35 protein-coding genes (1 of these 35 only partly in view) are annotated in these 57,671 nt (G+C 54.8%); 17 read left to right on the top strand and 18 right to left on the bottom strand.

Features of this window, described 5'->3' with window-relative positions; translation table 11 throughout:
• From glxR to allA, 5 genes are all read right to left on the bottom strand, one after another.
• Positions 1-804: the 5' portion of a 2-hydroxy-3-oxopropionate reductase gene (glxR, locus tag BEB54_RS09450; RefSeq protein WP_000765839.1), read on the bottom strand. The gene continues 75 nt to the left of window position 1, outside the view; the window shows 804 of its 879 coding nt (coding positions 1-804); it begins with the start codon at positions 802-804; its stop codon lies off the left edge, out of view.
• 99 nt (positions 805-903) lie between these two features.
• On the bottom strand, positions 904-1,680 hold the full coding sequence (gene hyi / locus BEB54_RS09445) for a hydroxypyruvate isomerase (protein ID WP_032183514.1): 777 nt from the start codon (positions 1,678-1,680) through the stop codon (positions 904-906).
• A gap of 12 nt (positions 1,681-1,692) precedes the next feature.
• Complete coding sequence (gene gcl, locus BEB54_RS09440) at positions 1,693-3,474, bottom strand: glyoxylate carboligase (RefSeq protein WP_105277223.1); 1,782 nt, start codon at positions 3,472-3,474, stop codon at positions 1,693-1,695.
• A gap of 89 nt (positions 3,475-3,563) precedes the next feature.
• Positions 3,564-4,379 (bottom strand): HTH-type transcriptional repressor AllR, encoded by an 816-nt coding sequence (gene allR, locus BEB54_RS09435; protein WP_000141275.1) that lies wholly within the window; start codon positions 4,377-4,379, stop codon positions 3,564-3,566.
• A gap of 77 nt (positions 4,380-4,456) precedes the next feature.
• Positions 4,457-4,939 carry an ureidoglycolate lyase gene (gene allA / locus BEB54_RS09430; RefSeq protein WP_000776388.1) on the bottom strand — a complete coding sequence of 161 codons (483 nt, stop codon included), beginning with the start codon at positions 4,937-4,939 and terminating at the stop codon, positions 4,457-4,459.
• A 229-nt stretch (positions 4,940-5,168) separates the two neighbouring features.
• On the opposite strand from allA, the gene allS reads away from it, so the two are divergent.
• The 3 genes from allS (at position 5,169) to dinQ (ending at position 7,753) form a co-directional block, all read left to right on the top strand.
• Positions 5,169-6,095 carry an HTH-type transcriptional activator AllS gene (gene allS, locus BEB54_RS09425; protein ID WP_000460135.1) on the top strand — a complete coding sequence of 309 codons (927 nt, stop codon included), beginning with the start codon at positions 5,169-5,171 and terminating at the stop codon, positions 6,093-6,095.
• A 68-nt stretch (positions 6,096-6,163) separates the two neighbouring features.
• Positions 6,164-7,258: a tRNA 2-selenouridine(34) synthase MnmH gene (gene mnmH / locus BEB54_RS09420; protein ID WP_105277222.1), complete on the top strand. Its 1,095-nt coding sequence runs from the start codon at positions 6,164-6,166 to the stop codon at positions 7,256-7,258.
• A gap of 339 nt (positions 7,259-7,597) precedes the next feature.
• The gene (gene dinQ, locus BEB54_RS29915; RefSeq protein ID WP_001308457.1) at positions 7,598-7,753 is read left to right on the top strand and encodes a damage-inducible type I toxin DinQ; all 156 of its coding nucleotides are present in this window, start codon (positions 7,598-7,600) and stop codon (positions 7,751-7,753) included.
• A 217-nt stretch (positions 7,754-7,970) separates the two neighbouring features.
• On the opposite strand, the gene ybbP is transcribed toward dinQ, so the two are convergent.
• Together ybbP and ybbA are read right to left on the bottom strand one after the other, a co-directional pair.
• Complete coding sequence (gene ybbP / locus BEB54_RS09415; protein ID WP_105277221.1) at positions 7,971-10,385, bottom strand: putative ABC transporter permease subunit YbbP; 2,415 nt, start codon at positions 10,383-10,385, stop codon at positions 7,971-7,973.
• Entirely contained in the window at positions 10,382-11,068 is a 687-nt protein-coding gene (ybbA, locus tag BEB54_RS09410) for a putative ABC transporter ATP-binding protein YbbA (protein ID WP_001110573.1), read from the bottom strand. Before ybbA ends, ybbP begins: the two co-directional genes overlap by 4 nt.
• Here ybbA and tesA point away from each other — a divergent pair.
• Genes tesA through cnoX form a run of 3 tightly spaced genes read left to right on the top strand, consistent with a single transcriptional unit; the run spans position 11,039 to position 13,376 of the window.
• Positions 11,039-11,662, top strand: coding sequence for a multifunctional acyl-CoA thioesterase I/protease I/lysophospholipase L1 (gene tesA / locus BEB54_RS09405; protein WP_001295836.1), 624 nt, complete (start codon positions 11,039-11,041; stop codon positions 11,660-11,662). The two genes, ybbA and tesA, sit on opposite strands and share 30 nt — an antisense overlap.
• A complete protein-coding gene (gene ybbO / locus BEB54_RS09400; RefSeq protein ID WP_105277220.1) occupies positions 11,652-12,461 on the top strand; it encodes an NADP(+)-dependent aldehyde reductase in 810 nt (269 codons plus the stop codon). Before tesA ends, ybbO begins: the two co-directional genes overlap by 11 nt.
• A gap of 60 nt (positions 12,462-12,521) precedes the next feature.
• Positions 12,522-13,376, top strand: coding sequence for a chaperedoxin (gene cnoX / locus BEB54_RS09395; protein WP_024211993.1), 855 nt, complete (start codon positions 12,522-12,524; stop codon positions 13,374-13,376).
• 134 nt (positions 13,377-13,510) lie between these two features.
• Here the strand turns inward: cnoX and fetB are convergent, their stop codons facing one another.
• Together fetB and fetA are read right to left on the bottom strand one after the other, a co-directional pair.
• The gene (fetB, locus tag BEB54_RS09390) at positions 13,511-14,290 is read right to left on the bottom strand and encodes an iron efflux ABC transporter permease subunit FetB (protein ID WP_001353389.1); all 780 of its coding nucleotides are present in this window, start codon (positions 14,288-14,290) and stop codon (positions 13,511-13,513) included.
• Entirely contained in the window at positions 14,277-14,954 is a 678-nt protein-coding gene (fetA, locus tag BEB54_RS09385) for an iron efflux ABC transporter ATP-binding subunit FetA (RefSeq protein WP_001157551.1), read from the bottom strand. The genes fetB and fetA overlap by 14 nt, the downstream gene beginning before the upstream one ends.
• 145 nt (positions 14,955-15,099) lie before the next feature.
• Between fetA and BEB54_RS09380 the strand changes: the two genes are divergently transcribed.
• Together BEB54_RS09380 and BEB54_RS09375 are read left to right on the top strand one after the other, a co-directional pair.
• Positions 15,100-16,017 (top strand): SPFH domain-containing protein, encoded by a 918-nt coding sequence (locus BEB54_RS09380; RefSeq protein WP_105277219.1) that lies wholly within the window; start codon positions 15,100-15,102, stop codon positions 16,015-16,017.
• Positions 16,014-16,472, top strand: coding sequence for an NfeD family protein (locus BEB54_RS09375; RefSeq protein ID WP_000970329.1), 459 nt, complete (start codon positions 16,014-16,016; stop codon positions 16,470-16,472). The genes BEB54_RS09380 and BEB54_RS09375 overlap by 4 nt, the downstream gene beginning before the upstream one ends.
• A gap of 102 nt (positions 16,473-16,574) precedes the next feature.
• Here the strand turns inward: BEB54_RS09375 and BEB54_RS09370 are convergent, their stop codons facing one another.
• Entirely contained in the window at positions 16,575-16,937 is a 363-nt protein-coding gene (locus BEB54_RS09370) for a hypothetical protein (RefSeq protein WP_105282177.1), read from the bottom strand.
• Between the two features lie 367 nt (positions 16,938-17,304).
• Here BEB54_RS09370 and BEB54_RS09365 point away from each other — a divergent pair, with 367 nt between their 5' ends.
• The 3 genes from BEB54_RS09365 to BEB54_RS29260 are packed head-to-tail and all read left to right on the top strand — an operon-like array spanning position 17,305 to position 18,997.
• Positions 17,305-18,321, top strand: coding sequence for a YadA family autotransporter adhesin (locus BEB54_RS09365; RefSeq protein ID WP_105277218.1), 1,017 nt, complete (start codon positions 17,305-17,307; stop codon positions 18,319-18,321).
• Positions 18,322-18,374: 53 nt separating this feature from the next.
• Positions 18,375-18,797: a hypothetical protein gene (locus BEB54_RS09360; RefSeq protein ID WP_105277217.1), complete on the top strand. Its 423-nt coding sequence runs from the start codon at positions 18,375-18,377 to the stop codon at positions 18,795-18,797.
• A complete protein-coding gene (locus BEB54_RS29260) occupies positions 18,794-18,997 on the top strand; it encodes a hypothetical protein (RefSeq protein WP_000664216.1) in 204 nt (67 codons plus the stop codon). Before BEB54_RS09360 ends, BEB54_RS29260 begins: the two co-directional genes overlap by 4 nt.
• A 3-nt stretch (positions 18,998-19,000) precedes the next feature.
• Here BEB54_RS29260 and cueR read toward each other — a convergent pair whose 3' ends face one another.
• The 7 genes from cueR to glsA all read right to left on the bottom strand — a co-directional run bounded on the left by cueR (position 19,001) and on the right by glsA (position 48,443).
• Entirely contained in the window at positions 19,001-19,408 is a 408-nt protein-coding gene (cueR, locus tag BEB54_RS09350; RefSeq protein ID WP_001026747.1) for a Cu(I)-responsive transcriptional regulator, read from the bottom strand.
• Positions 19,405-20,580 carry an HlyD family type I secretion periplasmic adaptor subunit gene (locus BEB54_RS09345; protein WP_001014327.1) on the bottom strand — a complete coding sequence of 392 codons (1,176 nt, stop codon included), beginning with the start codon at positions 20,578-20,580 and terminating at the stop codon, positions 19,405-19,407. Before BEB54_RS09345 ends, cueR begins: the two co-directional genes overlap by 4 nt.
• On the bottom strand, positions 20,577-22,739 hold the full coding sequence (locus BEB54_RS09340; RefSeq protein ID WP_105282176.1) for a type I secretion system permease/ATPase: 2,163 nt from the start codon (positions 22,737-22,739) through the stop codon (positions 20,577-20,579). Before BEB54_RS09340 ends, BEB54_RS09345 begins: the two co-directional genes overlap by 4 nt.
• Positions 22,740-22,742: 3 nt before the next feature.
• Entirely contained in the window at positions 22,743-44,414 is a 21,672-nt protein-coding gene (locus BEB54_RS09335) for an Ig-like domain-containing protein (protein ID WP_105277214.1), read from the bottom strand.
• Positions 44,415-44,522: 108 nt separating this feature from the next.
• The gene (locus tag BEB54_RS09330) at positions 44,523-45,878 is read right to left on the bottom strand and encodes a TolC family outer membrane protein (protein ID WP_105277213.1); all 1,356 of its coding nucleotides are present in this window, start codon (positions 45,876-45,878) and stop codon (positions 44,523-44,525) included.
• Positions 45,879-46,215: 337 nt separating this feature from the next.
• On the bottom strand, positions 46,216-47,508 hold the full coding sequence (locus tag BEB54_RS09325; protein ID WP_105277212.1) for an APC family permease: 1,293 nt from the start codon (positions 47,506-47,508) through the stop codon (positions 46,216-46,218).
• 2 nt (positions 47,509-47,510) lie between these two features.
• Positions 47,511-48,443, bottom strand: a complete 933-nt coding sequence (glsA, locus tag BEB54_RS09320; protein WP_001591634.1) for a glutaminase A — start codon at positions 48,441-48,443, stop codon at positions 47,511-47,513.
• A gap of 261 nt (positions 48,444-48,704) precedes the next feature.
• Here glsA and copA point away from each other — a divergent pair, with 261 nt between their 5' ends.
• The 5 genes from copA (at position 48,705) to BEB54_RS09285 (ending at position 54,439) form a co-directional block, all read left to right on the top strand.
• Positions 48,705-51,209: a copper-exporting P-type ATPase CopA gene (gene copA / locus BEB54_RS09315; RefSeq protein WP_105271974.1), complete on the top strand. Its 2,505-nt coding sequence runs from the start codon at positions 48,705-48,707 to the stop codon at positions 51,207-51,209.
• A 428-nt stretch (positions 51,210-51,637) separates the two neighbouring features.
• Positions 51,638-52,432: a TraB/GumN family protein gene (locus BEB54_RS09305; protein ID WP_096880457.1), complete on the top strand. Its 795-nt coding sequence runs from the start codon at positions 51,638-51,640 to the stop codon at positions 52,430-52,432.
• 203 nt (positions 52,433-52,635) lie between these two features.
• The gene (gene ybaK, locus BEB54_RS09295; protein WP_000186628.1) at positions 52,636-53,115 is read left to right on the top strand and encodes a Cys-tRNA(Pro)/Cys-tRNA(Cys) deacylase YbaK; all 480 of its coding nucleotides are present in this window, start codon (positions 52,636-52,638) and stop codon (positions 53,113-53,115) included.
• Positions 53,116-53,282: 167 nt separating this feature from the next.
• Complete coding sequence (locus BEB54_RS09290; RefSeq protein WP_174633656.1) at positions 53,283-53,939, top strand: DUF6896 domain-containing protein; 657 nt, start codon at positions 53,283-53,285, stop codon at positions 53,937-53,939.
• Complete coding sequence (locus tag BEB54_RS09285) at positions 53,936-54,439, top strand: hypothetical protein (RefSeq protein ID WP_105277210.1); 504 nt, start codon at positions 53,936-53,938, stop codon at positions 54,437-54,439. The genes BEB54_RS09290 and BEB54_RS09285 overlap by 4 nt, the downstream gene beginning before the upstream one ends.
• Before the next feature lie 37 nt (positions 54,440-54,476).
• On the opposite strand, the gene ushA is transcribed toward BEB54_RS09285, so the two are convergent.
• The gene (ushA, locus tag BEB54_RS09280) at positions 54,477-56,129 is read right to left on the bottom strand and encodes a bifunctional UDP-sugar hydrolase/5'-nucleotidase (RefSeq protein ID WP_105277209.1); all 1,653 of its coding nucleotides are present in this window, start codon (positions 56,127-56,129) and stop codon (positions 54,477-54,479) included.
• A 217-nt stretch (positions 56,130-56,346) separates the two neighbouring features.
• Here ushA and fsr point away from each other — a divergent pair, with 217 nt between their 5' ends.
• The gene (gene fsr, locus BEB54_RS09275) at positions 56,347-57,567 is read left to right on the top strand and encodes a fosmidomycin MFS transporter (RefSeq protein ID WP_001251634.1); all 1,221 of its coding nucleotides are present in this window, start codon (positions 56,347-56,349) and stop codon (positions 57,565-57,567) included.
• Positions 57,568-57,671: the final 104 nt, after the last annotated feature.

Here is a 57,671-nt window from a genome sequence, read left to right as displayed (position 1 = left end):
TGCCGCACAGGTATTAAATAACTCCTGGCAGGTCGCGGTGTTTGGCAGGTTCAGCGCCAGTGCTTTCGCACTTTGCAGTGCCAGGTTGAGATCTTTCTGGTGCAGCGCAATTTTAAAACCTGGATTAAAGGTGCGTTTAATCATGCGCTCACCGTGAACTTCCAGAATACGTGAGGATGCAAAGCCGCCCATCAGCGCCTGCCGCACCCGTACCGGATCCGCTCCGGCTTTTGAAGCAAACAGCAGGGCTTCAGAAACCGCTTCAATATTGAGCGCCACGATAATCTGATTTGCCACTTTGCAAGTCTGGCCGTCGCCGTTACCGCCCACGAGGGTGATATTTTTACCGAGCAATTCAAACAGCGGTTTAACACGTTCAAATACCGCTTCGTCGCCGCCAACCATAATCGACAACGTCCCTTCACGCGCGCCGATTTCACCGCCGGAGACGGGCGCATCGAGATAATCGCCGCCCAGTTCATTCACCTGACGAGCGAAACGCTTAGTTTCAATCGGGGAAATGGAGCTCATATCAACAATGGTTTTGCCCTTCAGCGAGGCTTTGGTACAACCATTTTCACCAAACAGAACTTCTTCAACCTGTGGCGTATCCGGCACCATAATAAAAATGATGTCCGATGCTTCCGTTACCTGGCGCGCAGTTTCAACACTGACGGCACCCAGTGACAGTAATTCATCAGCAACCGGACCAATGGTTGTGACATGCAGTTGATGACCGGCACGCGCCAGATTAATGGCCATCGGTGTACCCATAATGCCTAAGCCAATAAATCCCAGTTTCATAATTAACCTCTTTTAAATTTCGCTTTTCCTGAATTCAGACAACACGATCCCCTGCCAACTTAGCGGCCTAAAAAAGCATTGCCTGAACAGCGTTACGTTTTAACGGTACGGATCCATCCAGCGTAAACCGGCTTCCGTGGTGGTTTGGGGTTTATATTCACACCCAACCCAACCGTTGTAGTCAGAATTTTCAATTACCGTAAAGAGATACTCATAATTAATTTCTCCGGTTCCCGGTTCGCCGCGATGCGGATTATCGGCAATTTGCAGGTGACCAATTTTATCGGCCCATTGAGTCATAGTGTTGGTTAATTCACCTTCCATCCGCTGCATATGATAAATGTCATACTGAATTTTCAAATTGCAGCAACCAACATCATCAATCAATTTCAGCGCCTGCCGAGTTCCGGTGAGATAGAAACCAGGAATATCAAAATGGTTGATAGGTTCAATCAATAATAAAATATCTTCTTTCATCAGCATATTCGCGGCATAACGCAGGTTTTCTACAAGCGTTGCGTGAATCTGTTCACTGCTGAAACCAGCCGGCGTTTTACCGACCAGACAGTTAATTTTTTTATTACCCAGCGCACGAGCATAACGAATCGCTGCTGCTACGCCATCCCGAAACTCTTCTTCACGGCCAGGAATACAAGCAATACCGCGCTCCCCCGCCGCCCAGTCACCCGCCGGTAAATTGTGCAGAGTATGTTCGAGTTTATTACTCGCCAGCACCTGTTTTAATTCTTCAATGTCGTAGTCATAAGGAAACATAAATTCAACGCCGCGAAAACCACACTGCGCTGCTTTCTCAAAACGGGCGAGAAAATCATATTCACCAAATAACATCGATAAATTCGCAGAGAAACGTAACATTATTTATCTCCCTTATTCATAGTGCATGAAGCAGGTTTCAGTCGGTGCGTCCGCTGCGTTATCGGCGATATCTTCAAATTCCATCACATTATCGAGTTCGCTGCCCATTGAAATATTGGTTACGCGCTCGAGAATGATTTCCACTACCACAGGTACACGGTATTGATTCATTAATGCTTTCGCCTGTTCAAATGCCGGTGCAATATCTTCCGGTTTGAAGACCCGAATAGCTTTACAACCTAAACCTTCCGCTACTTTTACGTGGTCGACGCCGTAACCGTTCACTTCGCTGGAGTTAATATTTTCGAATGCGAGCTGTACGCAGTAATCCATATCAAACGCGCGCTGCGACTGGCGAATCAGACCCAGATAGGCGTTATTGACCAGTACATGGATGTACGGAATGTTGAACTGTGCGCCAACGGCTAATTCTTCAATCAGGAACTGGAAGTCGAAGTCACCGGAAATCGCCACCACATTGCGCTCTGGATCAGCGGCACACACGCCCAGCGCCGCCGGAATGGTCCAGCCCAACGGGCCTGCCTGCCCACAGTTGATCCAGTGGCGGTCTTTAAAGACATGCAGCATTTGTGCCGCAGCGATTTGTGACAGACCAATGGTGGTGACATAACAAACATCGCGACCAAAGGCTTTGTTCATCTCTTCATACACGCGCTGCGGTTTCACCGGCACATTGTCGAAGTGGGTTTTGCGCAGCAAAGTGCGTTTGCGCTGCTGGCAGTCGGCGACCCATTCTTTACGACACGGCAGACGACCCGCTTTTTGCATCTCCTGCGCCACTTCAACCAGTAAAGTCAGGGCAGCTTTAGCATCAGAGACAATCCCCAGATCCGGGCACAGCACGCGGCCAATTTGCGTCGGCTCAATATCGATATGGACGATTTTGCGCCCTTCGGTGTATTTCTCTACCGAACCGGTATGACGATTGGCGAAACGGTTACCGATACCAAACACCAGGTCGGACGCCAGCAGCGTTGCGTTACCGTAACGATGCGCGGTTTGCAGACCCACCATCCCGGCCATCAGTTCATGATCGTCCGGGATACAGCCCCAGCCCATCAGCGTTGGGAGCACCGGAACGCTGGTCAGTTCAGCGAACTGTTGTAACAGTGCAGCTGCGTCAGCATTGATGACCCCGCCCCCGGCAACAATCACCGGACGTTCAGCCTGGATTAACATTTCGACCGCTTTTTCAATCTGCATACGGCTGGCAGCAGGTTTATAGACCGGCAGCGGTTCGTACATGTCAGGATCAAACTCGATTTCCGCCACCTGAACGTCGAACGGTAAATCCACCAGTACCGGACCCGGACGACCAGAACGCATCAGGTGAAATGCCTGTTGCAGCACACGAGGCACGAGCGCCGCTTCACGTACTGTAACCGCCATTTTACTTACCGGCTTGGCGATAGCTTCGATATCAACAGCCTGGAAATCTTCTTTATGCAGACGAGCACGCGGTGCCTGACCAGTGATGCACAAAATAGGAATGGAATCAGCAGAAGCGGAATAGAGCGCGGTGATCATGTCCGTGCCCGCAGGACCGGAAGTCCCCAGACATACGCCGATATTCCCTGCCGTTGCGCGGGTATAACCTTCCGCCATGTGCGAAGCACCTTCCACATGACGCGCCAGAATGTGACGAATACCGCCGTGCTTACGCATCGCTGAGTAGAACGGATTGATTGCAGCTCCCGGAACGCCGAAGGCGGTGGTGATACCTTCTTTCTCCAGCACATACATTGCCGCGTCAACGGCTCTCATTTTTGCCATTTTATTCCTACCTCTATTAATTGGAAAAATTTTCCAACTTTCAAATTTTGTCAAAAAAACCCGCTCCGCAGAGCGGGATGCGACAGACACTATGGATGTGCTTTCAGTCCCAACGCCGTGCTGATATCGCGGGCGGTGTCTCTGACCAGCTCACCCTGACTGACAAAACGATCTTCTGTCAGTCTTGATGAAGGCCCGGAGATGGAGATAGCGGCAACAACGCTACCTACATCATCGTAAATTGCTGAAGCTATGCAATTCAGACCTACAACATGCTCTTCTTTATCTACGGTATAGCCCAGTTCACGCGCTTGTTCCAGGTCCTTCAGCAAGGTGGGCATATCCACAAGCGTAGTTGGCGTAAACTGCTGCAAACCGGTTTGCAGAATGATGCTCATCAACTCCTCTTCCGCCAGCGGATAAAGCAGCGCTTTGCCCGCACCGGAAGCATGCAGCGGCAGACGACTGCCCAGTGGCGCGCACATCCTGACCATCGATTTACACTCTAACTGACCAATTAATACCGCTTCATTGCCGTTACGGATCGCGACATTGACCGTTTCGCCGGAAAGTAACATCAGGCGGCGCATAAACGGCCCGGCGACGGAGAGGACATCGCGGTTATGGATGTACGCCGCACCGACGTTAAAGACACCTAATCCTATATGCCACCAGCCTAACTGACTGTCCTGATAGACAAAATCCGCTGCCTGTAAAACCTTCAGCAAGCGAAAGGTCGTGGAGAGCGGCAAATCCAGATTGAGAGAAATATCGCTAACCGACGAACTTCCCCCACTTTTTTCCAGATATTGCAGAATCGCAATTCCCCGCTCTAACGCCTGTGCGCCCTTCTGTGCCACAGGCTCCGCCTGTCCTGGCCTGCCGCGCCGTCTAACTTCCGTCATACCTACGTTAACTCCGACCTACAAGTGAGCATAAACAATGAACAATTAGTTTATCTTATGCAAGTCGGTTGCAGGCGTCACGCAAAACAGAGTTCCTGTTCAGGAATACTTTCAACATCACAGTTGTCACTGCCGCCGCGATCGATGGTCAGAAAATCGGTGACGCGCTGCCAGGCAAAAAGTGGGTGATGCCAGACGTTACGATGATAATTCACTCCCTGTTCACCGTTGGTGATAAACGCCCGCAGGGTTGACAGGTCTGGTTTGTCGTCACCTAACGCCACGACCACCACAAACACTTCACCTTTCATCGGGATAAAGGCCTGAGTGCCCAGCGGATGACGTTCGAGTTCGTGAATGGTCAGCGGCAGATTGGCCGGTTGCGCGCGGTTAATGCTGATAAGCGTACGGTCTTGCTCAAGAATCTCAACCAGCGCCAAATCGTGGTAACGCTCCACCAGGCCATTGTTAATATGGAAAAAATCCCGTTGCTGCGTTTCGATTACGTCGCCATAAGCACTAAAGGCTTCCTGACTTAACGGTAATACCTGAAGTTTCATCTTTTTGTCCTTGTAACATAATTCCGTTCAACCAGCGCCGACCGGTCAGCTTGGTTTCAATAACAGGCAATCTAAAACCTTAAGGGAACAACATCAACACAAAAGTTGGAATATTTTTCCAAAACTAGATTTAGTCCACAAATTGAACAGGGTTATCATGTAAAAATACTGATAAATCAGAGGATAAGAAAATCACGCAACTTGCGGATTTAAAAGGGGATACCTGAAGATGTTCGATCCAGAAACCTTGCGGACTTTCATTGCGGTTGCTGAAACAGGAAGTTTTTCAAAAGCGGCAGAACGATTATGTAAAACCACGGCGACGATCAGTTATCGCATTAAACTTCTGGAAGAGAATACCGGAGTGGCGCTGTTTTTCCGCACGACTCGCAGCGTGACGTTGACAGCGGCTGGCGAGCATCTACTTTCTCAGGCCAGAGACTGGCTGAGCTGGCTGGAAAGTATGCCCAGCGAGCTGCAACAGGTGAATGATGGCGTGGAACGCCAGGTGAATATTGTCATCAACAACCTGCTCTACAACCCCCAGGCCGTCGCCCAGCTGCTGGCGTGGCTGAATGAACGTTACCCCTTTACCCAGTTTCACATCTCCCGACAAATCTATATGGGCGTCTGGGACTCGCTATTGTACGAAGGTTTTTCACTGGCTATCGGCGTCACGGGAACCGAAGCTCTGGCAAATACTTTTAGCCTTGATCCCTTAGGTTCGGTGCAATGGCGCTTTGTCATGGCGGCGGATCACCCGCTGGCGAAAGTTGAAGAGCCACTCACAGAAGCGCAGTTACGGCGCTTTCCGGCGGTTAATATTGAAGACAGCGCCCGCACCTTAACCAAGCGCGTCGCCTGGCGTTTGCCGGGGCAAAAAGAGATTATTGTTCCCGATATGGAAACGAAAATCGCCGCCCATCTGGCGGGCGTTGGCATTGGTTTTTTGCCAAAATCACTTTGCCAGTCAATGATCGATAATCAACAACTGGTCAGCCGGGTAATCCCAACGATGCGCCCTCCTTCGCCATTGAGTCTGGCATGGCGCAAATTTGGCAGTGGCAAAGCGGTAGAAGATATTGTGACCTTGTTTACCCAGCGCAGGCCGGAAATCAGCGGATTTTTAGAAATTTTCGGCAACCCACGCAGTTAAAAATCAAGTTTCCTTGCGCGTTGGAGCGTAAAATAGCGTGCAAGCTGATTTGAGGTTCACTTTTAACTATGCAAGAGAGACACACGGAACAGGACTATCGTGCCCTGCTGATTGCTGATACGCCCATTATTGATGTTCGCGCCCCCATCGAGTTTGAGCAAGGCGCAATGCCCGCCGCTATCAACCTGCCGTTAATGAATAACGATGAACGCGCCGCCGTTGGCACCTGCTATAAACAGCAAGGGTCAGACGCGGCGCTGGCGCTGGGTCATAAACTGGTGGCGGGTGAAATTCGTCAGCAGCGCATGGACGCCTGGCGGGCAGCGTGCCTGCAAAATCCGCAAGGTATTCTCTGCTGCGCCCGAGGCGGTCAACGTTCACATATTGTGCAACGCTGGCTGCATGAAGCGGGGATTGATTATCCGCTGGTGGAAGGCGGTTATAAGGCACTGCGCCAGACGGCGATTCAGGCGACTATTGAACTGGCACAAAAACCGATAGTGCTGATTGGCGGTTGTACCGGCAGCGGTAAAACGCTGTTAGTGCAACAACAGCCGAACGGTGTTGATCTGGAAGGGCTGGCGCGTCATCGCGGTTCGGCGTTTGGTCGCACGTTGCAACCGCAACTTAGCCAGGCGAGTTTTGAAAATCTGCTGGCTGCCGAAATGCTAAAAACCGACGCCCGTCAGGAGCTACGGCTGTGGGTGCTGGAAGATGAAAGCCGGATGATCGGTTCGAATCACCTGCCGGAATGCCTGCGCGAGCGAATGACTCAGGCGGCGATTACGGTGGTAGAAGATCCGTTTGAGATCCGTCTTGAACGCCTGAACGAAGAGTATTTCTTGCGTATGCATCATGATTTTACCCATGCGTACGGCGACGAACAGGGCTGGCAGGAGTATTGCGAATACCTGCATCACGGACTTTCGGCGATTAAGCGTCGGCTGGGGTTACAGCGATATAACGAACTGGCTGCAAGGCTGGATGCTGCGCTGACAACGCAACTCACCACCGGCAGCACCGACGGTCATCTGGCCTGGCTGGTGCCGTTACTTGAAGAATATTACGACCCGATGTATCGCTATCAGCTTGAGAAAAAGGCGGAAAAAGTTGTCTTTCGCGGTGAGTGGGCGGAAGTGGCGGAATGGGTTAAGGCGCAGTGATGGGCGGTATTCTGAAACGGCGATTGTCGTGAGAACAGAATGGTTGCACCAGAATACAGATATAAAAAAACCGACATGACAGTCGGTTTTTTTATTTTTTCCGCCCAAGACTTGGTGGTTCCGGGCAGAAATGAAACAGTCCTCATCTAGCAAGTGAATTATAAGTCAGGATGCCTACATATTCAAACAGCTATGTTGGCGATACAATCCCGACGCTAGTAGTGATACTGCCTCAAGGGATTACCGCAGTGCGGAAAAGTACTTTTAAGTCCTGGTCAGGATACAGGTGGTGCTGATTCTGGTGCTCTAATTTGGAGAGAGGCAGTCCTCATCTAGCACATGAAGAAAATCATAGTTACAGGCAACGTAAGGGTAAGCTGTGATTGTCTTTCTCCCTTAAGGGAGCAACGGATGAAAACTTTTCTCGATAAAGTTCTCATCGTTCTTAAGGCGCTAATCGCGCTGCTGGAACTGATCCGTCAGTTTATTGAATAACTGAGGAAACGTAGCTAAGGCCGAAGGTTTACCACCTTCGGCCTTTAAAAAAACCGACATGACAGTTGGTTTCAGATTTATTGCCAAAATGCACACTGTTCATGCCGGATGCGGCGTAAACGCCTTATCCGGCCTACACAATCTTGCAAAATCAATATATTGCACGCTCTTCGTAGGTCTGATAAGCGTAGCGCATCAGGCAATCTAACGCCTGTCATCACCCCGCAAACTGCCTGAACAGCGCCTTACCCTTAACCAGTCGCGCGCCCAGCCAGCCGCCGAAAAGTGACAGCAGCAGCGCACCGCTACACGGCAACACAATCCACAATCGCCAGTCTGGCTCCCACGGGAAATCAAACACTTTCGCCTGCAACACTGCCAGTGCCGTTTCCGCACCAATTGCGGCCACCAGGCCGGATACAAACCCGAGCATGGCGAACTCACACCACAATGTCGTGCGCAGCAGTTTTTTGCCCGCACCGAGAGTGCGCCACACCACCAGCTCCTGATGACGCTGACGCATTCCCACCTGCACCTGTGCCAGCAACAGCAACATACCGCAGGCGGTGACCAGCACCACCATCACTTCCAGCGCCCGGCTTACCTGCTCCAGCACCTGACTGACCTGTTTTAAAATCGCGCCAATGTCTAACAGGCTAATGGTCGGGAACTGGCGGTTGAGTTGCGTCAACATGCCGTTGCCATTCTCCCAGCGGAAACTGGTAAGCCAGCTCTGCGGCTGCCCGTCCAGCGCCCCTTCAGGAAAAATAAAATAGAAATTAGGCCGCAGACTTTCCCAGTCCACTTTGCGAAGACTGGTCACTTTAGCGCGGAACTCCTGGGTATCGCCCATAAAGGTGACGGTATCGCCGAGGGCAACGTTTAAGCGTTTCGCCAGCCCCTCTTCCATCGACACTTCATCGGCTTTTGGCGGCCAGTTACCGGCGACAATCGGATTATGATCGGGCCGCGTATTTTGCCAGGTAAGATTGAGTTCGCGATTGAGCGCCTCATCTTCATTGCCTTCTGTCGGCTTATCGTTAATCGCCGTCAACCGCGCCCGCACTACCGGATAAAACGATTCCGGGACTATTTGATGTTCCGCGAGGAACGCTTTTAGCGGCGTAACCTGTTCTGTGGCGATGTTGATTAAAAAGTAGTTCGGGCTTTCTGGCGGTAGCTGCTGTTGCCAGCGGTCGAGCAGATCGCCACGCAACACCAGCAACAGTGCCAGCAGCATAAAGGAGAGCGAAAATGCCGAAAGCTGGCTTAACGTTGACCACGGCTGACGTAACAGGCGGCTAACCGCCAGGCGCAGAGGTAGCGATTTCAGCGTCATGCGGCGAAGTACATTCAGCAGCATCCAGCCCAGCACGCCGCACAGCAAAGCCAGCACTACCGCTCCCGCCAGCACCGCCCACAACAGCATACTGCCGCCCATCAGTCCGGCAAGCAGCAGCACAACCACCACACTGACAATCGGCAGATAAAACTTGAGCGGCCAGACGTTCGCGACCACATCATTACGCAATACGCGTAAAGGCTGTGTTGCCAGCAACAAGCGGTACGGTCGTAGCCCCACCAGCAGCGAGATGACCGTCATGGTGCCGAGCGCCCACAGCCACGGCCAGAGACTGGCAGGCGGTAGTGCAGCAGGCAAAACGGGCTTGAGCAGCACCATCAGCACGTTTTCGAACAACAGGCCTATCGCCCCGCCGGTAACGGCTGAAAGCGCCAGCACCATCAACCACTGACCGACAATTAACTTACGCAATTGTGCTCGCCCTGCCCCCAGCGTTTTGAGGATCGCCACAAGATCGTAGCGACTGCGACAGTAATGATTCATCGCCACCGCGACCGCCGCCACCGCCAGCAGCAAGGTCAAAAGCGCCGAAAGCAGCAGGAACTGTTGCGAGCGTTCCATCGAGCGCCCCAGCGCGCCTTCGTCCTGTTCCAGACCGTACCAGCGTTGTTCGGGTTTAAGCTGGGGTAACAACCATTTCTCATAGCCGTCGAGCTGGTTCTCGTTGCCGCCGAATTTATAGCGCCAGGTGACCCGACTTCCCGGCTGCACGGCTCCGGTTTTATCGACATCCGCCAGATTCATCATCAGACGCGGGGCCATCTGGAAGGGGTTAAAACCGGAATCCGGTTCCTGAATCACTTCTCCGGCAATCCGCAAGGTGGCATCGCCCACGTCAATGGTGTCGCCCGTTTTCAGGTTAAGCAGTGCCATCAGGCGTGGGGCCAGCAATACGCTGCCCGCCTGCGGTTTCAGGCCCGGGGGATTGGTTTGCAGATCGCCATACATCGGGTAGATATCATCCACCGCTTTGACGTTCGCCAGCTGCGGTGTGTCGCCTGCAAATGTCATGGTGGCGAAAGTCAGCTGCTTGCCGACTTTCAGGCCGCGCTTTTGCGCTTCCTCCAGCCACGCTTGCGGCACTTCGCGTGAACTGCGCAACGCCCGATCGCCCGCCATAAACTCCCGGCTTTGCTGGCTTAAGCCCTTCTCCATGCGATCGCTGATGTTGCCCAGCGCCAGCACGCAGGCCACCGCCAGGCTTAGCGCCAGCCAGACAATTAACAGCGACGGCGAGCGCCATTCGCGCCAGAACCAACGTGCAATCATGCTTCCTCCTGCAACTGCCCGTTAACCAGTCGTAAGCAGCGATCGCAGCGTGCCGCCAGTTGCAGGTCGTGAGTCACCATAATCAACGTGGTGCCATGCTCACGGTTGAGGGAAAACAGCAGGTCGGCAATTTTATCGCCCGTCTGGCGGTCAAGGTTACCGGTGGGTTCGTCGGCAAACAGCACATCAGGCCGACCATTAAAAGCTCGCGCCAGCGCCACTCGTTGCTGTTCGCCGCCGGAAAGCTGTGCCGGAAGATGATCAAGACGTTTACCCAGCCCTAACTGTTCGAGCAACGCTTTCGCCCCATTACGACTTTCCGCGCTACTTTCACCGCGCAGCAGCGCCGGAAGCTCGACGTTTTCCAGCGCGTTAAGGGTAGGAATTAACATAAATGACTGAAAAACAAAGCCTACGTGCTTCGCGCGCAACTTTGCCCGCGCTTCTTCGTCCATATTATGTAGAGGTTGTCCCACCAGACTCACTTCGCCACTGCTGCCGTCATCCAGCCCGGCGAGGATCGCCAGCAAGGTTGACTTACCCGATCCCGACTCGCCCACCAGCGCGATGGTCTCGCCACGTTTGACAACCAGCTCAACTCCGGTGAGGATGGAGAGTTCATGCTCCCCCTGACCGACGGACTTCTTAAGATGATGAACTTCAACAATGTTTTCCGCTGGCATTTGCCCTTCCTGTTCCTGGTCCTGTTAACCTTCCGTGCCGCCGCAGCGGACACGTTATTGATTCTGGGTGATAGCCTGAGCGCCGGGTATCGAATGTCTGCCAGCGCGGCCTGGCCTGCCTTGTTGAATGATAAGTGGCAGAGTAAAACGTCGGTAGTCAATGCCAGCATCAGCGGCGACACCTCGCAACAAGGGCTGGCGCGCCTTCCGGCTCTGCTGAAACAGCATCAGCCGCGCTGGGTGCTGGTAGAACTGGGCGGCAATGACGGTTTGCGTGGTTTTCAGCCACAGCAAACCGAGCAAACGCTGCGCCAGATTTTGCAGGATGTTAAAGCCGCCAACGCTGAACCATTGTTAATGCAAATACGTCTGCCTGCAAACTATGGTCGCCGTTATAATGAAGCCTTTAGCGCCATTTACCCCAAACTCGCCAAAGAGTTTGATGTTCCGCTGCTGCCCTTTTTTATGGAAGAGGTCTACCTCAAGCCACAATGGATGCAGGATGACGGTATTCATCCCAACCGCGACGCCCAGCCGTTTATTGCCGACTGGATGGCGAAGCAGTTGCAGCCTTTAGTAAATCATGACTCATAAAGCAACGGAGATCCTGACAGGTAAAGTTATGCAAAAATCGGTCTTAATTACCGGATGTTCCAGTGGTATTGGCCTGGAAAGCGCGCTCGAATTAAAACGCCAGGGTTTTCATGTGCTGGCAGGTTGCCGGAAACCGGATGATGTTGAGCGCATGAACAATATGGGATTCACCGGCGTGTTGATCGATCTGGATTCGCCAGAATGTGTTGATCGCGCAGCCGACGAAGTGATCGCTCTGACCGATAATTGTCTGTATGGGATCTTTAACAATGCCGGATTCGGCATGTATGGCCCCCTTTCCACCATCAGCCGTGCGCAGATGGAACAGCAGTTTTCTGCCAACTTTTTCGGCGCACACCAGCTCACCATGCGCCTGTTACCCGCTATGTTACCGCACGGTGAAGGGCGTATTGTGATGACCTCATCGGTGATGGGATTAATCTCCACACCGGGTCGAGGCGCTTACGCGGCCAGTAAATATGCGCTGGAGGCGTGGTCAGACGCACTGCGCATGGAGCTGCGCCACAGCGGAATTAAAGTTAGCCTGATCGAACCCGGTCCCATTCGTACTCGCTTCACCGACAACGTCAACCAGACGCAAAGCGATAAGCCGGTCGAAAACCCCGGCATCGCCGCCCGCTTTACGTTGGGGCCGGAAGCAGTGGTCGACAAAGTGCGCCATGCTTTTATTAGCGAGAAGCCGAAGATGCGCTATCCGGTGACGCTGGTGACCTGGGCGGTAATGGTGCTCAAACGCCTGCTGCCGGGGCGCTTGATGGACAAAATATTGCAGGGGTGAGTTGAAGCCCGCGCTTAAGCCCCCATGTCAAAGAAAATATCGACAACAGAGAGCGACTCCATGTCCGTAGAAAATATTGTCAACATTAACGAATCTAACCTGCAACAGGTTCTTGAACAGTCGATGACCACTCCGGTGCTGTTCTATTTTTGGTCTGAACGTAGCCAGCACTGTTTGCAGTTAACCCCAATTCTGGAAAGCCTCGCGGCGCAGTACAACGGGCAATTTATTCTGGCGAAGCTGGACTGCGACGCGGAGCAGATGATTGCCGCCCAGTTTGGTCTGCGCGCGATTCCGACCGTGTATCTGTTCCAGAACGGGCAACCGGTAGACGGCTTCCAGGGGCCGCAACCGGAAGAGGCGATCCGCGCCCTGCTGGATAAAGTGCTGCCGCGCGAAGAAGAACTGAAAGCGCAGCAGGCGATGCAACTGATGCAGGAAGGCAATTACACCGACGCCCTGCCATTGCTGAAAGACGCCTGGCAGCTGTCAAGTCAGAACGGGGAGATCGGCCTGCTGCTGGCAGAAACGCTGATTGCGCTGAACCGTTCTGAAGATGCAGAAGCCGTGCTGAAAACCATTCCTTTGCAGGATCAGGACACCCGCTACCAGGGGCTGGTGGCGCAAATTGAACTGCTGAAGCAGGCGGCTGATACGCCGGAAATTCAACAGTTGCAACAGCAGGTGGCAGAGAATCCAGAAGATGCCGCCCTGGCGACGCAACTGGCACTGCAACTGCATCAGGTTGGGCGTAATGAAGAGGCGCTGGAGTTGCTGTTTGGGCATCTGCGTAAAGATCTCACCGCCGCAGACGGTCAGACGCGTAAAACGTTCCAGGAGATCCTCGCTGCGCTGGGTACGGGTGATGCGCTGGCGTCGAAGTATCGCCGCCAGCTGTATGCGTTGTTGTATTGATTTTCCGTTGAAATGCGATGTGCTGGTTTGTAGGCCTGATAAGACGCGCCAGCGTCGCATCAGGCATCCGCGCATAGCCGCCGGATGCGGCGTGAACGCCTTATCCGGCCTACCAAACCGTGCTAATTCAATATTTATTTCTTCGTCAATTGCGTCACCACCAACTGGTGGCGCGAATTATAAAACTTACGATAGGTTAAATAGCAGGCAATAATGGTCGACAAGCTGGCGGTGGAAAGCAGCATAAAAGTCACCATAATCTGATATTTAATCGCCTTCACCGGATCAATCCCGGCAAATATCAGCCCGGACATCATTCCCGGTAAACTCACTAAGCCAACCGTTTTTGCTGAATCCACCGTCGGAATTAAAGCCGCGCGAATACTGTCGCGAATCAATATCGCTGAAGCCTGTTTCGGCGTCGCGCCAAGACTCAGTTTCTCCTGAATCTGTTGTTGTTCGCTAATCACCCGTTGCCCTAAATTGTTGTAACACAGCCCTACCGCCACCATCGCGTTACCGGCAATCATCCCGGCAATAGGAATCACCTGCATCGGGATAAACTCAATCGACCCAGAGAGGATCAGTACCGCCAGGGTAATTCCCGCTCCGACCGTAATGGCAATAAACGATGAGATAAAAGCTTTAGCAATATATTTACTGCGTTTTTGCGCATTCCACGCCGCATTAAAGCAGATAAATAACACCATCAATAATGTCAGGCTGGCATCATCCACGCTGAAAATATACTTCAGCACATAGCCGACAATAATCAGCTGAATTATCGCGCGTCCAACGCTCCAGAGAATATCTTTCTCCAGCGCCAGTTTTTCTTTATGGCTAATTAAGATTGCCACCACCACCAGCATTAATGCCAGTGCTAATGATTCGTTAGTAATATTATGCGAGTTCATAGCGTGCTTCCTGCATTTCTCCGGCATGCGGTTGCAGTGTAATCACTTTATCCGCATGATTAATTTCGTCTTTATCGTGTGTCACCCACAGCACGGCAATATTTTGCTCGCGCACATAACGGTGGATCATCTCATTAACGTTATGTTTATTACTTTCATCCAGTGCACTGGTGATTTCATCCAGCAATAATACCTTTGGCATAAATTGCAGGTTACGAATCAATGAGATACGTTGTTTTTCACCACCAGATAGCTCGGCGATATTCTTTGTCAAAATGCTGTCCGGCAAAGCGAAGCGTTCGAGAAAATCGAGAAAAATGGCTGGGTCAGGCTGCTGGTTACGGATCTGCCAGGGAAAGATCAGATTATCGTATACCGTATCGCCAAACAGCGTCGGCGTCTGGGCGCAGTAAGATACTTGCTGGCGGTAGATTTCTGGCTTGAGTGTACTGACATCCTCACCTTCAAACAGCAACGTTCCGCTGGTTGGGCTGATTAATGAAGCAACAATTTTCAGCAGCGTACTTTTGCCACAACCGGAAGGGCCGGTAATTAACTTAAATTCGCCAGCACGTAGCGAAAAATTGATGTTATTAAGAATCTTCGTATCACCCGCCAGATATCCTACGTTTTGTAGCTGAAGCAAAGGACTATTTTCCTGCATCGCTGTTCCCTTTTTCTGATTTTTACTAAAAACAGTTTATCCTTCGCAGGAATAAGGGGGAACTCTCTTTCAGTAATCAGGTATAATTTGTTTAATCAAGCAGCAATTTTGCTGATTATGGACGGTACAACAGGAGGTTTTTCCGATGCTTATCTTTATCCCGATTCTCATTTTTGTCGCGCTGGTCATTGTCGGCGCGGGCGTTAAAATCGTGCCGCAGGGCTTTCAATGGACAGTAGAACGTTTTGGTCGCTATACCAAAACGTTACAGCCAGGGCTCAGTCTGGTCGTGCCGTTTATGGATCGCATTGGTCGTAAGATCAATATGATGGAGCAAGTGCTCGATATCCCTTCTCAGGAAGTTATCTCGAAAGATAACGCCAACGTTACGATCGACGCGGTCTGTTTTATTCAGGTAATTGATGCCCCGCGCGCGGCTTATGAAGTCAGCAATCTGGAGCTGGCTATCATCAATCTGACCATGACTAACATCCGTACCGTACTGGGTTCAATGGAACTTGACGAAATGCTCTCCCAGCGCGACAGCATCAACTCACGCCTGCTGCGTATTGTCGATGAGGCCACCAACCCGTGGGGGATTAAAGTCACCCGTATTGAAATTCGCGACGTGCGCCCACCGGCAGAGCTTATCTCTTCGATGAACGCGCAGATGAAAGCGGAACGTACCAAACGCGCTTACATCCTTGAAGCGGAAGGGATCCGTCAGGCGGAAATCCTCAAAGCCGAAGGTGAAAAACAGTCGCAAATCCTGAAAGCGGAAGGTGAACGTCAGTCGGCATTCTTACAGGCCGAAGCGCGTGAACGTTCTGCCGAAGCGGAAGCCCGCGCCACCAAAATGGTGTCGGAAGCCATCGCCTCTGGTGATATTCAGGCAGTGAACTACTTCGTCGCACAGAAATATACCGAAGCGTTACAGCAGATCGGTTCATCCAGTAACAGCAAAGTAGTGATGATGCCATTAGAGGCCAGCAGCCTGATGGGGTCGATTGCCGGGATTGCCGAGCTGGTGAAAGACAGCGCCAACAAACGGACTCAGCCATGATGGAGTTAATGGTCGTTCATCCACATATTTTCTGGCTCAGTCTCGGCGGGTTGTTGCTGGCAGCCGAGATGTTGGGCGGAAATGGTTATCTGTTGTGGAGCGGCGTGGCAGCGGTGATTACCGGCCTGGTGGTCTGGCTGGTGCCGCTGGGTTGGGAGTGGCAAGGAGTGATGTTTGCCGTCCTGACGCTGCTCGCCGCCTGGCTGTGGTGGAAATGGCTGGCACGAGGCGTGCGCGAACAAAAGCACAGTGACAGCCATCTTAACCAGCGCGGGCAGCAGCTTATTGGCCGACGTTTTGTGCTGGAATCACCGCTGGTCAATGGGCGCGGTCATATGCGCGTCGGCGACAGTTCATGGCCTGTCAGCGCCAGCGAGGATCTCGGCGCAGGTACGCATGTTGAGGTGATTGCGATAGAAGGGATAACGCTGATTATCCGTGCGGTCATCGCCTGATGCGACGCTGGCGCGTCTTATCATGCCTACAAAATATGCCCGTATCGTAGGCCAGATAAGGCGCTTGCGCCGCATCCGGCATATAGCCGAGTAGAGGCAAAATTACTCTTCCCGGCCTTTACCCATACTTTTTTGGTCTTCATCCGGATAATGTTTTTTTAGATATTCCAGGACGTTTTTATTGACCTTGTGTTGGGTATACACCCACCCTTTCCAGTAATCAGACTGGTCCAGGTAAACTTCTGGCGGAATGGTGAAATCAGAAAGCGTTAACCATTCGGCTAATAGATCGGGGTTTCGTTTCTGGATTAACTGCAACAGCATAATCAGTGACATAGCTGAGGCAGGAGCCGTACTATCGCCACTTAAATATTTCCACACTGTTGACCGGTTCGAACGAAAAAGGATCGGTAGCAATGCCCGGTCCAGATTCATTTCATTAAAAATCTTCTCAAATTCATTCATTTAAATGTTCCTGCCTGGCGTAAACCTCTTAAAAATTGAGATTTATCAAAGAAACGCATTTTAGCACACATCAGGAACCGCTTCACGTTTAGTCCAGAAACAGAATTTATTTCGCTTATCAAAACAAGTCTTTACTCTTTTTTACATTGAAAGAGCACGAAATGTTTTCCTTTTTAATTTATAAAAGAAACATTTTTTGTTTCTTATTGGTGATGTTTACGCTTACACCAGACAAAAATGCGCTTTACATCACACAAATGGCGGCGTAGATTTCGACCATATTGCAACGTATTTTATTTCTTAATAACAATATTATTTGTTTCTTATAGAAACATTAATGCGACTTATTTTGATCGAGAGAAAATGAATGAAAACTGTAAACGTAGCTTTACTGGCACTCATAATTTCAGCAACATCCAGCCCTATTGTTTTAGCTGGTGATACCATTGAAGCGGCGGCAACAGAGCTTTCAGCCATTAACTCTGGCATGTCGCAATCGGAGATTGAGCAGAAGATTACCCGCTTTTTAGAACGCACCGACAACAGCCCCGCTGCATATACCTATTTGACTGAACATCACTACATCCCTTCTGAAACACCTGATACCACTCAGATTCCCCCTGTCCAGACAGATCCTGACGCAGGACAAAAAACCGTTGCCGCTACAGGTGATGTACAGACAACTGCCCGTTATCAGAGCATGATCAACGCCCGACAGTCTGCGGTAACTGATGCCCAGCAAACGCAAATTACAGAGCAACAGGCGCAGATCGTAGCCACACAAAAAACGCTCGCCGCGACTGGAGATACGCAAAATACTGCGCATTATCAGGAGATGATTAATGCCAGACTGGCGGCTCAAAATGAGGCTAATCAGCGCACTACCACGGAACAAGGGCAGAAAATGAATGCACTGACAACCGATGTGGCAGCACAACAGCAAAAAGAAAGGGCTCAATACGATAAACAAATGCAAAGTCTGGCGCAGAAGTCTGTCCAGGCACATGAGCAAATTGAAAGTCTGAGACAAGATTCCGCACAAACGCAACAACAGTTAACCAACACGCAAAAACGGGTCGCAGATAACAGCCAACAAATTAACACGCTCAATAACCATTTCGATTCGCTGAAAAACGAAGTTGAGGACAATCGTAAAGAAGCCAATGCGGGAACTGCATCTGCCATCGCTATCGCCTCACAACCACAGGTGAAAACCGGTGACTTGATGATGGTGTCAGCGGGAGCGGGAACGTTCAACGGTGAATCTGCGGTGTCTGTAGGAACATCTTTTAATGCCGGAACGCATACGGTACTTAAAGCAGGTATTTCTGCGGATACACAATCTGATTTCGGTGCGGGTGTCGGCGTGGGATATTCGTTCTAATTTTAACAGCAATTTCTTATTCGCAATTTTCCGCACATTATTTAAGGTTAACAATGATGAATAGCTCCATTAAATCGTTTTCCCTGCTGGCGGTTATATTACTGGCTGGCTGTAGTTCACCCACTTCCCGCATCGCAGATTGCCAGGCGCAGGGCGTCAGTCATGATACCTGTTATCTCGCAGAACAACAGCGTCAGTCGGCTATTTTAAGTGCATCAGAAGCACAGGCATTTAAAAATGCAGAAGCCGCACAACATGCCCAGGCGGCAAAGAAAGCCATTTATAAAGGATTTGGCGTCACCTTCAGAATGAGCAGTAAGAACTTTGCTTATCTCAATGATTCATTATGTGCCATAGATGAAGATAATGCCGATGCCACGGTTTATCAGTCGGGTCTGTATAACGTCATTGTTTATCATCACACAGGAAAAATCGCCTTAATGAAAGAAGGCCAGTTTGTGGGTTATTTAAAATGAAGGAGCAAAGGAAAATCCCCCTGACGCATATTATGATTATCGGTGCGTTTATTTTTGCCTTCTTGCAAGTAGTATTATTAGCCTCCCTGGTTCACGCTGTGAATGTTAACAACGAAATCCAGGAAGGCTTATTTCAGTCGGGGCGCATTATGGTAGAAAGTTTGCAGCATATTCTTTCGGTGCAAACGGGGATTAACTGATTTTCACCCCGCCCGATGATGACAGCAGCCGGAGAGATTTTCGATAATCGGGCAATCGGCGCTGTCATCGCCAGGGCAGGCATTCGCCAGCGCCAGCAGCTGGTCGCGCATGGATTGCAGCTCCTCAATGTGCCGTTCGATCTCCGCCACCTTCTCCAGCGTGCGCCGTTTGACGTCGGCGCTATGCCGCTGCGGGTCGTTAAACAGATTCACCAGTTCGCCGCTCTCTTCCAGGTTAAAGCCCACCTGGCGCGCCTGGCGCAGTAAGGTCAGTTCGTTGAGATGCTGCTGCGTGTAGGTTCGATAACCATTTTCGCTGCGCATCGGCGGCGTCACCAGCCCCTTTTCTTCATAGAAGCGGATTGCTTTGCTGGTCAGGCCGGTAATTTTTGCTACATCGCTAATGTTCATCGTTCGCGCAACGCCTCCTGTGCTTTGTTAAAGGGTTTCAACAGATAATCCAGCACGCTTTTTTTGCCAGTGCGGATATCGACTGTCGCCACCATGCCGGGAAATATCGGAAACTGCTGTTTGCTTTTATTTTCCAGATGGTTGCTGAAAGTACGAATGTACACCCGATAGTAATAAACATCGCGCCGCACTTCATCCTGTACAGTGTCCGGTGAAATCACCGCCACTTCCCCTGGCAAGCCGCCGTAGATGGAGTAATCGTAAGCGGTTATTTTCACCAGCGATTTTTGCCCCGGATGGATAAATGCCACATCGCGCGGGGAGATTTTTGCCTCGATCAGCAGTTGCTCATCCAGCGGCACGATAGTCATGAGTTTACCACCGGGGGCGATGACGCCGCCAACCGTGGTGACGTCAATGTCCTGAACAATGCCTCGCACCGGCGCGGTAAAGTTGAGCCGGGTGAGAGAATCTTCCCGCCCGCGGATCACCGAACGCTGGGTTTCCACTTCCGCATTGGCTTTCGCTAACTCTTCGCGCGCCTGTACGTAGTATTGCGTACGCACGTCGCTAAGTTTGTTTTCCAGTTCATTGGCCTGGCGTTGCAGGCGCAGCACTTCAACGCTGCTCGCCGCCCCCTGTTTCACCAGCGGCTGGGTCATCGCCAGTTCGCGGTTGACCAGGCTAATCCCCTGCGTCAGCCCGGTGGTGGCTTTGTTCAACCCGTCGCGGCGAGTGTTATATAACGCCGTTTCCGACTCGATAAGTTCGGGGAATTTATTCAGTTCGTCAGGGAAGACCAGCGGTTTATTGCTCACTTCTGCCCGCAGCCGCGCCGAGGTTGCCAGCGCCGCGTACAGCCGCGACATCGCTTCCTGGACGTCGGATTCCGTTTTGGTGCGGTTAAGCTGCGCCAGCGGCTGCCCCTGTTCGACAATATCGCCAACCTTCACGTCGAGATGATACAAAATCCCGCCTTCCAGCGACTGCACCACCTGTTCGCGTCCAGAAGGTTCTACCGTGCCGCTGCCGGTGGTGACTTCATCAAGCTGGAAGTACCACGCCCAGCCGAGAAAACAGAGCAGCATCACAGCGGTAACGCGCACCGCCAGCGCCGAACGTGGCAGGCGGGGTTCAGTCAGGCCACGGTTGTATTGCAGTTGTCCGTTCATGCGGCAGACCCCTTATTCTTCTCCTGCAACACCACGCGTCGCGTCGTGGGTTCGCCTTGTTCACGCAAAATAGCCTCTTTCGCGCCATCCATCACAATGCGCCCCTGATCCATCACGATTATCCTGTCAACCAGTTGCAGCATCGCCGTGCGGTGAGTGGCGATGACCAGCGTGCGATGCCCAATCCACTGTTTTAGTTGTTCAATTAAATACGCTTCCGCCATTTCGTCCAGCGAGGCGCTGGGTTCGTCGAGCAGGACGATATTGGGTTGAGAGATGAGCAGCCGCGCCAGCAGCAGCGTTTGCCGCTGGCCGCCAGAAAGACCAAATCCCCCTTCCTGAATCATGTAGTTAAGGCCGTTTTTCTGCTTCTGCACAAAGGGCAGCGCCCCGCTGAGGGTTAACGCGCGTTCGATATCTTCATCGCTGGCTTCTGGCATCCCCATGGTGAGGTTTTCCCGCAGCGAACCGAAGAACAGTCGCCCGGTCTGGCTGAGCAGCCCCATGTCGCGGCGCAGATCCGCCGGATCAAGCTGCCCGATGCTGATGTTATCCAGCAGCACCTGCCCCTGCTGGGCGATACGCATTCCGGCGAGCATTTGCAGTAGCGTTGATTTACCCGCGCCGTTGCGCCCGAGAATGGCGATTTTCTCTCCGGCCTGAATGTTGAGTTTGCCGATCGCCACATCGGCAATCTTCTCTTCTTCGTCGTAATAAAACACCGCGTTGCTGAACTGATAATTGCCGTGCAGCACTGCTTTATGCACCAGTTTGCCGTGTTCCGGCTGATCCACCGGGCGCTTCATCAGTTCATCAAGCCCGTTACGCGCCACTTTCGCCTGCTGCCAGCGCGAAAGCACGCCGGATATCTGCGACAGCGGCGCAATGGTGCGCGAAGCCAGGATCGTCGTCCCCACCAGTGCGCCGGTGGTCATGTCGCCGTTCATCACCATGAAGCAGCCCACCAACAGCACCACCACATAGACGATGGATTGCACTTCCTGCGTCCAGGTGAGCAGCAGCCCGGTGAGAAAACGTTGCTTCATACTGATGGACGAGGCCACGTCGTTGGTGTGATTCCACTGATTCTGGAAACGCTGTTCGGCACGCAGCAGTTTAATGTCTTCAATCGACTGCACGGCCTCGACAAGCGTAGCGTTGCGTACCGCTGACTCGCGCATCCCTTCGTTCGCCAGCCGCGCCAGCGGGCGTTGCACCAGCAGGCCGGGGATCACCAGCAACGGCAGCGCCAGCAAAACCACCAGCACCAGCCAGCCGCCGATCATCCACAAAATAAAAACAAACAGCAGGAAGAACGGCAGATCCGCCACCGCGCCGATGGTGGTAGAAGTGATCAGTTCCCGCACCGATTCCAGTTCGCGGATCTGTGAGATAAACGATCCGGTGGATTTCGATCGCACGTTATTTTTCAGCCGTAATGCGTGACCAAACACGCGATCCGAAATACGCAGATCTGCCCGCTTACCAATCACATCGGAAAGGTGCGTGCGCACCATTCGCATACAGAACTCAAACAGGATCGCCATCATCACCCCGGCGAACAGCACCCATAGCGTCGGGTAGGACTGCGCCGGAACCACCCGGTCGTAAACCTGCATCGAGAAAATCATCGCCGCCAGCGCCAGCACGTTCGCCACCAGCGAGGCCAGCATAATATCGCCGTAGCGCCGCCAGTCTTTTAGCGAAAGATTCCAGAACCAGTTCGCCTGATACGGGCGAATATAGTCATCCACCCGCGCATCGGGAATTGCGCTGAGCGGGCGCAGCAGCGCCAGTTCGACGATTTTATCTTCAATATCCGCAACATTTAGCGTGGTTTCCAGCCCTTCGTCACCGCTGAACTGAACGCTGATATTGTCGTGGCTGTCGCGGCGGGTGATCACGCCAATCTGTTGATTATCAAACACCGCGATCAGCGGCAGCCGCCACGGGTTAAGCGAGTCGGCGGAAAATTCCACCAGCCGCAGCCCCATCCCTAACTGCCGCGCCATATCAGTGAGTAACTCTTCCCGTTTGCTGTCGCGCTCCCAGTTGACGGTCGCGCGCACATTCTCCTGGCAAAAATCGAGGCGGTAATAGCGCGCCACGGCGATCATCGCCTCCAGCCAGGCTTCCACGGACTGGGCATTTTTTTTCATTCTCTACACCACCATCAACTGATGATTCGCCAGTAAGGTGGCGAGGTCGGTGTGCACGCCCGTCAGCGTGACCACGTTAGCTGTCGCAAAATTGCCGCCCGAGCCATCGCGGTCGATCTGCACGATGGTGTCGCTGCCGCTCTGGGTGACTTTGACAAAATCACCGATGTTTCCGGCCTGGGCATCCAGCGTTGCCACGCCGTTGACATAGCTGGCTTTGCCGTTTCCGGTGTAGCCACTGCCCTGTAACAGTTCACGAATATCAATGCGATCGGTGTCGGCGGTGCCTTCCCAGGTGCCTACCGTAAAGCCATTCACCACGTCCGAACCGTTGCCCCCGGTGGCGTCACTGGCGCTGAGCAGTTTATAGAGCAAGGTGTCATGGCCGCCGTTGCCGATGTTGAGCGTGTCGTTGCCGCCGCGCCCTTCCAGTTGGTTATCGCCGCTGCTGCCGGTCAGAGTGTCATTAAAATTCGAGCCGGAAATCCCTTCGATATTGGTAAATGTCGAGGTATTAAAACCGGTGGCCTGTGCGGTGGTAACGCTTAAGTTAGCGGTGACGCCCACCGTTGAGAGACGGAAATCGACCACGTCCATGCCGCCGTTCGCCAGCCAGGTTCCTGTGCCGGAACTGTACACCCAGCCGCCGGAACCGTCGTAGGTGTCGGTGCCTGCGGTGGCGAAGAAGGTGTCGTTATAACCGGTGCCGACAAACTTGCCGTTGTTGCTCGCGGTGCCCGCTTCGGCGCTGAGATCGTAAGCGTGAGTGGCATCGGTAGCCTGTAAGCCGCCCCAGGTGGTATTCACCGTCTGGTCGATATTGCTGGCGGTAGTGCCGGTGGATTTGATCAGCACCGCGTTGTAGGTTTCTCCCGCGTTAAGTCCGTAGAAGTTGACCAGCGCCGAGGTGTCGTTAACGCCCATCCCCGACTGCGGGTTGATGATTTGTGTCGCCACCAGCACGCCCGCCGAGTTGTACAGCTTCACGGTATTGCCGTAATAGACGTTAATACCGTTAGGATCGGTGATACGCAGGTGCAGCGAGGTGCCGTAGCTCACCGTGTTAGTGTTACGGATGAGGAACACGCTGCCCGACTGTTTGGTTACCAGCACATCCACCGCGCCGTCCCAGTCGTAGTCCATTGCCGCCACGCCGCTGGTGGTGCCGCTCTGGCTGCTGCCGAGGGCCGATTGTGTCCAGTTACTGGCGTTACTGACGTTGGTATAAAGATACGACTGTCCGGTCTGGGCGATACGGGCGATGTCCATTAACCCGTCATGATCCCAGTCGACGGCCAGGCTGAATTGACTGGCGTAGGTGGTTGCCGTCGCGCCGACCGCCACAGGGCTACCCAGCACGCCGTTGGTGTTGAATAACAGCGAGCCATAGTTAGCTCTTCCCTGGCTGGCGGGCAGGAAGAGATCCATATCGCCGTCACCATCGAAATCGGCCCATGTCATGGAAACGGATGTCGAGTTTCCCCCCGAGCCAGGACTACTGAGGAAAGTATTGATGGTGTTTTGTCCCCAGACGAAGGTGCCATTGCCCTGGCTTATCAACGATGAGAGGGTGAAGTTGTTGTTCAGGTTGAAAGTGTGCTGAACCAGATCAATTCTGCCGTCATTATTAAGATCGACACCGGAACCTTCGTTGAGTGATAAATAACCTGTCACCGCCCCACCGACCGTAGCACTCCCCCCGTTATTAGCGGTGGTGGAGTTGCCTGTCAGGGTGCCGGCGTTGTTCCACAAGAAGGTGTTAGAGTCCGGCCCGCCCGCGTCGCCAATCCAGAAATCAAGATAACCGTCGCCCTCTTTATCAAACGCCACAATCGAGCCATACCACGTCAGGGTGCCAACGTTCACCTGGATGGCGCTGGAAAACGTACCATCGCCGTTATTAGTAAAGCCGTTGATATACCCCGTGCCGTAGTCATCACGGGTAATAAACAGATCGCCCGTACCGTTACGGTTGTAATCGGCGATGGAGCTGGTGGCATAGTTGTTGCCACTTTGCACCAGCGTCAGGGCGGTTTTCGACCAGGTGAGCGGATCGGTGGATTGCATAATTTGCTGGTTGGCCAGCACTGTCCACATCCCGTGTGTGTCGAGGCCGTAGGTCAGCCCCCATGCGGTGGATTTGCTGGCGGTGGTCCAGGTCGGTGTGTAATCAATCGCTGCGTTAACCGTTACCGTGCCAGTGCTGACGTTAGCGGTGTTACCGTTACCCGCCGAGCTTTTCACCTGCGCGGTGACGTTATAGGCGGTCGCAGACGCCGCCAGCGCGTCGGTATCCGGCAGTTGCACATACCAGGTGTTGTGCGCCGGATCGACCACCACCGCACCGCCCGGTTGCGAGGTGTAAGTTTTGCCGTTGATCACCACTTCAACATACTGCCCACTGGCAAGTGCCGCCGTGATTACGCCGCTGATAATCGGCGTGGTATCGCGTGTGGTTTGATTGGTGATTTGCGCAAGCGTCGTCGGAATTGAGGTATCGACCGTCAGAACAAAATCGCTGGAGGAGGTGATATTCCCTGCCAGATCCACCACTCGTGCGCTGTAGGTATAGGCACCGCTGACCAGACCACTGTCGCTGTAAGTCCAGTTCAGCGCGCCGACCATCGTTACCGCACCTAACAGCAGACCGTTACGGTAAAGGTAAACGACTTCACCGCTGGCAAGCGGCGCAGAGAGCACGCCGTTGAGCAACGGCGTGGTGTCGTCGGTGGCCTGCGAATTGCTAAACGTCCCCTGCCGCTGCCCGACATCATCGGTATACGACACAATGGTCGGCGTGGCGGTGGGGTTAATCGTATCGACCACCACCGTTTTCGATACCACCGGGCCTGTATTTCCCGCCAGATCCAGCACCCGTACCTGATAAACGTAGCTGCCGTCGGTCAGCGTGCGGCTGTCAGTGTAAGTCCACTGCGTACCGTTGGTGGTGAGCGTGGTCCAGGTCGCGCCGCCATCGAGGCTAATCTGCGCCACTTCGCCGCTGGCAAGCCCCGCCCCCAGCGAACCGGTCAGCGTGAGCGTGGTATCGCTGGTGATAAAGTCGGTGGCCGAACTCCCCGTATCGGTGCTGATGCTGGTGATGGTGAGCACCTGCACCGGGTTAACGGTGTCAATCTGCGCCGACTGGCTGCCGGTTGCGCCAACGTTGCCCGCTAAATCAACCACCCGCACCTGCCAGGTGGTGGTGCCGTTGGTCAGCGTACGCCCGTCCACATATGTCCAGTTCAGACCGTCTGCGGCAACAGTCACGTTCACCCAGGTTGCGCCGTTGTCGGTACTGATTTGCGCGAACTCATTAGCGCCGAGCGCCGCGCCCAGCACGCCGCGCACGGTAAGCGTGGTGTCGCTGGTAATAAAATCGCTGCTGCTGGCTCCGGTGTCATCGCTGATACCGGTAATAGTGATGCTTTTCGCCGCTTCCGGGCTGATGGTGTCGACCACCACATTTTGCGTCGCGGTCTGCCCGACATTCCCCGCCAGATCCACCACCCGCACCGTGTAGTTCCATGTGCCGTCGGTGAGCGTGCGACTATCGGCATAGCTCCAGCTGGTGCCAATAACGGTTAACGTAGTCCAGGTGACACCGCCGTCGAGGCTGATTTGCGCCCGTTCATCTGCCGCCAGCGCCGCGCCGAGCGTGCCACGCACGGTCAGCGTAGTGTCACGGGTCACAAAATCGCTGCTGCTTAACCCGGTGTCATCGCTGATGCCCGCAATGACGATGGTTTTGCTCGCTAGCGGCGCGGTGGTATCCACGGTGACTATCTGGCTGGCGGTCGCGCCGATATTTCCGGCGGTGTCGATCACCCGTACCTGATAGTTGTAGTTACCGTCGGTCAGCGTGCGCCCGTCAAGATAAGTCCAGGTTAATCCATTTACTGCCAGATTCTGCCAGGTGGTGCCGCCATCGATACTGATTTGCGCGAACTCACCAGCAGAGAGCGCCGCGCCGAGCGTACCACTCACCGCAAGCGTCGTGTCGCTGGTGACAAAATCATTAGTAATCAGACCTGTATCGGTGGTGATCGCGCTAATGGCGATGGTTTTCACCGCGGGATCTGGCGCAGTAGTGTCGATCACCACATTCTGGCTATCAGTCGCCCCGACGTTGCCCGCCGCATCAATCACCCGCACCTGATAGAGATAGTTACCATCGGTCAGCGTGCGGCTGTCGTTATAGCGCCAGGTCGTGCCGGTAACGGTAAGCGTGGTCCAGGTTACACCGCCGTCGATACTGATTTGCGCCGTCTCGTTACTGGCAAGCGCGGCGGTGAGTGAGCCGTTGACCACCACCGGGCTGACGCTGGTGATAAAGTCACTGGCGCTAAGGCCAGTGTCGGCTTGCAGGGAATCAATATTAATGCCCATCGCCGGGGCGCTGAGATCGACGGTAATGGTGTGATTGCTGCTACCGATGTTGCCAATGGCGTTGCTCACCGAAGCGTTAATCACATAGGCATTGCCGTCCGCCAGCGCGGTGACATCGGCGCTGCCGAGGGTGTAGCTCCAGCTACCACCGGTCTGCACCGTAGTGGTGTAGGTTTTACCGTTTAAGGTCAGAGTCAGCGTCTGCCCGACTGGGGCGGTGGTGGTGCCGCTGATCACCAAAGACGCGCCGTGTTCCGCCGCGTTCACCACATCATCGCCCGCAAAGGTATTGATGGTGACCGTTGGCACGCCGCCATTCAACGTCACGCCACGGCTGGCGCTACCGGGGTTTCCGGCCTGATCGCTGACCGTCGCGCTAATGGTGTAGCTGCCGTCGCTTAATCCGGCAAACTGCTGCGCCGGAATAAATACCGACCAGCTTCCGCCACTGCCGACCGTTGCGGTCCAGGTTTGCCCGTTAAAGGTAACGGTCACCGTCTGGCCCACTTCGGCGGTGGTGGTGCCGTTGATGGTCTGCCCGGCAAGCTGCTCGGCGTTGTTGATAATATCGTCACCCGCCACCGTGGCGATGGTGACCGTTGGCGCAACGGTATCGACGGTCAGGGCGTGCGTGGTTTGACCGGGGTTACCGGCACGATCGTTCACGCTGGCGGTAATGGTCTGCGCGCCTTGCCCGAGTGCTGCCAGATCCGCCGCAGGCACGTTCAGCGCCCAGGTGCCATTGGCGGCAACCGTGGCGGTATAGGTTTTGCCGCCAAAGGTGACAGTGACCGTCTGCCCCACTTCCGCGCTGGTCGAGCCGTTAAGGGTTAACGGCTGCTGCTGTTCGGCGGCGTTGAGTCGGTCATCCGTCGAAACGGTATTAATGTTGATAACCGGTGCGGTGAGATCCACCGCCACGCTGCGCGAGGCCGTGGCGCTGTTTCCTGCGCTGTCCTGGGCGGAGGCGCTAACCGTGTAGCTGGTGCCATCCGCCAGTGCTGCAACGTCCGCCGCAGGCACGTTCACACTCCAGCTCCCGTTGTTCTGAATGGTAGCGCTGTAGCCTTTGCCGTTAAGCAACACGGTCACCACCGTGCCTGCGGCAAAGTTCGTTCCGGTGCCGCTCAGGGTCAGCGCACTGCCTGCTTCGGCGGCGTTAATAATATTATCGCCACTGATGGTGCTGACTGAGAGCGACACCACCGCCGTATTGACCTGCACGTTGTGCGTCTGCGTGCTGCTGTTGCCTGCGCTGTCGGTGATGGTGGCGCTGATGGTCACCGTACCGTCCGCAAGGCCGGAAATCACACTGGCTGGCACGCCAACGCTCCAGTTGCCGCTGGCATCGGTGCTGGTGACATACTGCTGCCCGGCGATAGTCACCACCAGGCGGTCGCCCGCCACCGCACCCGTGGCGGTGCCGCTGATAATCTGCGCCTGAGTGTGTTCGACGTTGTTAATCACATCATCGCCCGCCACGGTGTTAAAGCTGATCACCGGAGCAGTGGTATCGACGGTGACGCCTTTGCTGGCGCTGCCAGGGTTACCCGCCAGATCGCTGACCGTGGCGGTCAGGGTGTAGCCGTTATTGGCAAGTGCGGTTAGGTCACTGGCAGGCAGCGTTAAGCTCCAGCTGCCGTCCGCCTGTACCGTGGTCTGGTAGTTAGTGCCGTTTAGCGTGACGGTGAGCGTTTGCCCGGTTTCCGCGGTGCTGGTGCCGGAAACCGTTACGCCCGCCGCCGCTTCGCTGGCGTTGATGATGTTATCGCTGGCAATGGTGTTGATGGTCACCGTTGGCGCGGCGCTATCGACGCTGTATTCATGCGTTGTCGTGGCGCTGTTGCCGTTGACGTTAGTCACCCGCACCTGGGCGCTGGCATCGCCGTCACGCAGAGCCGCCAAATCCGCAGTCGGAACGGTGGTGCTCCAGCTACCGTTTGCCGCCACCGTGGTGGTGTAGGTTTTGCCGCCAAAGGTAATAGTAACGGTTTGCCCCGCTTCGACGCCGGACGTGCTGCCGGAAAGCGTTAGCGCCGCGCCTTTTTCGGCGGCGTTAATCACATCATCAGGGGTAATAGCGTTAATGCTGATGGCAACGGTAGTGAGATCAACGCTCACCGGATGGGTAATGCTGGTTTGTGTTCCGGCACTGTTCGCCCCGCTAACGGTAATATTCAGCGTTCCCGCAGGCCAGTTACTGACATCCGCCGCCGGAACGCCGACGCTCCAGGTGCCGTTCGCCAACACCGTGGCGGCATAAGTTTGGTTATTTATCACCACGGTCAGCGCCGTGCCTGCCGTAAAGCCGGAGCTGCTCCCGGTAATCACCTGCGCCTGAGCGTGTTCGATGATATTGACCACATCATCGCCTGCGACGGTATCCACCCGCAGACCGGGCAGACTGGCATCGATGGTGATATCACGCATGCCGCTGCCGGTGTTGCCAACGGCGTTGGTCACCGAGGCATTAACCGTTAATTCACCGTTACCTAACGCCTGCCAGTCAGCGGCTGGTACGCTTACATTCCAGCTTAAATCAGCCTGGACGGTGGCGGTGTAAGTTTTACCACCCAGTTCAACGGTGACGGTGCTGCCAGCCACCGCCCCGGTTACCTGGCCGCTGATAGTTTGCGCGCTGCCCGCCTCTGAAGCATTGATAATATCGTCCGTCGCCACCGGATTAAGGGTGACGCCCGGCAGCGCGGTAATGACCTGCACATTATGGCTGGCAGTACTGCTGTTGCCCTGGGCGTTGGTGACGCTCGCCGTGACGCTATATGTCGCTTCGCCCAGCGCACTGACTGCCGAGGCAGGCACGGTAACGCTCCAGTTGCCGGAGGCATCGGTGGTGGCGCTGTAGTTTTGTCCATTCAGCGTGACGGTGATCGCCGTGCCCGCAGGCTGATCGCTGGTGCCGGAAAGCGCCAGATCGGATCCTTTTTCCGTCGCGTTGATCACGTCATCGCCCGCGATGGTGTTGATGCTAATCGCTGGCGCGGTGAGGTTAACGGTGACGGTTCGGCTGGCGTCGTCGCTGTTGCCCGCCCGATCGCTGACGCTGGCGGTGATGGTCTGTGCGCCGCTACTGAGTGCCGCAACATCCGCTGCCGGTACGCCAACGCTCCAGTTGCCGGAGGCATCCAGCGTCGTGGTATACGTTTTGCCATTGAGCACAACGCTCACCACATCGCCCGCTTCCCCGCCCGTGCTGGTACCGGAGATCACCAACGCCTGTGCGTGTTCGGCGTCGTTAATGATGTCATCGCCTGCCACGGTGTTAATGGTGAGAACCGGCGCGGTGGTGTCTACCGCCAGATTATGGCTGGCGCTGCCGGGATTGCCCGCTTTGTCGTTGACCGTGGCGCTGACGGTGTAATTGCTTGCAGTCAGAGCGCCCAGGGCTGAAGTGGGAACGCTGACGCTCCAGCTACCGTCCTCCTGTACATTACCGGTGTAAGTTGCGCCGTTAAGGGTGACGGTGACCGTCTGCCCGGTTTCGGCGGTGCTGGTGCCGCTGATGGTGAGCGGGTTTCCCGCCTCCGTGGCGTTAAGGATGTCATCGCTGGCGATGGTGTTAATGGTGAGCGTCGGCGCGCTGGCGTCAACGCTGTACGCATGGGTCGCCGAGGCACTGTTACCGCTCGCGCTGCTAACGCTGGCCTGCACGTTCGCCGCGCCGTCTGGCAGGCTTGCCAAATCCGCCGCCGGAACGTTTACGCTCCAGCTTCCGTTGGCGGCGACGCTGGCGGTGTAGGTTTTGCCGCCAAAAGTGACGGTAACGGTTTGCCCACTTTCAATTCCGCTGGTGCTGCCAGAAAGGGTCAGGTCGGTGCCTTTTTCGGCGGCGTTAATTACGTCATCGCTGGCAACAGTGTTGATGCTGATTGCCACCGCCGTTAAATCGACGGTGAACGGATGGCTGACGCTGACCGGATTTCCGGCGCTGCTCTGGCCTGTCACTTCAACGGTTAACGGCCCCGCTGGCCATGCACTGACGCTTGCTGCTGGAATGCCGACGCTCCAGCTCCCGTCTGCCTGTACCGAGGCAGAATAAGCCACACTGTTGATGGTAACCGTCAGCACAGCACCTGCATTCAGGCCACTACTGCCACCAGTGATCACCAGTGCCTGACCATGCTCGATGCTGTTGACGATATCATCGCCCGCCACGGTATCCACGCGCAGCCCCGGCAAGTTGGCATCAATGGTGATATCCCGCGTGCCGCTACCGGTGTTGCCATTCGCGTTGGTGACCGAGGCGGTAATGATCAAATCACCATTTCCCAACGCCTGGAGATCGGCTGCCGGAACGGTGACGTTCCAGCTTAAGTTGCCCTGTACCGTGGTGGTGTAAGTGTTGCCGCCCAGCGTCACAGTAACCGTATCGCCAGCGGCGGCGCGGGTCACCCCCCCGCTGATGGTTTGATCGGCCCCGGCTTCGGCGGCGTTGATAATATCGTCGTCCGCCACGGTATTGATGGTGACGCCTGGCAGGCCGCTGTCGACCAGTAAATTCGCCTGGCTGCTGGCGGTGTTGCCTGCCGCACTGGTGGCACTGGCGCTGACGGTATAGTTAGCCTGACCTAATGCCGCCAGATCGCTGACAGGCACGGTTAAGGTCCAGTTGCCTGCTGCGTCGGTGGTGGCGCTGTAATTGTGACCGTTGAGCGTGACGGTAACCTGTGCGCCTGTCGCCAGCCCCGTACTGCTACCGCTGATGGTCAACGGCTGGCCTTTTTCATCAGCATTCAGGACGTTATCGCTGCTGATGGCGTTAAAGGTAATGGTCGGCAGCCCGGTATTGACCGTCACCTGATGGGTGGCGCTGCCGCTGTTTCCGGCGGCGTCAGTGACGCTGGCGTTAATGGTCACCGTGCCGTTTGCCAGTGCCGAAACAACGCTTGCCGGGACGCCGACGCTCCAGTTGCCGCTGGCATCCAGCACCGTGGTGAAGGTATTTGTGCCGATAGTCACCGTCACGGTGTTACCGGTTGCCGCACCAGTGGCAGAGCCGCTGATAATCTGCGCCTGGGCGTGTTCCGTCGCGTTGATTACATCATCGCCCGCCACCGTGTTGATGGTGACGACCGGAACGGATGTATCCACCGTCAGGTTATGGTTAGCGGAGGCCGGGTTTCCGGCTTTGTCGCTCACCGCCGCGCTGACGGTGTAGTTGCTGGCGGTCAGGGCGCTTAACGCTGAAGGCGGCACGCTGACGCTCCAGCTACCGTCTGTTTGCACCGTGCCGGTATAATTTGCGCCATTGAGCGTGACGGTCACCGTCTGCCCGGCTTCCGCCGTGCTGCTGCCGGTGATGGTCAGCGCCGTACCCGCTTCGGCGGCGTTAAGAATATCGTCACCCGCAATAGCGTTAATGGTCACCGTTGGCGCGCTGGCATCGACGCTGTACGCGTGGGTAGTGGTGGTGGTGTTGCCGTTAACATTGCTGACGCTGGCCTGTGCGCTGGCATCGCCATCACGCAGGGCTGCCATATCCGCCGCCGGAACCGTGGTGCTCCAGGAACCATTCGCCGCGACACTTGCAGTATAGGTTTTACCGCCAAAGGTCACGGTGACCGTTTGCCCGGCCTCCACGCCAGAGGTGCTGCCGGAGAGCGTTAATGCCGCGCCTTTTTCAGCGGCGTTAATCACATCATCGGCGGTAATGGCGTTGATGCTGACAGCCACCGCCGAGAGATCGACAGTCACCGGATGCGTGACGCTCACCGGGTTTCCGGCGGTAGTGCTGCCGCTCGCCGTAATCGTCACCGCCCCCGCAGGCCAGGCGCTGACATCCACCGCCGGAACGCCGACGCTCCAGGTGCCATCCGCCAGCACTGCCGCAACATAGGTTTGCCCGTTAATGGTCAGCGTGACATTGCTACCCATCGCCAGCCCAGAGCTGCTGCCGGTAATCACCAGCGCCTGACCGTGCTCGATAATGTTGACCACATCATCGCCCGCCACGGTATCGACCCGCAGACCGGGGAGATTCGCGTCTATGGTGATTTCGCGCGTGCCGTTACCGGTATTGCCTACGCTGTTCGTTACCGAAGCCGAAATGGTCAGCTCTCCGTTGCCCAACGCCTGTAACGCCGAAGCCGGAACATCGACACTCCAGCTTAAGTCTGCCTGTACCGTAGCGGTGTAAGTCGCCCCGCCTAGCGTCACGGTCACCGTGTCGCCCGCCGCGGCCCTCGTGACCTGCCCGCTGATAGTTTGAGTTGCCCCCGCTTCGGCGGCGTTAATAATATCGTCCGTTGCCACAACGTTAATGGTGACGCCCGGTAGCGCGGTATTAACCTGCACGTTATGGCTGGCGGAACCGCTATTGCCATCAACATCGGTTGCGGCGGCAGTCACCGTATAAGTCGCTTCACCGAGCGTACCAACCGCAGACGCCGGAACAGTCACGCTCCAGTTCCCGGAAGCATCGGCAGTGGTGGTGTAATTTTGCCCGTTGAGCGTAACAGTTACCTGCGTGCCCGCAGGCTGGTTGCTGGTGCCGGAAATCGACAGATCCGCGCCTTTCTCCATGGCGTTGATGATGTCATCGACGGCGATGGTGTTAATGGCGAGTATCGGTGCACCGAGCGCCACGCTGACAGTGTGCGAGGCCGTGCCGCTGTTGCCTGCGGAGTCGGTAACCGTGGCGGTAATGGTCACATCGCCCTGGGCCAGCGCGGAAATCACGCTGGCAGGCACACCGATGCTCCAGTTGCCGTTGGCGTCCAGCACGGTGGTGTAGGTGGTCGTGCCAATCGTCACGGAAACCGTGTTACCCGTCGTCGCGCCCGTTGCCGAGCCGCTGATAATCTGCGCCTGAGCATGTTCCGTGGCGTTAATCACGTCATCGCCCGCTACCGTGTTAATGGTGACGACCGGAGCGGCAAGGTCTACCGTCAGGTTATGCGTTGCCGAGGCCGGATTTCCGGCTTTGTCGCTTACCGAGGCGTTGACGGTATACGAGCTGGCAGTGAGGTTAGCTAAATCGCCAGTCGGTACGCTGACGCTCCAGCTCCCGTCTGCCTGCACGTTGCCGCTGTAATTGATGCCGTTTAGCGTCACGGTCACTGTCTGCCCGGCTTCTGCGGTGCTGGTGCCGCTGATAGTCAGCGCCGATCCCGCTTCGGCGGCATTAAGAATATCGTTGCTGGCAATGGTGTTGATGGTGACGGAGGGCGCGGTGGCATCGACGCTATAAACATGCGTTGCCTGGGCGTTGTTACCCGCGACGTTGCTGACGCTGGCCTGGACGTTTGCTGCGCCATCCGGCAAGGTTGCGAGATCGGCGGCTGGGATCGTCAGCCCCCAGGTATTATCCGCGGCAACCGTGGTGGTGTAGCTTTTGCCACCGAAAATAACGGTAATGGTCTGCCCCGCTTCCACGCCGGAGGTGGTGCCGGAAAGCTGCAAATCAGTGCCTTTTTCGGCGGCGTTTATTACATCGTCAGTGGAGAGTGTATTGATGGTAATCGCCACGGCAGCGAGATTGACCGTGACCGGATGAGTAATGCTGGTTGTGGTTCCTGCGGTATTGGTGCCAGAGACGGCAATATTAACCGTCCCCGCAGGCCAGTCAGCCACGTCCGCTGCCGGAACGCCGACGCTCCAGGTGCCATCGGCGAGTACCGTTGCGCCGTAGGTGACGTTGTTGATGACTACCGTCAACGCCGCGCCCGCCGCCAGTCCGCTACTGCTACCGGTGACCACCAGCGCCTGAGTGTGCTCAATGCTGTTAATCACATCATCGCCTGCCACGGTATCGACCCGCAGGCCTGGCAGATTGGCGTCTATCACGATGTCGTGCGTCGCGGTGCCGGTATTATTTGCGGAATTGGTCACCGAGGCGCTGATGGTCAGTTCACCGTTACCCAGCGCCTGCAAATCTGCCGCAGGCACGCTGACGCTCCAGCTTAAATCTGGCTGCACGGTGGCAATGTATTGATTACCGCCGAGCGTGACAGTGACCGAATCTCCTGCTGCTGCCGTCCCCGTAACCTGTCCGCTGAGGGTCTGGTTAACGGCGATTTCAGCGGCGTTGATAATGTCATCACCCGCCACAGTATTAATGATTACCCCTGGCAGGAGTGATTCGACATTTACCGTATGGGTAGTACTACCGCTGTTACCCGCGCTGTCGGTGGCGCTGGCGCTAATCGAATAAACCGCCTCGCCCAGTGCGCCGACCGCCGAAGCCGGCACGGTAACGCTCCAGTTGCCGGAGCCGTCGGTGGTGGCGCTGTACGCCAGGCCGTTCAACATCACGGTGACCGTAGTGCCTGCCGCCAGGCCGCTGGAGACGCCGCTGATGATCAGATCCTGGGTTTTCTCCGCATTATTAATAATGTCATCACCGGAGACAGTGTTAATGGTCAGTGTCGGGCCACTGAGATCAACGGTCACATCGTGAGTCGTGCTGTCGCTGTTGCCCGCGCGATCGCTCAGGCTGGCGGTGATGGTCTGGCTACCGGTTGCCAGTGCCGTGACATCCGCCGCCGGAATACCCACACTCCAGTTACCGGAGGCGTCCAGCGTGGTGGTGTAGTTTTTACCGTTCAGCGTGACGGTCACCACATCGCCTGCCGCCGCGCCCGTACTGGTTCCGCTCACCACCAGCGCCTGCCCGTGTTCGATGGCGTTGATAATGTCATCGCCCGCGACGGTGTTAATGGTGAGATCCGGCGCGGTCACGTCCACCGCCAGTGCATGATCCGCGCTTGCCGGGTTACCCGCTTTGTCGCTCACCGTGGCGGTCACGGTATAACTGCTGGCGGTTAATCCGCTTAAATCTGTCGCCGGAACGTTCACACTCCAGGTGCCATCCGCCTGGACGGTAGTCTGGTACGTGTTGTTATTGAGCGTGACAGTCAGCGTCTGTCCGGCCTGCGCCGTGGTGGTGCCGCTGATGGTTATCCCCGCGCCCGCTTCGCTCACGTTGAGAATATCGTCGCTGGCGATGGTGTTGATGGTCACAAGCGGCGCGGTGGCATCGACGCTGTACGCGCGATCGGCCTGGGCGCTGTTGCCGTTAATGTTGCTGACGCTCGCCTGCACGTTGCCCGCGCCGTCCGGCAACGCAGCGAGATCGGCAGGCGGCACATTCACCGTCCAGCTGCCGTTGGCTTCCACGGTGGTGGTGTAATTTTTGCCGCTAAAGGTGACGGTCACCGTCTGCCCGGCTTCTATACCGCTGGTACTGCCGCTCACCACCAGCGTTTCGCCTTTTTCGACGGCATTGATCACATCATCGCCGGAGAGAGTGTTAATGGTTATGGCGACCGCCGCCAGATCGACGGTAACCGGATGGGTAATGGTGGAGGTTGTTCCAGCGCTGTTAGTACCGCTTACCGTGATATCCACCGTACCCGCAGGCCAGTTGCTGACGTCTGCCGCCGGAACGCCGAGGTTCCATGTACCGTCAGCTAACACCGTGGCAGCGTAAGTGACGTTGTTAATCACGACCGTTAATGCCGTTCCTGCCGTCAGCCCGGTGCTGCTACCTGTTATCACCAGCGCCTGATTGTGCTCAATGCTGTTAATAACATCATCGCCCGCTACGGTATCGACCCGCAAACCAGGCAGATTGGCATCGATAGTGATATCGCGCGAGCCGCTGCCGCTGTTGCCCACGACGTTGGTGACCGAGGCGTTAACTGTCAGGTCGCCGTTACCAAGCGCCTGAATATCCGCCGCCGGAACGCTGACACTCCAGCTTAAATTAGCCTGCACCGTAGCGGTGTAGGTGTTGCCGCCCAGCGTGACGGTGACCGTATCGCCCGCCGCCGCGCCCGTCACCTGCCCGCTGATGGTTTGCGCACTGCCCGCTTCGGCGGCATTAATAATGTCATCGGTTGCCACAGCGTTAATGGTAACGCCAGGTAAGGCGCTGTTGACCAGCACATTATGGCTGGCGGAATTACTGTTGCCTGCCGTGTCGGTAACGCTCGCCGTTACCGTGTAGTTGGCTTCACCCAACGCGCTAGCTGCCGAGGCTGGCACCGTGGCGCTCCAGTTGCCACTGCTATCGGTGGTAGCGGTGTAATTTTGCCCGTTCAGCGTCACCGTTATTGTGGTGCCTGCGGGCTGATTACTGGTGCCGGTGATTTGCAGATCCGCGCCTTTTTCTGTGGCGTTAATCACGTCATCGCTGGCGATAGTGTTGATGCCAATGGTTGGCGCGGTGAGATTTACGGTGAGCGTGCGGCTGGCATCATCGCTGTTGCCTGCCGTATCGGTAATTGCCGCAGTGATGGTTTGCGGGCCGCTGCCCAGCGCAGTGACGTCTGCTGCCGGAACGCCGACGCTCCAGTTGCCGGAGGCGTCCAGCGTGGTAGTGTAGGTTTTACTGTTTAACGTGATGGTGATGACATCGCCCGCTTCCCCGCCAGTGCTGGAACCGGAGATCACCAGCGCCTGTCCGTGTTCGGTGGCGTTAATGATGTCATCGCCGGAGACGGTGTTAATGGTTAAAACTGGCACGGTGAGATCCACCGCCAGGCCGTGAGTGGCGGTCGCCGGGTTACCCGCTTTGTCGCTTACCGAGGCGCTGACCGTGTACGGGCTGGCGGTCAGATTGCTGAGATCTGTTGTCGGCACGCTGACGCTCCAGCTACCGCCCGCCTGAACGGTGCCGATGTAAGCCACACCATTAAGCGTGACGGTTACCGTTTGCCCCGCTTCGGCGGTGCTGGTGCCGCTGATGGTTAACGGATTTCCCGCCTCAGCGGCGTTAAGAATATCGTCGGTGGCGATGGTGTTAATGGCAAGCGTCGGTGCCGTGGCATCGACGCTATAGGCGTGGGTTGCCGAAGCCGTGTTGCCGTTAATATTGCTGACACTGGCCTGTACCGTGGCTTCGCCGTCACGTAACGCGCTGAGATCGGCGGCGGGTACGGTGGTTGTCCAGCTGCCATCGCCCGCTACGGTAGCGATATAGGTTTTGCCGCCAAAGGTGACGGTGACGGTTTGCCCCGCTTCCACGCCGGAAGTGCTGCCGGAAAGGGATAAATCTGCCCCTTTTTCGGCGGCGTTAATCACATCATCGCCGGAAACGGTGTTAATGGAGATCGCCACCGCCGCCAGATCGACGGTGACCGGATGGGTGATGGTGACCGGGTTTCCTGCGCTACTGGCGCCTGAAACTGTGATATCCACCGTCCCCGCAGGCCAGTTGCCCACGTCTGCCGCCGGAACGCCAACGCTCCATGTGCCATCGGCTAATACTGTCGCGCCATAGGTGACGTTATTGATCACCACCGTCAGCGCCGCGCCCGCCGCCAGCCCGCTGCTGCTACCGGTTATCACCAGTGCCTGACCGTGCTCGATGCTGTTAACCACATCATCGCCCGCCACGGTATCAACGCGCAGACCTGGCAGATTGGCATCTATCACAATATCGCGCGCACCGCTGCCTGTATTACCCACGCCGTTGGTTACCGAGGCGTTAACTGTCAGGTCGCCATTACCGATGGCCTGAATATCCGCCGCCGGAACGTCCACGCTCCAGCTAAAATTGCCCTGCACGGTAGCGGTGTAGGTTTTCCCGCCAAGCGTCACGGTAACCGTATCGCCCGCCGCCGCGCCCGTCACCTGGCCGCTGATGGTCTGCGCCACGCCCGATTCCGCCGCGTTAATAATATCGTCGGTCGCCACCGGATTAATGGTGACACCCGGCAGCGCGGTATTCACCTGCACGTTATGGCTGGCGGAATTGCTATTGCCCGTGCTGTCGGTGACGTTCGCCGTCACCGTGTAACTGGCTTCGCCCAGCGCACCGACGGCAGAGGCTGGCACCGTGGTGCTCCAGTTGCCTGCGGCGTCCGTCGTGGCGGAGTAATTTTGCCCGTTAAGCGTCACCGTAATTGTGGTGCCTGCGGGCTGATTACTGGTGCCGGAAATTTGCAGATCCGCGCCTTTTTCCGTGGCATTAATCACGTCATCGCTGGCAATGGGGTTGATGCCAATGGTCGGCGCGGTAAGGTTAACGGTGACCGTGTGCGTCTCGTTGTCGCTGTTGCCAGCCACATCGGTAACGGTCGCCGTCACGGTTTGCGGGCCGCTGCCCAGCGCAGTGACATCAGCCGCCGGAACGCCGACGCTCCAGTTGCCGGAGGCATCCAGGGTGGTGGTGTAGGTTTTATTGTTTAGCGTGACGCTGACGATATCGCCCGCCTCCCCGCCAGTGCTGGAACCGGAAATCACCAGCGCCTGCCCGTGTTCGGCGGCGTTAATAATATCATCGCCCGCAATGGTGTTAATGGTCAGTACCGGAACGGTGAGATCCACCGCCAGATTATGCGTGGTGCTCGCCGGGTTGCCCGCTTTGTCATTAACCGTGGCGGTCAGGGTGTGGCTGCCATCCGTCAATGCCTCAAGGTCTGCCGCCGGAATAGTAATACTCCAGCTGCCGTCGGCCTGTACCGTTGCCTGATAGGTCTGCACGGTCGGGCTATTGAGCGTTACCGTAACAATCTGCCCCGCTTCAGCGGTGGTGCTGCCGCTCACCGTCACGCCCGTATCGGCTTCGCTGGCGTTAACGATATTGTCGCTGGCGACGGTATTGATAATGATGGTTGGCGCGCTGCTATCGACGCTGTAGTTATGCACCGCCGAGGCGCTATTGCCATTGATATTGCTGACGCTGGCCTGCGCGGAGGCGCTACCCTCAGGTAATGCTGCCAGATCGGCGGCAGGAACGGTGGCAGTCCAGCTACCATCGCTCGCCACGCTGGCGGTGTAATTTTTCCCGCCAAAGTTGACGGTGACGGTTTGTCCTGGCTCTACATTCGTGGTGGTGCCGGAAAGGGTTAAATCAGCGCCTTTTTCTGCGGCGTTAATCACGTCGTCCGTGGCGATGGTGTTGATTGTGATCGCCGCCGGCGTGAGATCCACCGTTACCGGATGCGTAATGCTTATCGGATTTCCGGCGCTACTTTCCCCGGATACAGCAATAGACACCGTCCCCGCAGGCCAGGCGCTAACCTGCGCCGCCGTGACGCCCACGCTCCAGCTACCATCGGCCTGCACCGCAGTGGTGTATTCCACATTATTAATCGTAACTGTAAGCGGGGTGCCTTCAGCCAGCCCTGAGCTGCTGCCGCTGACCACCAGCGCCTGCCCGTGTTCGATGATATTGACCACATCATCACCCGCCACCGTATCGACCCGCAGACCGAGCAGATTGGCGTCGATGGTGATATCCCGTGTGCCGCTGCCGGTATTGCCGTTTTGATTGGTGACCGAGGCGCTTACCGTTAAATCGCCATTACCCAGCGCCTGAATATCTGCCGCCGGAACGCTCACGCTCCAGCTTAAATTGGCCTGCACGGTGGCGGTGTAAGTATTACCGCCCAGCGTAACGGTTACCGTGTCGCCAACGGCAGCTCCGGTAACCTGCCCGCTGATGGTTTGCGCAGCACCCGCTTCGGCGGCGTTAATAATATCGTCGGTTGCCACCGGGTTAATGGTCACGCCGGGCAGCGCGCTGTCGACCAGCACGTTATGGCTGGCGGTGTTGCTGTTGCCGATATTACTCGTCACCGCCGCCGTTACCGTGTAGTTGGCCTGGCCCAGTGCGGTTACCGCCGATGCCGGAACGGTGACGCTCCAGTTGCCGGAGGCGTCGGTCGTGGTGGTGTAATTTTGCCCGTTCAGCGTCACGGTGATGGTGGTATTAACAGGCTGATCGCTGGTGCCGGTGATCTGGAGATCGGCTCCTTTTTCGCTGGCGTTGATCACATCATCGCCCGCAATGCTGTTAATGCCGATAAGGGGAGCTGCGGTATTGACCGTGACGGTCAATGACTGGCTGCCGCTGTTTCCTGCGCGGTCGGTTACCGAGACGATGACAGGATAACTGCCGTCCACCAGTCCGCTGACAACGGAGGCCGGAACGCCCAGACTCCAGTTGCCGGAAGCATCCACCACCGTGGTGTAATCCACATCATTCAGCGTAACGGTGACAATATCGCCCGCCTGCGCGCCGGTGACCGTGCCGCTGATAATTTGCGCCTGAGTGTGTTCCGGCGTGTTAATGACGTTATCGGTTGCCACCGGATTAATGGTCACCACCGGCGGCGTGGCATCGACCAGCGCCACTCGTGAGACGCTGGTCGGGTTACCAGCGATATCGTTCACGCTCGCGGTCACCGTGGCGTTGCCGTCAGCCAGTGCGCCAACGTTGGCGGCGGGAACGGTCACGCTCCAGGTGCCATCTGACTGCACGACGCCCTGATAGGTCTGCCCATTAAGCGTGACGGTCACCGTCTGCCCCGGCTGAGCGTCGGTGGTGCCAGTGATTTGCAGATCCTGACCACTTTCGGCGGCGTTAATGATGTTATCAGCCGTCAGCGAGTCGATGCTTAAAGCCGGAGCCTGGCTGTCGACAGTAATGGTGCGGGAGGTGTCGCCTGTGTTACCGCTGATATTAGTGACGGTCGCAGTGATTTCCGCCGCACCGTCTGCCAGGCTACTCACCGCGCTGGCGGGAACGGTCAGGCTCCAGCCGCCATCTGCCTGAACGGTAGTGGTAAAGGTCTGCCCGGCGAATTTCACTACTACGGTTTGCCCGGTTTCCACCAGCTGCGTGGTACCGGTCAGCGTCAATGGCGCGCCTTTTTCTGCGGCATTGATAATGTCATCGCCGGAGACGGTATTGATGGTAATAAGCACCGCGCCCGGATTAACCTCCACGTTGCGATCGATAGTAACCGGGTTCCCGGCGGGGTCCGTTGCGCTGGCATTAACCACTATCGTACCCGGCGTCAGTGCCTGTAGATCTGCCGCAGGCACGCCTACCTGCCAGTTGCCGTTGCTGTCGGTCACCCCCTGGTAGGTGTTGCCGCCGAGCAAAACAGTGACCACTCTTCCGGCGGGCAAATTAGTACTGCTACCGGTGATAATCAGGTTTTGCTGCTGCTCAACGGCATTGATCACATCATCGCCCGCGATGGTGTCAATGCGCAGCCCCGGCAGCCCGGCGCTGATGGTGATATAAAGCGCACTGCTACCCGTATTGCCATGTACGGTAGTAACCGAAGCATTAATGGTTAACGCACCATCGCCCAGCGCCTGTAAATCTGCCGCCTGAACGTTCACGCTCCAGGTGAGATTGCTGTCCACCGTCGCCGTGTAAGTATTGCCGCCCAGTTCAATAGTGACCGTATCGCCCTGCGCGGCGCCCACGACGACGCCACTCAGGGTTTGATCTGCTCCCGCTTCGGCGTTGTTGACAATGTTGTCGCCCGCAAAGGTGTTGATGATCACCTGCGGCAGCACCGTATCGACCAGCAAATTGCTCTGCGCGGTGCCAGTGTTGCCGGTCACATCGGTGGCGCTGGCAGTGACGGTGTAATTGGTGTTCGCAAGATTAACAACATCACTCACCGGAACGCTCAGCGACCAGACGCCGCCGCTGACCTGAGCGCTATACGTGACATTATTCAACGTCACGCTAACTGTACCGCCATCGGGCAAATTGCTGGTGCCGCTTAACGTTAGCGGCTGCTGAGACTCCAACTCATTCAGTACGTTATCTCCGCTGATCGCATCTATCGCGACTTGCGGCGCGACGCCCGCCAGGGTGATGTTATGAGTCGCTGTACCGGTATTTCCGGCGGCATCGGTCACCGTGACGATAATATCGTTAGGGCCACGCGCTAGAGTGCGAGTTACCGCCGGATCAAGCGCCACATTCCAGCTACCGTCTGCCTGCACCACGCCGGACAGAACTGTGGCGCCTAACTTGACGGTGACCGTGTCGCCAGGGGAAGCCCCACTGACCCGCCCGGAAATAATCTGCGCCACAATCTGTTCGGCGGTATTAAGAATATCGTCACCCGCAACGGTGTTAACGCTGACCACTGGCGCACCGGTGTCTACTGTGAAATTTACGCTGTTGCTGGTGGTGTTTCCTGCCCGGTCGCTGACGCTGGCATTTATGGCGTAGTCACCATCTGCCAGCGCCTGCACTTCTGCGGCAGGCAGCGTCACTTGCCAGGTTCCGTCACTACCGACAGTTGCTGTGTGGCTTTTCCCGTTAACGGTCAGTGTTACGGTTTGCCCGGCTTCTGCGTTCGAAGTGCCGCTCACTACCAGCGAGGCATTATGTTCTGAGGCGCTGACAATGTTGTCCTGAGCGATGGTGTTGATTGCAAGTGTTGGCGGCTGGGTATCGACCGTTAGCAGCTGCGCTCCGGTGACCGTATTGCCCGTGGCATCTTTCCCACTGACCAGCACCGCCTGATTGCCTTCGCCTAATGTCTGGGCGTCGGCGGTCGGCACCTGCACGCTCCAGGCACCGTTAGCGCCTACGCTGGTGGTGTAGGTTTTGCCGTTTAGCGTAACGGTGAGTTCTGTTCCCTGCGCCAGATGGCTACTGGTGCCAGAAAGCGTAAACCCGGCGGCCTGTTCGCTGGCGTTAATAATGTTATCGCCTGCGGTGGTGGCAACCTGCACGCTGGCCTGACTATTGTCGATGGTTAACGTTATCGAACCGGCGTCAGTGATGGTACTGCCGACAATTTGCACCACTGACCAGGTATGTTCACCTGCACTTTGCGTGGGTAACGAGACACTCCACTGACCGTTGTTGTCTACCTGAGTACTGGCAATAGTATTGCCGTTACTGTCTTTAATCTGAATAGTCGCCCCCGCCTGCCCGCTGCCGCTAAAGGTTGGCGTGGTATCATCGGTGATGTCATTGGTGGCGAGAATGCCGCGCTGATCGCCCTGATTATCGGTAACTAAAAATGATGGTGTGGCGTTGCCAGGCTCAGCGGGTGGCGTAGGGTTATTAATCACTTCCGTTTTCGAGTCGCCATCACCACCGCTTGCCAGCAGTGCACCAAGCGCACCACCACCTACCGCCGCCCCCGCCAGCCAACCCCACGGGAAGGCGCTGGTCTGAGCAACGGTATCAAGAAATGGCGCAATGCTTTCAATCGCAGTGGTCTGGGCAGTCAGTTCTACGGGCGCTAAGCCACCGGTGGCGGTATCGGCAAAGGTGACATGTGTCAGCTGTTGACCATCGGCAAACACCAGTTGAGATTGTTCGCTGGTATTTGCCGCTTGCAGGAAATAACCGTTGCAGCGGATCACCGTGCCGTCTTGCATATAGATCAACAGGTCATTTCCGTCACGGACATAACGCACAACGGCAGATGCCTGAGCATGAACCTGCACTACAGAGGGCTCATAAATGACAACCGTAACGTCGCCTGGATTAATCAGCGTTTGTTTGACGGATGTTTTTCGCGAAATAACATCAATAATCAGGCTCATAATGGCATTCCTGATAAATGGCGCACATCCTTAGCGAGTCCATTTATCTAAATAAGACAAAGGTAATCACTCAACAACGATGCATACCTGATATTAATAATGGCAGGATTATTTCAAGTCGGGTAAGTCGTTGTATAAGCCCTGTTTAATTCCCGCTAATGGAATAAGGTTATTAACCGCAGCGGCATAATTCACTGCGGCGACCCAGCCATCATAATTGGCATTTATTTCAGCCGATTGCGCCTGAAAGACATCTTGCTCGACGGTTAATAGATCATTCAGACTGCGTTTGCCCAATTTATATTCATTTTGGTACACATCTCGCGTTTTGTGCGCACTTTCGGATTGTGCTAAACCGGCTTCTTCGCGACCCCGTGCGCCGGTCCAGTTCGCATATGCCACAGACGCTCGTTGCAGCACATCCAGTTTTGCCTGTTCGACCTGCGAGGCAGAGATTTTTTGTTGCCCTTCGGCCTGTTGCACCTGGGCTGAAACCACGCCGCCCTGATACAGCGGCGCGTTAACGTTTAGTTGTAACTGGTCGTCCCAGTACGAGCGGTCGCTGGTCTGGTAGCGCGTTTTGCCGCCCTGAATACTGAGCGTCGGCCAGTATTGCGCTTTAGTTTTTTCCACGCCGTACTGTGCAGACTGGCGTAAGTTTTCTGCCGCCAGTACAAGCGGGATGGACTGGTAATCAATATTTTTCAACGATACCGGCTGCTCGGCTAATTCAGCAGGTGGCTCGGCTATCGCCTCCGGTTGGACGCCAGTGAGCACCGCCAGTTGCGCTTTGGCGCTCGCCATCTGCGCCTGATATTGCTCCAGCGTCGAGCGCATTCCCGCTATACGCGTCTGGGCCTGCAATTCATCTGACGATGAGTTCAGACCAGCGTTAGCGCGCAGCGCCGCCATGTTGTAGACGTTTTCCAGCGAGTGGATATTGCGTTGAGCCGCATCGCACAACGCCTGATAACGACTGACCTCCATATAGGCAGTCGCCGTTTTTTCGGCAACATCGGTTAAAGTTGCCATCAATTTAAAGCGGTAGCTGTCACGAGCGGCGGTTTGCAGTTTGATATCGTTATCTGTTTTACCGAAGTCATACACCAGCTGTGTCAGGGTTATGCCATACGAAACGTTGTTATCAAGCCTGCCGCTGGAGTCCGTTTGTCGGGACGGCCCCGCGTTGCCGGTTAATCCAACGTGCGGATACCAGGCACTTTTGGCTTCATCAATTTGCGCTTCGCCAATACCTATCTGCGCCGCCTGTTGAGTGACGTCGGGATTTCGCGCAAAGGCGCGTAATATACTTTCCTGTAAAGATAATCGGGCAACTGGCGTTACCGCTGGGGCGTTCGCCCATTGTGGCAGCGGTGCAGCAATTGTAGCTTCTCCCATCACCATAAAACTTATTAAAAAAATAAACCCATTATTTTTACGGCTTTTAAACTGGAATCGCGCCATAGATAAGTCACTTCCTTCCAGGTCATTATTTTAACTGGTTTTTATAACCAGTCTCATTTTATTAAGAAGGGTAATAACTTGTGCACCTCTTTTGTCGAACATTGAGATTGGAAAAGAAATGCAGTTAAAAAGCTTATACGTTATTTATTTAGAATACACTACGACTTTTAGATTACCATCATACGCATTAAGAATAATCCACAGCAATAAATGATTAGCATCACAGATTTATCGCGTATATATCATTTTTTTGTGACTTATTTATTAAAGGAATAAGAAAGGAAATTTGAATTAAAGACAAAGGCGCAGTACAGAAAGTACTGCGCCCAGAGAGGTTTTATACGGCTTTATTGCGCTTCATGACCATTGCCACAATAAGGCTGAGTAAGAGCGCGCCAATAATCCATACCAGAGCACGACTGCCCTGGGACCACAGACTGTAGATGAAGCCAACGATCACCAACAACATAACCAACGTGCCAACGATAAGAATCGGCAACGAGGCATGGATATCATGACGCAGGCGCATCGCCACCACAAACACCGCCAGGTAGCAGATCAAAAAGGTGGCACTGGCAACGCTGGCGAGTGAGCCTAAATTTAGCGCCGCCGTCATCAACATAATCAACACCACGACGATGATGTTGCCCCAGGTACTCTGCCGCCACAGAGATTTATTCATTAGCTTTGGCAGTTCGCGTTCGCTGCCCATGTTGTCCATGATGTTAAACACGGCGAACAGGTTCGCGTTGATGGCTGAAGCCGTCGCCAGTAAAGCACCGATGACAACGATCACATAACCCACATGCCCGAGGAGCGGAGATGCTGCCTGCGCTACGGCGGTATCGGCATATTTTTCTAACTCTAATGCCGATACATCGCTAAGCAAAACCAGCGCCAGCGAGATATAAAGCAACGTGGTAACGCCAATCGCCACCAGAAACGCCCGTGGCATAATGATCTGCGGATCTTTCACTTTATCCGCCGCGTTCGCCATCATGCCAAAGCCCGCATAGGCAAGGAAGGTTATCCCGATACAGGAGAAGAACGCACCGGAGCTGGGAGGCGCAGAGACGGAAATATGCGCCGGTTGTAGCGACCAGACACCGGCAATAATCAGCAATAACAGGATCATCATTTTAATGCCGACGAGGATCACTTCCAGCCGTCCTACCGCATGGTTGCTTAAAGAGTTGAATAGCGTCATCACCGCAATGATCCCCAACGCGTAGAGCAGAATAAGGTGCTCCTCCTGGCTGCCTTCATGCAAAAACTGCACGGCATAAGCGCCAAAAGCACGGGCGACCATGGCGATGCTCACCGCCAGCGTCAACAGGTACAGTAACGAGAGCGCCAGCGAAAAGACGCCGTTGCCTAATCCGCGACGAAAGAAGTCGATAATACCGCCATTGCTGGGATAGCTCGCCCCCAGACGCGCATAGGCATAACCGGAAAACATCGCCACAATACCGCCAAAAGCAAAGGCGACCCAGGTCGAGGCTTCCATTAGCAACGCAGCCTGCCCCAGCAGCGCGAAGATCCCCGCCCCCACCATTGCCCCAATGCCAATGGAAACGACGTTCCATAGACCGAGGGGTTTGTTACCGTTATTACCTTCCGTGTTCATCATGATCAGCCCTTAAACACGTTATAGCCGAGTTGCTTAGCGACCGATGCCACCATTTTTTGACCGCGAACACTGTTGCCTTCTTCGTCCAGCGGTGGTGAGAACGCGGCAATTCCCATCACACCAGGAACGACCGCCAGAATACCGCCACCTACACCGCTTTTGCCCGGTAAACCAACGCGATATGCCCAGTCACCGGAGCGACCATACAGCCCTTCCATCATCATTTCGGCCAGAATATACGGCACGTTGTCGGCCTGAAGAACGCGTTTATGAGTCAGCGGATTCACTCCGCCCGCCGCCAGCGTCGCGCCAAGCGTTGCCAGTTCAACAGTATTGATGAGCGTGGAGCACTGACGGGTATACACGTCACAGGCTTCCATTGCATCACAATAGAGATATCCGGCGGAGTACAGCAGCCAGGCTATGGCCCGGTTATGGAAGTTGGTTGTTTGTTCCGACTGGTTGACTTCATCAGAGAGCGCTACCTGCTCACCAGCCAGTTGTTGTTGGATATGTAAAATTCGCTGCCAGCGTTGTTCAGTATTTTCAGCGTTAATCAGGCTGGTGGTGGCAATAGCGCCAGCATTTACCAGTGGCGAAAGCGGTTTGCCGCCATGCAACTCTAAGGCGATAACCGAGTTAAAGGGCAATCCGGTCGGGTCAGCGCCAACTTTGTCCTGTACCGCCTGCGGGCCGACATCTTCTAACGCAAGGGCTAACGTACAGACTTTCGAGATGGATTCCAGCGCAAAGCGGTAATCACTGTCACCCGCACTATAGACGTTGCCATCGCTGGTCACGATAGCCACTGCCGCCAGTTGACCAGGGACATTCGCCAGAAAGGGAATGTAATCGGCATTTTGTCCGCCGTTAAGTGAGTGAAATTGGGTGTAAGCCTGATCCACTGCCTGCTGTAATTTGTTTGCATCTAACATCTTTTGTTAACTCCTTTTTATAGATGCGGGAGGGGATTCCTCACCCCGGTGCCGATTTTCAGGCATCCTGATTTAACTTAGCACCCGCGACTTAACTACAGGAAAACAAAGAGATAAATGTCTAATCCTGATGCAAATTGAGCCGATTTTTTAATCTTTACGGACTTTTACCCGCCTGGTTTATTAATTTCTTGACCTTCCCCTTGCTGGAAGGTTTAACCTTTATCACAGCCAGTCAAAACTGTCTTAAAGGAGTACGTTATGTCACAAACTATCGACCTGACCCTGGACGGCCTGTCCTGCGGTCACTGCGTTAAACGCGTGAAAGAAAGTCTCGAACAGCGCCCGGATGTTGAGCAGGCGGATGTGTCTATCACTGAAGCGCACGTTACCGGCACTGCCAGTGCAGAACAGCTGATCGAAACCATCAAACAAGCGGGTTATGACGCATCTGTAAGCCACCCAAAGGCTAAACCGCTGGCGGAGTCATCAATCCCGTCGGAAGCACTGACAGCGGTTTCTGAGGCGCTTCCGGCAGCAAACGCCGATGACGATGACAGTCAGCAGTTGCTGCTGAGCGGCATGAGCTGCGCCAGCTGTGTTACCCGCGTACAAAATGCGCTGCAAAGCGTACCGGGCGTCACTCAGGCACGGGTAAACCTGGCGGAGCGTACTGCGCTGGTGATGGGCAGTGCCTCCCCACAAGATTTAGTGCAGGCGGTGGAAAAAGCGGGCTACGGCGCGGAAGCGATTGAAGATGACGCTAAACGCCGCGAGCGCCAGCAGGAAACCGCCGTCGCTACCATGAAGCGCTTCCGCTGGCAGGCAATTGTCGCTCTGGCGGTAGGTATCCCGGTGATGGTCTGGGGGATGATCGGCGATAACATGATGGTCACCGCCGACAACCGCAGTCTGTGGTTAGTTATCGGCCTGATAACGCTGGCGGTAATGGTTTTCGCCGGCGGGCATTTTTACCGTAGCGCATGGAAAAGCCTGCTGAACGGTGCGGCGACAATGGATACGCTGGTGGCGCTGGGTACTGGCGTGGCGTGGCTCTATTCAATGAGCGTCAACCTGTGGCCGCAGTGGTTCCCCATGGAAGCGCGACATCTTTATTACGAAGCCAGTGCGATGATTATCGGTCTGATTAATCTCGGTCATATGCTGGAAGCGCGCGCACGTCAGCGTTCTTCAAAGGCGCTGGAAAAGTTACTCGATTTAACCCCGCCGACGGCGCGCCTGGTTACTGACGAAGGTGAAAAAAGCGTGCCGCTGGCAGATGTTCAGCCTGGTATGTTACTACGCCTGACGACCGGCGATCGTGTACCGGTAGATGGTGAAATTACCCAGGGCGAAGCGTGGCTGGATGAAGCAATGCTGACGGGCGAACCTATCCCACAGCAAAAAGGCGAAGGCGATAGCGTTCATGCCGGTACCGTGGTGCAGGACGGTAGCGTGCTGTTTCGTGCCAGTGCGGTTGGCAGCCATACTACGCTGTCACGGATCATTCGTATGGTGCGCCAGGCCCAGAGCAGTAAACCGGAAATCGGCCAGTTGGCGGATAAAATCTCTGCCGTATTTGTGCCGGTAGTGGTGGTGATTGCGCTGGTCAGTGCGGCAATCTGGTACTTCTTTGGTCCGGCACCGCAAATTGTTTATACCCTGGTGATTGCCACTACGGTACTGATTATCGCCTGCCCGTGTGCGCTGGGGCTGGCAACGCCAATGTCGATTATTTCCGGCGTCGGGCGTGCGGCTGAATTTGGCGTGCTGGTGCGGGACGCCGACGCGCTGCAGCGCGCCAGTACGCTCGATACCGTAGTATTCGATAAAACCGGGACGCTGACGGAAGGTAAACCGCAGGTTGTCGCGGTGAAAACATTTGCTGATGTTGACGAAGCGCAGGCGCTGCGTCTGGCGGCGGCACTGGAACAAGGTTCCAGCCATCCGCTGGCACGGGCGATCCTCGATAAAGCAGGCGATATGCAGCTGCCGCAGGTCAACAGCTTCCGTACATTGCGTGGGCTGGGCGTGAGCGGTGAAGCAGAAGGTCATGCGTTATTGCTGGGTAATCAGGCGTTGTTAAATGACCAGCAAGTCGATACTAAAGCGATTGAAGCAGATATTTCAGCTCAGGCATCGCAAGGGGCAACGCCTGTGCTGCTGGCGGTTGACGGGAAAGCGGTGGCCTTGCTGGCTGTACGCGATCCATTGCGTAGTGATAGCGTGGCGGCGCTGCAACGTCTGCATAAAGCGGGATATCGTCTGGTGATGCTAACCGGGGATAACCCCACCACCGCCAATGCGATCGCCAAAGAAGCAGGGATTGATGAGGTGATAGCCGGCGTGCTGCCAGACGGTAAAGCCGAAGCGATCAAACGTCTGCAAAGTGAAGGACGTCAGGTGGCAATGGTGGGCGACGGCATTAACGACGCGCCAGCGCTGGCTCAGGCGGATGTCGGTATTGCTATGGGTGGCGGCAGTGATGTTGCCATTGAAACCGCGGCGATTACCCTGATGCGCCATAGCCTGATGGGTGTTGCGGATGCGCTCGCAATTTCCCGCGCAACGCTGCGCAACATGAAGCAGAACCTGCTCGGTGCGTTTATCTACAACAGCATTGGTATTCCGGTCGCCGCCGGTATTTTGTGGCCGTTCACGGGAACACTGCTTAACCCGGTAGTAGCCGGGGCAGCAATGGCACTCTCGTCGATTACCGTAGTGAGTAACGCCAACCGGTTGCTGCGGTTTAAACCGAAAGAGTGATTGGTATTTACTTAATGCGTTTGTGAGATCCAGTTCTTGTTGCGCTCCTTTTATGAGTCATGCCATATAAAGTGACTGGCGCAAGGAGCGCGCAGGGGGCGGCCAATCGCCGCCGCCCCCTGCACCCCCGGGCTCTGGCGAACAAAATCGCCGCTTCGCGGTACCCTCGGCTTATCCCTTGCGGCTACCGGGTCGGGCGCGAGGTAACATCCCTGTAAAACGCGCCCTCAGCCCACATCCATGTGGGCTGCCCCGGCCTTCAGGGAACGCCTCGGCGATTTTGACGCCACCAACACCCGTGCAGTCTTTCGTTTCAAAGCAAAAACAATTTTTCGATCATATTTAAGCTACCACTGAACAAGCCTCATAACTCCATTTGCGCCATCCCTCACCGCGCGCTAGCATGATATTTCACAAAGGGAGGTCGTATGGATCTGTTGTACCGGGTAAAAACGCTTTGGGCCGCGCTGCGCGGCAATCATTACACCTGGCCTGCTATCGATATCTCTCTTCCCGGCAATCGCCATTTTCATCTGATTGGCAGTATTCATATGGGCAGCCACGATATGGCTCCCCTGCCCACCCGTTTGCTCAAAAAGCTCAAAAACGCCGATGCGCTGATCGTCGAGGCGGATGTTTCCACCAGCGATACGCCTTTTGCCAATTTGCCTGCCTGCGAGGCGCTGGAAGAGCGCATTAGCGAGGAGCAACTCCAAAACCTGCAGCACATTAGCCAGGAGATGGGCATTTCTCCGTCGCTCTTTTCTACCCAACCGCTGTGGCAAATCGCGATGGTTCTTCAGGCGACGCAGGCACAAAAACTGGGGCTGCGGGCAGAATACGGTATCGATTACCAGCTATTGCAGGCGGCGAAGCAACAACATAAACCCGTGATTGAACTGGAAGGGGCAGAAAACCAGATTGCCATGTTGCTCCAACTCCCTGACAAAGGACTGGCGCTGCTGGACGATACGCTGACCCACTGGCACACCAATGCACGGTTGCTGCAACAAATGATGAGCTGGTGGCTGAATACGCCGCCGCAAAATAATGAAATAACGCTGCCTAATACGTTCAGTCAGTCGCTGTACGATGTGTTGATGCATCAGCGAAATCTCGCCTGGCGGGACAAATTACGCGCTATGCCGCCGGGGCGCTATGTGGTCGCGGTCGGTGCACTACATCTGTATGGAGAAGGGAATTTGCCACAAATGTTGCGCTAAAAAAATGGCCAATATCGCTATTGGCCCGTCAAAGAGGAATTTCATTTTTTTATTATTATGCCGTCACTTTAAGCGACGGTGTAACTCGATTGTCGCTCAATCTCACCATCCTGCCAATACTCTTAGGCAAGATGACTCTTTTTTTTGGACCGCCATCAGGCGTATGCTTGCTTCGTTTTTTTGTTTAAGGCAGGAAAATTACCATGACACCCGCAGTTAAATTACTCGAAAAAAACAAGATTTCGTTTCAAATCCACACCTACGAGCACGATCCGGCTGAAACCAATTTTGGCGATGAAGTCGTCAAAAAATTAGGTTTGAATCCGGATCAGGTCTACAAAACGCTGCTGGTGGCAGTGAACGGTGATATGAAGCACCTTGCCGTGGCCGTTACGCCGGTCGCCGGTCAACTGGATCTTAAAAAAGTAGCAAAGGCGTTGGGTGCCAAGAAAGTTGAGATGGCCGATCCGATGGTTGCGCAGCGTTCGACGGGGTATCTGGTTGGGGGGATTAGCCCACTGGGGCAGAAAAAACGCCTGCCGACGATTATCGACGCCCCCGCGCAAGAGTTTGCCACTATTTTTGTTTCTGGCGGCAAGCGCGGGCTGGACATCGAACTGGCGGCAAGCGACCTGGCGAAGATCCTTGATGCCAAATTTGCTGATATCGCTCGTCGCGATTAAGTGATGCACACGGAAGATGAGATGTGGAAAGGATTACAGAGACATTAAGTATCGCTTGTGCAGATGAGATACCGGATATCGCCTTACTTCGGCAAACATTAAGAGAGAAGGTATTACATCTGCATTTTGCCAGCGAAGCAGAGAGGTATCGTGAGGAATTCGGGCTGGTGCTGAAAGCACAGCTCGATGAATTTGTTGTTGGCATGCATTCTGCCGACCCGGTTATCAGGATCGCCAGATTAATATCGCTTGAAGAGATTAACCGCCATCAGGATTTTTTCGAACACTGCGCGAAAGAATATCGTAAGCTGGCGACAGAGCTTATATTTGCATTGGCTGAACAACTGAATGTTGAGATGGCGGAAAATAACCCGCTAGTTACCTTTGCCCCCTTCAAATGCAACCGTAAGCGAAAAGGCAAAATGGGAAAGTGGCAGTATTGTTTTCACGGTTTTCATTGTGCATTTGAGAATAAAAAAACAGAGCAAAATATTGAAGTTCCCCTCGCCTACGGCTTTGATTTCGGCGATCTGGACCCGTATTTTTTTTCCGGATTTATCAAATCGACCCCCGCCTGGCAGCCTCTGCCAGTGGCTATTTACGATGATTACCACGACGGTAGCAGGATCATTCAACAACTGCTGGCGCTGGGAAAGTTACAAAAAATCCCTTCACCGATCCCACAATACACGGGTGTTGCTGCGGTAGATTGGTCCAATGTCGACATCGCAAGTTTTCGCTCAACACTGGAGAGTCGCCTGCACCGATGTAAATTACGCTGGCTTTTGAAGCATGTAAAAAATTCACAAAGGAGCGAAAGATGAAATTTGACCATCTTGTTGATATTAGCTTCCACAATTTTGTCTTTAACGGAAAATTCGATTTTGTCGAACTGGGGCAAACAATGGCATGGTTGGAACAAAACTTTGTTGAGCCGGACTCTAAAAATGATATGGGAAATGGTTTTTATATCTGGCTATTTGGTAATGTTGAGTTTCATTTCGAAAACAACAAGCTATATATGATTTGGTGCGATTATCTGAGCCAAATCCATTTGGGCAAAGCGATCCGATTTGATAAAGGAATATTGAATAACGTCACTGAGTTGAACGTTACGCGTGTATTTAACATGCTTGTTAACGAAGGCGCTGATCTGCAAATCCACCGTCAATCGCCCCATACACTATTAATCCACGTCAATCGCTCAGGCGTGACACTTTGGTTTGAAGCAGATGAAGAACAGCCCGGTGAACCGCAGAATTATATGCTGATGGCATTTGGTTTGACACATCGCGATTACGATGCAAGATTTCAATATTCATAAATGGCGGCGTCATATCATGACGCCGCGACGGGGTTCATTACTGCCAGCTCACCTCACCTTTCGGTTCATAGACACTCACATCCAGCGGCGAGTTTTTCTGGATATACGCTTTCAGCACTTCAGCATCAATAAAGCCGGTATTCACATAGCCCGGTTTGTTATCCAGACGCGGATAGCCATCACCGCCAGTGGCATTGAAGTTTAATGTCGCCATACGGTAAGTTTTCGCCGGATCGACCGGTTCGCCTTTGATTTTCAGGTCGTTCAGTTTGCCGTCTTTCGCCACAAAGCTAACGTTGGCAAATTGCGGATAGGCACCAGAATCAGGCTTCATTTGTGCGACGGCGGTCAGGTAATCAATCACCTCTTTACCGGTCATGTCGGCATACACCACCACATTGCCGAATGGCTGCACTTTCAGCACATTTTTATAGCTGATATCACCTGTTTCGATAGAATCACGAATTCCGCCTCCGCTCATCACCGCAAAGTCGGCACCAGTGCGATCCATTTGTGCTGCCAGAATCAACCGCCCCATATTGGTCTGTACAAAACGCACTTTGCTGCGGTCGCCTTCCAGACGACCATTGTTTTCGCCTATTTTCACTTCCAGCTGCGCTTTGCCTTTGTTCTGGAACGGCGATAACAGCGAAATCATTTGCTGGTTTTCGGCGATTTCAGGGGTGTAAAGCACACGCTCGCTTTTCCCGTCTTCCCAGGTCACTTTCTTCTTCAGGTTTACCGGAATCAACTGGTAGTTGACCATTTTCATTTCGCCGTTGCGAAACTCAAAGTCGGCCCGACCTACGTACTTGCCCCACTCATGCGCCTGTACAATCCAGATGCCATTTTGTTGATCCGGTTTGCATGGCGTACCAGGAACGTAATCGACCTGTTTTTTATTTTCTGCCGCCATACAGACTGGATCTTGCGAGTGACCTCCGACGATCATCGCCAGCGATCCGGCAGGCAGCGCGCGTGCCATTTCCACATCGCCCGCTGCGTTAGAGCCGTGCTCACCATTGTCGTAATGCCCCATATGGGTCGCCGCGATAATAATGTCTGGCTTTTCTGTCTGTTGCAGCTCCTGAATCACCAGCTTCGCTTCATCGGCGGGTTTACGGAACTCAATATCGGTGAAGTTTTCTGGGTTGCCTAACTTCGCTGTGTCATCCGTCGTCAGGCCAATAACGGCAATTTTCAGATCCTGACGCTTAAACAGCGCCCATGGTTTAAACAGGCGCTCGCCGGTACTTTTCTGGTAGATATTGGCGGAAAGCAACGGGAACTTAGCCCACTTTTCCTGCTGGCGTAATACGGTGAGCGGGTTATCAAATTCATGATTACCGATCGCCATTGCATCATAGCCCACCAGATTCATACCGCGAAAATCAGGTTCGGCATCCTGTAAGTCGGACTCGGGCACGCCAGTATTAATGTCGCCACCGGAAAGTAGCAGCACGCTACCACCTTCAGCCGCAACCTCTTTGCGAATACCGTCCACCAGCGTTTTTTGCGCCGCAAGACCATATTCGCCATATTCATTACGCCAGAAATGACCATGATGATCATTGGTATGCAGAACTGTAATTTTGTAGGTTTTATCCTGCTCATAAGCCAGAGCAGTTTCACTCGCCAGTGTAAATGTGGTTAACAGTGCTAACGCCACGCCCCGCTGCAATAATTTCATACTTCTCTCCCTGATCAGATTTCAACGTGTTGAAAAATAGTATGACGCGACATCATAGACAAGTCTGCGTCCGGTGAAGATAAATCTGCATCCAGATTAGAAATTCTGTATTCAGCGTTGAGACTTCCTTCAGGCGGCGCATACAGGTATGTTAGTCGGGTAATAATCACAAATAAGATCATTCTTTACATCGCAACCCTGAAAAAGTGACTTTCCTATGGCAATGAGTGAACAAACCCAGCCAGTGGCTGGCGCTGCTGCGTCAACGACCAAGGCCCGAACATCATTTGGTATTTTAGGTGCTATCAGCCTCTCACATCTGCTGAACGACATGATCCAATCGCTGATTCTGGCGATTTATCCCCTGCTTCAGTCAGAATTTTCTCTGACATTTATGCAAATTGGCATGATAACCCTCACCTTCCAGCTCGCCTCTTCACTATTGCAACCGGTGGTCGGCTACTGGACGGATAAATATCCGATGCCGTGGTCGTTGCCGATTGGCATGTGCTTTACCTTAAGCGGTCTGGTGCTGCTGGCGCTGGCGGGCAGTTTTGGCGCAGTTCTGCTGGCGGCGGCGTTGGTCGGCACTGGTTCGTCGGTCTTTCATCCGGAATCCTCACGCGTGGCCCGAATGGCGTCTGGTGGCCGTCATGGCCTGGCGCAATCTATCTTTCAGGTCGGCGGCAACTTTGGCAGTTCCCTGGGGCCCTTGCTGGCAGCGGTGATTATCGCGCCTTATGGCAAAGGCAACGTTGCCTGGTTTGTGCTTGCAGCACTGCTGGCAATCGTGGTGCTGGCGCAAATCAGCCGTTGGTACTCGGCACAGCACCGAATGAATAAAGGAAAACCAAAAGCGACGATTATCAATCCACTGCCGCGCAACAAAGTGGTACTGGCGGTCAGCATTCTGTTAATCCTGATTTTCTCGAAATATTTCTATATGGCGAGCATCAGCAGCTATTACACCTTTTATCTGATGCAAAAATTCGGATTATCTATCCAGAATGCCCAGCTTCATCTGTTTGCATTCCTGTTTGCCGTTGCGGCAGGTACGGTGATCGGCGGGCCTGTAGGGGATAAAATTGGACGGAAATATGTGATTTGGGGCTCTATCCTCGGCGTTGCGCCGTTTACGCTGATTTTACCCTACGCCAGCCTGCACTGGACGGGGGTTTTAACGGTGATTATTGGATTTATCCTCGCTTCGGCATTCTCTGCCATTCTGGTCTACGCTCAGGAGCTGCTTCCGGGACGTATCGGTATGGTTTCTGGACTCTTTTTCGGTTTTGCTTTCGGCATGGGGGGTCTGGGAGCGGCAGTTCTGGGGCTTATCGCCGACCACACCAGCATCGAGTTAGTCTATAAAATCTGTGCTTTCCTGCCACTATTGGGTATGTTGACCATATTCCTGCCTGATAACCGGCATAAAGACTGATTTCATTGCAGCCAAAGGCAAACTTTGGCTGCATCGTTTTACAGTCGCCATAAGCCTTTCCTCTGTTAAACCGCCTTCTGTTTTCCGATCCGTGCTTTTTTTGC

Origin of the sequence: Escherichia sp. MOD1-EC6021 (genome assembly GCF_002965245.1) — a bacterium.
Lineage (GTDB): Bacteria > Pseudomonadota > Gammaproteobacteria > Enterobacterales > Enterobacteriaceae > Escherichia > Escherichia coli_F.
The sequence above is the reverse complement of the archived record's forward strand: the minus strand, read 5'-3'. Positions and strand labels throughout refer to the sequence as shown.

What these genes read in the sequence shown, in the direction of transcription:
- ybbO (WP_105277220.1), top strand. Translation starts at nt 11,652, where the DNA reads ATGACTCATAAAGCAACGGAGATCCTGACAGGTAAAGTTATGCAAAAA.
- BEB54_RS09345 (WP_001014327.1), bottom strand. Translation starts at nt 20,580, where the DNA reads ATGAACGGACAACTGCAATACAACCGTGGCCTGACTGAACCCCGCCTG.
- BEB54_RS09285 (WP_105277210.1), top strand. Translation starts at nt 53,936, where the DNA reads ATGAAATTTGACCATCTTGTTGATATTAGCTTCCACAATTTTGTCTTT.
- BEB54_RS09325 (WP_105277212.1), bottom strand. Translation starts at nt 47,508, where the DNA reads ATGATGAACACGGAAGGTAATAACGGTAACAAACCCCTCGGTCTATGG.
- cueR (WP_001026747.1), bottom strand. Translation starts at nt 19,408, where the DNA reads ATGAACATTAGCGATGTAGCAAAAATTACCGGCCTGACCAGCAAAGCA.
- BEB54_RS09340 (WP_105282176.1), bottom strand. Translation starts at nt 22,739, where the DNA reads ATGAAAAAAAATGCCCAGTCCGTGGAAGCCTGGCTGGAGGCGATGATC.
- BEB54_RS09305 (WP_096880457.1), top strand. Translation starts at nt 51,638, where the DNA reads ATGGATCTGTTGTACCGGGTAAAAACGCTTTGGGCCGCGCTGCGCGGC.
- BEB54_RS29260 (WP_000664216.1), top strand. Translation starts at nt 18,794, where the DNA reads ATGAAGGAGCAAAGGAAAATCCCCCTGACGCATATTATGATTATCGGT.
- BEB54_RS09375 (WP_000970329.1), top strand. Translation starts at nt 16,014, where the DNA reads ATGATGGAGTTAATGGTCGTTCATCCACATATTTTCTGGCTCAGTCTC.
- fsr (WP_001251634.1), top strand. Translation starts at nt 56,347, where the DNA reads ATGGCAATGAGTGAACAAACCCAGCCAGTGGCTGGCGCTGCTGCGTCA.
- BEB54_RS09380 (WP_105277219.1), top strand. Translation starts at nt 15,100, where the DNA reads ATGCTTATCTTTATCCCGATTCTCATTTTTGTCGCGCTGGTCATTGTC.
- ybaK (WP_000186628.1), top strand. Translation starts at nt 52,636, where the DNA reads ATGACACCCGCAGTTAAATTACTCGAAAAAAACAAGATTTCGTTTCAA.
- BEB54_RS09365 (WP_105277218.1), top strand. Translation starts at nt 17,305, where the DNA reads ATGAAAACTGTAAACGTAGCTTTACTGGCACTCATAATTTCAGCAACA.
- ybbA (WP_001110573.1), bottom strand. Translation starts at nt 11,068, where the DNA reads ATGCCAGCGGAAAACATTGTTGAAGTTCATCATCTTAAGAAGTCCGTC.
- BEB54_RS09360 (WP_105277217.1), top strand. Translation starts at nt 18,375, where the DNA reads ATGATGAATAGCTCCATTAAATCGTTTTCCCTGCTGGCGGTTATATTA.
- allR (WP_000141275.1), bottom strand. Translation starts at nt 4,379, where the DNA reads ATGACGGAAGTTAGACGGCGCGGCAGGCCAGGACAGGCGGAGCCTGTG.
- ushA (WP_105277209.1), bottom strand. Translation starts at nt 56,129, where the DNA reads ATGAAATTATTGCAGCGGGGCGTGGCGTTAGCACTGTTAACCACATTT.
- fetB (WP_001353389.1), bottom strand. Translation starts at nt 14,290, where the DNA reads ATGAACTCGCATAATATTACTAACGAATCATTAGCACTGGCATTAATG.
- glsA (WP_001591634.1), bottom strand. Translation starts at nt 48,443, where the DNA reads ATGTTAGATGCAAACAAATTACAGCAGGCAGTGGATCAGGCTTACACC.
- copA (WP_105271974.1), top strand. Translation starts at nt 48,705, where the DNA reads ATGTCACAAACTATCGACCTGACCCTGGACGGCCTGTCCTGCGGTCAC.
- tesA (WP_001295836.1), top strand. Translation starts at nt 11,039, where the DNA reads ATGAACTTCAACAATGTTTTCCGCTGGCATTTGCCCTTCCTGTTCCTG.
- allA (WP_000776388.1), bottom strand. Translation starts at nt 4,939, where the DNA reads ATGAAACTTCAGGTATTACCGTTAAGTCAGGAAGCCTTTAGTGCTTAT.
- BEB54_RS09335 (WP_105277214.1), bottom strand. Translation starts at nt 44,414, where the DNA reads ATGAGCCTGATTATTGATGTTATTTCGCGAAAAACATCCGTCAAACAA.
- ybbP (WP_105277221.1), bottom strand. Translation starts at nt 10,385, where the DNA reads ATGATTGCACGTTGGTTCTGGCGCGAATGGCGCTCGCCGTCGCTGTTA.
- dinQ (WP_001308457.1), top strand. Translation starts at nt 7,598, where the DNA reads ATGAAGAAAATCATAGTTACAGGCAACGTAAGGGTAAGCTGTGATTGT.
- BEB54_RS09330 (WP_105277213.1), bottom strand. Translation starts at nt 45,878, where the DNA reads ATGGCGCGATTCCAGTTTAAAAGCCGTAAAAATAATGGGTTTATTTTT.
- fetA (WP_001157551.1), bottom strand. Translation starts at nt 14,954, where the DNA reads ATGCAGGAAAATAGTCCTTTGCTTCAGCTACAAAACGTAGGATATCTG.
- BEB54_RS09370 (WP_105282177.1), bottom strand. Translation starts at nt 16,937, where the DNA reads ATGAATGAATTTGAGAAGATTTTTAATGAAATGAATCTGGACCGGGCA.
- hyi (WP_032183514.1), bottom strand. Translation starts at nt 1,680, where the DNA reads ATGTTACGTTTCTCTGCGAATTTATCGATGTTATTTGGTGAATATGAT.
- gcl (WP_105277223.1), bottom strand. Translation starts at nt 3,474, where the DNA reads ATGGCAAAAATGAGAGCCGTTGACGCGGCAATGTATGTGCTGGAGAAA.
- cnoX (WP_024211993.1), top strand. Translation starts at nt 12,522, where the DNA reads ATGTCCGTAGAAAATATTGTCAACATTAACGAATCTAACCTGCAACAG.
- allS (WP_000460135.1), top strand. Translation starts at nt 5,169, where the DNA reads ATGTTCGATCCAGAAACCTTGCGGACTTTCATTGCGGTTGCTGAAACA.
- mnmH (WP_105277222.1), top strand. Translation starts at nt 6,164, where the DNA reads ATGCAAGAGAGACACACGGAACAGGACTATCGTGCCCTGCTGATTGCT.